Origin of the sequence: Selenomonas sp. ND2010 (assembly GCF_000702005.1) — a bacterium.
In the GTDB taxonomy this organism is placed as follows: Bacteria; Bacillota; Negativicutes; order Selenomonadales; family Selenomonadaceae; genus Selenomonas_A.
Genome location: NZ_JNKI01000009.1, coordinates 1 through 57,671, shown reverse-complemented (window position 1 = coordinate 57,671; position 57,671 = coordinate 1). Strand labels below are relative to the sequence as shown.

At 48.0% G+C, this 57,671-nt stretch carries 61 protein-coding genes, 1 other RNA gene, 1 pseudogene and 1 riboswitch (1 of these 64 running past the window's edge); of the genes and pseudogenes, 2 read left to right on the top strand and 61 right to left on the bottom strand.

The window, feature by feature from the left end; all coding sequences use genetic code 11:
• Positions 1 to 196: the final stretch of an anthranilate phosphoribosyltransferase gene (gene trpD / locus T504_RS0104620; protein WP_033169894.1), read on the top strand. Its footprint begins 821 nt before the window's first position; only the last 196 of its 1,017 coding nucleotides appear in the window; its start codon lies beyond the left edge, outside the window; its stop codon occupies positions 194 to 196.
• Between the two features lie 50 nt (positions 197 to 246).
• On the opposite strand, the gene T504_RS0104615 is transcribed toward trpD, so the two are convergent.
• The 47 genes and pseudogenes from T504_RS0104615 to rnpB all read right to left on the bottom strand — a co-directional run bounded on the left by T504_RS0104615 (position 247) and on the right by rnpB (position 43,964).
• Positions 247 to 1,029 (bottom strand): hypothetical protein, encoded by a 783-nt coding sequence (locus T504_RS0104615; RefSeq protein ID WP_033169893.1) that lies wholly within the window; start codon positions 1,027 to 1,029, stop codon positions 247 to 249.
• Positions 1,030 to 1,047: 18 nt separating this feature from the next.
• A complete protein-coding gene (locus T504_RS0104610; protein WP_033169892.1) occupies positions 1,048 to 1,383 on the bottom strand; it encodes a hypothetical protein in 336 nt (111 codons plus the stop codon).
• Between the two features lie 40 nt (positions 1,384 to 1,423).
• On the bottom strand, positions 1,424 to 3,091 hold the full coding sequence (locus T504_RS0104605) for a DUF342 domain-containing protein (RefSeq protein ID WP_033169891.1): 1,668 nt from the start codon (positions 3,089 to 3,091) through the stop codon (positions 1,424 to 1,426).
• Positions 3,092 to 3,118: 27 nt separating this feature from the next.
• Positions 3,119 to 3,886: a FliA/WhiG family RNA polymerase sigma factor gene (locus tag T504_RS0104600; RefSeq protein WP_051635207.1), complete on the bottom strand. Its 768-nt coding sequence runs from the start codon at positions 3,884 to 3,886 to the stop codon at positions 3,119 to 3,121.
• 70 nt (positions 3,887 to 3,956) lie between these two features.
• Complete coding sequence (locus tag T504_RS13815; protein WP_072022704.1) at positions 3,957 to 4,343, bottom strand: hypothetical protein; 387 nt, start codon at positions 4,341 to 4,343, stop codon at positions 3,957 to 3,959.
• A gap of 31 nt (positions 4,344 to 4,374) precedes the next feature.
• Positions 4,375 to 4,860: a chemotaxis protein CheD gene (locus tag T504_RS0104590; protein ID WP_033169890.1), complete on the bottom strand. Its 486-nt coding sequence runs from the start codon at positions 4,858 to 4,860 to the stop codon at positions 4,375 to 4,377.
• A 1-nt stretch (position 4,861) separates the two neighbouring features.
• Positions 4,862 to 5,476 carry a chemotaxis protein CheC gene (locus T504_RS0104585; RefSeq protein WP_033169889.1) on the bottom strand — a complete coding sequence of 205 codons (615 nt, stop codon included), beginning with the start codon at positions 5,474 to 5,476 and terminating at the stop codon, positions 4,862 to 4,864.
• Between the two features lie 68 nt (positions 5,477 to 5,544).
• Positions 5,545 to 6,012 (bottom strand): chemotaxis protein CheW, encoded by a 468-nt coding sequence (locus T504_RS0104580; protein ID WP_033169888.1) that lies wholly within the window; start codon positions 6,010 to 6,012, stop codon positions 5,545 to 5,547.
• Between the two features lie 15 nt (positions 6,013 to 6,027).
• Positions 6,028 to 8,085: a chemotaxis protein CheA gene (locus T504_RS0104575; RefSeq protein WP_033169887.1), complete on the bottom strand. Its 2,058-nt coding sequence runs from the start codon at positions 8,083 to 8,085 to the stop codon at positions 6,028 to 6,030.
• A gap of 22 nt (positions 8,086 to 8,107) precedes the next feature.
• On the bottom strand, positions 8,108 to 9,319 hold the full coding sequence (locus T504_RS0104570) for a protein-glutamate methylesterase/protein-glutamine glutaminase (RefSeq protein ID WP_033169886.1): 1,212 nt from the start codon (positions 9,317 to 9,319) through the stop codon (positions 8,108 to 8,110).
• Positions 9,320 to 9,344: 25 nt separating this feature from the next.
• Positions 9,345 to 10,037, bottom strand: a complete 693-nt coding sequence (locus T504_RS0104565) for a flagellar brake protein (RefSeq protein WP_033169885.1) — start codon at positions 10,035 to 10,037, stop codon at positions 9,345 to 9,347.
• A gap of 18 nt (positions 10,038 to 10,055) precedes the next feature.
• Positions 10,056 to 10,961 (bottom strand): MinD/ParA family protein, encoded by a 906-nt coding sequence (locus T504_RS0104560; RefSeq protein WP_033169884.1) that lies wholly within the window; start codon positions 10,959 to 10,961, stop codon positions 10,056 to 10,058.
• A 1-nt stretch (position 10,962) separates the two neighbouring features.
• The gene (gene flhF / locus T504_RS0104555) at positions 10,963 to 12,351 is read right to left on the bottom strand and encodes a flagellar biosynthesis protein FlhF (protein ID WP_033169883.1); all 1,389 of its coding nucleotides are present in this window, start codon (positions 12,349 to 12,351) and stop codon (positions 10,963 to 10,965) included.
• Positions 12,352 to 14,439, bottom strand: a complete 2,088-nt coding sequence (gene flhA / locus T504_RS0104550) for a flagellar biosynthesis protein FlhA (RefSeq protein ID WP_033169882.1) — start codon at positions 14,437 to 14,439, stop codon at positions 12,352 to 12,354.
• Between the two features lie 47 nt (positions 14,440 to 14,486).
• Complete coding sequence (gene flhB / locus T504_RS0104545; RefSeq protein ID WP_033169939.1) at positions 14,487 to 15,605, bottom strand: flagellar biosynthesis protein FlhB; 1,119 nt, start codon at positions 15,603 to 15,605, stop codon at positions 14,487 to 14,489.
• Positions 15,568 to 16,350, bottom strand: a complete 783-nt coding sequence (fliR, locus tag T504_RS0104540; protein ID WP_033169881.1) for a flagellar biosynthetic protein FliR — start codon at positions 16,348 to 16,350, stop codon at positions 15,568 to 15,570. The genes flhB and fliR overlap by 38 nt, the downstream gene beginning before the upstream one ends.
• An 11-nt stretch (positions 16,351 to 16,361) precedes the next feature.
• Positions 16,362 to 16,631 (bottom strand): flagellar biosynthesis protein FliQ, encoded by a 270-nt coding sequence (gene fliQ, locus T504_RS0104535; RefSeq protein ID WP_033169880.1) that lies wholly within the window; start codon positions 16,629 to 16,631, stop codon positions 16,362 to 16,364.
• Positions 16,632 to 16,661: 30 nt separating this feature from the next.
• Positions 16,662 to 17,363, bottom strand: a complete 702-nt coding sequence (fliP, locus tag T504_RS0104530) for a flagellar type III secretion system pore protein FliP (RefSeq protein ID WP_051635210.1) — start codon at positions 17,361 to 17,363, stop codon at positions 16,662 to 16,664.
• A 106-nt stretch (positions 17,364 to 17,469) separates the two neighbouring features.
• A complete protein-coding gene (gene fliO / locus T504_RS0104525) occupies positions 17,470 to 17,994 on the bottom strand; it encodes a flagellar biosynthetic protein FliO (protein WP_033169878.1) in 525 nt (174 codons plus the stop codon).
• Positions 17,994 to 18,356: a response regulator gene (locus T504_RS0104520; protein ID WP_014423701.1), complete on the bottom strand. Its 363-nt coding sequence runs from the start codon at positions 18,354 to 18,356 to the stop codon at positions 17,994 to 17,996. Before T504_RS0104520 ends, fliO begins: the two co-directional genes overlap by 1 nt.
• A 121-nt stretch (positions 18,357 to 18,477) precedes the next feature.
• Positions 18,478 to 19,719, bottom strand: coding sequence for a flagellar motor switch phosphatase FliY (gene fliY / locus T504_RS0104515; protein ID WP_033169877.1), 1,242 nt, complete (start codon positions 19,717 to 19,719; stop codon positions 18,478 to 18,480).
• Complete coding sequence (gene fliM, locus T504_RS0104510) at positions 19,712 to 20,716, bottom strand: flagellar motor switch protein FliM (RefSeq protein ID WP_033169876.1); 1,005 nt, start codon at positions 20,714 to 20,716, stop codon at positions 19,712 to 19,714. The genes fliY and fliM overlap by 8 nt, the downstream gene beginning before the upstream one ends.
• A gap of 34 nt (positions 20,717 to 20,750) precedes the next feature.
• Positions 20,751 to 21,257, bottom strand: coding sequence for a flagellar basal body-associated FliL family protein (fliL, locus tag T504_RS0104505; protein WP_033169875.1), 507 nt, complete (start codon positions 21,255 to 21,257; stop codon positions 20,751 to 20,753).
• A 62-nt stretch (positions 21,258 to 21,319) separates the two neighbouring features.
• Positions 21,320 to 21,520 carry a flagellar FlbD family protein gene (locus T504_RS0104500; RefSeq protein ID WP_033169874.1) on the bottom strand — a complete coding sequence of 67 codons (201 nt, stop codon included), beginning with the start codon at positions 21,518 to 21,520 and terminating at the stop codon, positions 21,320 to 21,322.
• A gap of 188 nt (positions 21,521 to 21,708) precedes the next feature.
• Complete coding sequence (locus T504_RS0104495; protein ID WP_033169873.1) at positions 21,709 to 23,451, bottom strand: flagellar hook protein FlgE; 1,743 nt, start codon at positions 23,449 to 23,451, stop codon at positions 21,709 to 21,711.
• Between the two features lie 108 nt (positions 23,452 to 23,559).
• A complete protein-coding gene (locus tag T504_RS0104490; protein WP_033169872.1) occupies positions 23,560 to 23,943 on the bottom strand; it encodes a TIGR02530 family flagellar biosynthesis protein in 384 nt (127 codons plus the stop codon).
• A gap of 32 nt (positions 23,944 to 23,975) precedes the next feature.
• Positions 23,976 to 24,497, bottom strand: coding sequence for a flagellar hook assembly protein FlgD (locus T504_RS0104485; RefSeq protein ID WP_033169871.1), 522 nt, complete (start codon positions 24,495 to 24,497; stop codon positions 23,976 to 23,978).
• 19 nt (positions 24,498 to 24,516) lie between these two features.
• On the bottom strand, positions 24,517 to 26,082 hold the full coding sequence (locus T504_RS0104480) for a flagellar hook-length control protein FliK (RefSeq protein ID WP_051635204.1): 1,566 nt from the start codon (positions 26,080 to 26,082) through the stop codon (positions 24,517 to 24,519).
• 108 nt (positions 26,083 to 26,190) lie between these two features.
• Positions 26,191 to 26,814 (bottom strand): MotE family protein, encoded by a 624-nt coding sequence (locus T504_RS0104475; protein ID WP_033169870.1) that lies wholly within the window; start codon positions 26,812 to 26,814, stop codon positions 26,191 to 26,193.
• 47 nt (positions 26,815 to 26,861) lie between these two features.
• Positions 26,862 to 27,536 carry a lytic transglycosylase domain-containing protein gene (locus T504_RS0104470; RefSeq protein ID WP_033169869.1) on the bottom strand — a complete coding sequence of 225 codons (675 nt, stop codon included), beginning with the start codon at positions 27,534 to 27,536 and terminating at the stop codon, positions 26,862 to 26,864.
• Entirely contained in the window at positions 27,533 to 27,997 is a 465-nt protein-coding gene (fliJ, locus tag T504_RS0104465; RefSeq protein WP_033169868.1) for a flagellar export protein FliJ, read from the bottom strand. Before fliJ ends, T504_RS0104470 begins: the two co-directional genes overlap by 4 nt.
• 5 nt (positions 27,998 to 28,002) lie before the next feature.
• Positions 28,003 to 29,340, bottom strand: coding sequence for a flagellar protein export ATPase FliI (fliI, locus tag T504_RS0104460; RefSeq protein WP_033169867.1), 1,338 nt, complete (start codon positions 29,338 to 29,340; stop codon positions 28,003 to 28,005).
• A complete protein-coding gene (locus T504_RS0104455; RefSeq protein ID WP_033169866.1) occupies positions 29,337 to 30,122 on the bottom strand; it encodes a FliH/SctL family protein in 786 nt (261 codons plus the stop codon). The genes fliI and T504_RS0104455 overlap by 4 nt, the downstream gene beginning before the upstream one ends.
• Complete coding sequence (fliG, locus tag T504_RS0104450) at positions 30,115 to 31,143, bottom strand: flagellar motor switch protein FliG (RefSeq protein WP_143558676.1); 1,029 nt, start codon at positions 31,141 to 31,143, stop codon at positions 30,115 to 30,117. Before fliG ends, T504_RS0104455 begins: the two co-directional genes overlap by 8 nt.
• A complete protein-coding gene (gene fliF / locus T504_RS0104445) occupies positions 31,144 to 32,733 on the bottom strand; it encodes a flagellar basal-body MS-ring/collar protein FliF (RefSeq protein ID WP_033169865.1) in 1,590 nt (529 codons plus the stop codon).
• Positions 32,734 to 32,779: 46 nt separating this feature from the next.
• Entirely contained in the window at positions 32,780 to 33,082 is a 303-nt protein-coding gene (gene fliE, locus T504_RS0104440) for a flagellar hook-basal body complex protein FliE (protein WP_033169864.1), read from the bottom strand.
• Positions 33,083 to 33,123: 41 nt separating this feature from the next.
• Positions 33,124 to 33,575 (bottom strand): annotated as a pseudogene (gene flgC / locus T504_RS13630) (flagellar basal body rod protein FlgC).
• A 25-nt stretch (positions 33,576 to 33,600) separates the two neighbouring features.
• Positions 33,601 to 34,023 carry a flagellar basal body rod protein FlgB gene (gene flgB, locus T504_RS0104430; protein WP_033169863.1) on the bottom strand — a complete coding sequence of 141 codons (423 nt, stop codon included), beginning with the start codon at positions 34,021 to 34,023 and terminating at the stop codon, positions 33,601 to 33,603.
• 185 nt (positions 34,024 to 34,208) lie between these two features.
• Entirely contained in the window at positions 34,209 to 34,985 is a 777-nt protein-coding gene (codY, locus tag T504_RS0104425; RefSeq protein ID WP_033169862.1) for a GTP-sensing pleiotropic transcriptional regulator CodY, read from the bottom strand.
• A gap of 203 nt (positions 34,986 to 35,188) precedes the next feature.
• Positions 35,189 to 36,580 (bottom strand): ATP-dependent protease ATPase subunit HslU, encoded by a 1,392-nt coding sequence (gene hslU, locus T504_RS0104420; protein ID WP_033169861.1) that lies wholly within the window; start codon positions 36,578 to 36,580, stop codon positions 35,189 to 35,191.
• On the bottom strand, positions 36,580 to 37,122 hold the full coding sequence (hslV, locus tag T504_RS0104415) for an ATP-dependent protease subunit HslV (RefSeq protein ID WP_033169860.1): 543 nt from the start codon (positions 37,120 to 37,122) through the stop codon (positions 36,580 to 36,582). Before hslV ends, hslU begins: the two co-directional genes overlap by 1 nt.
• A 4-nt stretch (positions 37,123 to 37,126) precedes the next feature.
• On the bottom strand, positions 37,127 to 38,461 hold the full coding sequence (trmFO, locus tag T504_RS0104410) for a methylenetetrahydrofolate--tRNA-(uracil(54)-C(5))-methyltransferase (FADH(2)-oxidizing) TrmFO (protein WP_033169859.1): 1,335 nt from the start codon (positions 38,459 to 38,461) through the stop codon (positions 37,127 to 37,129).
• Entirely contained in the window at positions 38,458 to 40,740 is a 2,283-nt protein-coding gene (gene topA / locus T504_RS0104405; protein WP_051635203.1) for a type I DNA topoisomerase, read from the bottom strand. The genes trmFO and topA overlap by 4 nt, the downstream gene beginning before the upstream one ends.
• Entirely contained in the window at positions 40,703 to 41,800 is a 1,098-nt protein-coding gene (gene dprA, locus T504_RS0104400; protein WP_033169857.1) for a DNA-processing protein DprA, read from the bottom strand. The genes topA and dprA overlap by 38 nt, the downstream gene beginning before the upstream one ends.
• Before the next feature lie 167 nt (positions 41,801 to 41,967).
• Positions 41,968 to 42,330: a dihydroneopterin aldolase gene (folB, locus tag T504_RS0104395; RefSeq protein WP_033169856.1), complete on the bottom strand. Its 363-nt coding sequence runs from the start codon at positions 42,328 to 42,330 to the stop codon at positions 41,968 to 41,970.
• A 292-nt stretch (positions 42,331 to 42,622) separates the two neighbouring features.
• On the bottom strand, positions 42,623 to 43,273 hold the full coding sequence (locus T504_RS0104390) for a C40 family peptidase (protein ID WP_173662983.1): 651 nt from the start codon (positions 43,271 to 43,273) through the stop codon (positions 42,623 to 42,625).
• An 18-nt stretch (positions 43,274 to 43,291) separates the two neighbouring features.
• Positions 43,292 to 43,439: riboswitch (cyclic di-AMP (ydaO/yuaA leader) on the bottom strand.
• Positions 43,440 to 43,607: 168 nt separating this feature from the next.
• Positions 43,608 to 43,964: RNase P RNA component class A (gene rnpB, locus T504_RS13820), an RNA gene on the bottom strand.
• A 195-nt stretch (positions 43,965 to 44,159) separates the two neighbouring features.
• Here rnpB and deoD point away from each other — a divergent pair.
• Positions 44,160 to 44,870, top strand: coding sequence for a purine-nucleoside phosphorylase (deoD, locus tag T504_RS0104385; protein ID WP_033169854.1), 711 nt, complete (start codon positions 44,160 to 44,162; stop codon positions 44,868 to 44,870).
• A 66-nt stretch (positions 44,871 to 44,936) separates the two neighbouring features.
• Here the strand turns inward: deoD and T504_RS0104380 are convergent, their stop codons facing one another.
• From T504_RS0104380 to T504_RS0104315, 14 genes are all read right to left on the bottom strand, one after another.
• Entirely contained in the window at positions 44,937 to 46,322 is a 1,386-nt protein-coding gene (locus T504_RS0104380) for an aminopeptidase (protein ID WP_033169853.1), read from the bottom strand.
• A 42-nt stretch (positions 46,323 to 46,364) separates the two neighbouring features.
• Positions 46,365 to 47,321 (bottom strand): tRNA dihydrouridine synthase DusB, encoded by a 957-nt coding sequence (gene dusB, locus T504_RS0104375; RefSeq protein ID WP_033169936.1) that lies wholly within the window; start codon positions 47,319 to 47,321, stop codon positions 46,365 to 46,367.
• Positions 47,322 to 47,323: 2 nt separating this feature from the next.
• A complete protein-coding gene (locus T504_RS0104370) occupies positions 47,324 to 48,139 on the bottom strand; it encodes a type III pantothenate kinase (protein ID WP_033169852.1) in 816 nt (271 codons plus the stop codon).
• 46 nt (positions 48,140 to 48,185) lie between these two features.
• Positions 48,186 to 49,166 (bottom strand): biotin--[acetyl-CoA-carboxylase] ligase, encoded by a 981-nt coding sequence (locus T504_RS0104365; protein WP_033169851.1) that lies wholly within the window; start codon positions 49,164 to 49,166, stop codon positions 48,186 to 48,188.
• A 100-nt stretch (positions 49,167 to 49,266) separates the two neighbouring features.
• A complete protein-coding gene (gene ftsH, locus T504_RS0104360) occupies positions 49,267 to 51,303 on the bottom strand; it encodes an ATP-dependent zinc metalloprotease FtsH (RefSeq protein ID WP_033169850.1) in 2,037 nt (678 codons plus the stop codon).
• 63 nt (positions 51,304 to 51,366) lie between these two features.
• On the bottom strand, positions 51,367 to 51,912 hold the full coding sequence (gene hpt / locus T504_RS0104355; RefSeq protein ID WP_033169849.1) for a hypoxanthine phosphoribosyltransferase: 546 nt from the start codon (positions 51,910 to 51,912) through the stop codon (positions 51,367 to 51,369).
• The gene (gene tilS, locus T504_RS0104350; protein WP_051635202.1) at positions 51,909 to 53,309 is read right to left on the bottom strand and encodes a tRNA lysidine(34) synthetase TilS; all 1,401 of its coding nucleotides are present in this window, start codon (positions 53,307 to 53,309) and stop codon (positions 51,909 to 51,911) included. Before tilS ends, hpt begins: the two co-directional genes overlap by 4 nt.
• 87 nt (positions 53,310 to 53,396) lie before the next feature.
• Complete coding sequence (locus T504_RS0104345) at positions 53,397 to 53,870, bottom strand: S1 domain-containing RNA-binding protein (protein ID WP_033169848.1); 474 nt, start codon at positions 53,868 to 53,870, stop codon at positions 53,397 to 53,399.
• Between the two features lie 83 nt (positions 53,871 to 53,953).
• Positions 53,954 to 54,250, bottom strand: coding sequence for an FtsB family cell division protein (locus tag T504_RS0104340; protein WP_033169847.1), 297 nt, complete (start codon positions 54,248 to 54,250; stop codon positions 53,954 to 53,956).
• 78 nt (positions 54,251 to 54,328) lie between these two features.
• A complete protein-coding gene (locus T504_RS0104335) occupies positions 54,329 to 54,793 on the bottom strand; it encodes a hypothetical protein (protein ID WP_033169846.1) in 465 nt (154 codons plus the stop codon).
• Positions 54,794 to 54,900: 107 nt separating this feature from the next.
• Entirely contained in the window at positions 54,901 to 56,049 is a 1,149-nt protein-coding gene (locus T504_RS0104330) for an MGDG synthase family glycosyltransferase (protein WP_051635201.1), read from the bottom strand.
• A 31-nt stretch (positions 56,050 to 56,080) separates the two neighbouring features.
• Positions 56,081 to 56,839 carry an SDR family NAD(P)-dependent oxidoreductase gene (locus T504_RS0104325; protein WP_033169845.1) on the bottom strand — a complete coding sequence of 253 codons (759 nt, stop codon included), beginning with the start codon at positions 56,837 to 56,839 and terminating at the stop codon, positions 56,081 to 56,083.
• A 91-nt stretch (positions 56,840 to 56,930) separates the two neighbouring features.
• Positions 56,931 to 57,206 (bottom strand): HU family DNA-binding protein, encoded by a 276-nt coding sequence (locus tag T504_RS0104320; protein ID WP_156033473.1) that lies wholly within the window; start codon positions 57,204 to 57,206, stop codon positions 56,931 to 56,933.
• A 192-nt stretch (positions 57,207 to 57,398) separates the two neighbouring features.
• The coding region (locus tag T504_RS0104315; protein WP_033169844.1) for an IS3 family transposase at positions 57,399 to 57,671 on the bottom strand (273 nt) is incomplete at its 5' end.

The window sequence follows — 57,671 nt, the reverse complement described above, 5'->3', positions numbered from 1 at the left end:
CCAAGTAACCCTGGACATCTTAACTGGCGCTACTGGTCCGAAAACCGACATCGTGCTGTTAAATGCCGGTGCTGCTATCTACGTTGGTGGAAAAGCCGACAGCATAAAGGCTGGCATCGAAAAAGCTCGTGAACTCATCGCTTCCGGCGCTGCAAGGAAAAAACTAGAAGAATTCCGTCAGCTTTCCAATGCCTGAATAACGAAAGAGGCTATGACAAAAGCGTTTGCATTTGTCATAGCCTCTTCTTATTCCAATTCTCGACGATTCATCTCGCGAAGGAGTTCAATAGCGCCCTTTCCAATTCCCGTTTCACGAGCTGTTTCCTCTACCGAATAACCGCTCAACAGTAAAGCCCTCGCCTTAGCAGCATTCTGGGACATCCCCTCTTCCTGCTCTTCTTGAGGGGCAGCTGACGTGTCTTCCAAATCCGCCTCAACCTCAGCCACACGATGGTTCATTGCTTCAGCCAAGCCAGCAGCCTGATGTTCACCCATTACATGCGAAGCATGAACTTCCTGCTCCTCGCGCTCAATGGACTTTTGCAAAACAGCGGCAAAATCCTGCGCATCGACACGTTCAACGGACGCAACTGGATGCTGCATCAATGGCGGCTGCTGCACTGCTACAGCCGGCGTCATTGTCGCGGGAGACATCATCGGCATAACTGGCGGATTCTGCCAGCGCACGGAAAGCTCCTGTGCTGTCTGCTTAGCAGTCAGAATTTGTTCATCGAGCTGCCGTCCCTGTTGCTCCAGCGACATTGCAAGTTGACGAGCCTCCGCTAGCTGCGCCTCCAGCTCACGATTGCGAACTTCAGCCTGCTGCAAGAGCTGTTCCAGATGGCTGATATGACTTCCCATCCGTTTAATTACCGCATCTGCCGACCGTTCAATTTCGGCTTTAAGCTGATTCGCAGAATCTACCAATTCATCCTCATCCCAAGAATTTTGCTGCCGCTTAGAAAGCCATCTAGCCCCCATTACTAGGATAAAACCAATTATAATAAGTGAACCTAACGTATTGACCATATTGGAAAAAAATGCCTCCTAAAAGCTGATATCCAAAAGATTTCCCCTTGAGGGATCCTTAGCATATTTCACAGGTTCCGGTGCATTTTCTTCTTCCTGAGAACTTGCCCGATGCTGTGAGGCAGCTCCCTGCCCCCCTTGTTTTTGCTGGCGTTCCGGGTCATCCTTGATACGACCATCTTCCGGATTGTCCTTTGCCCGTACCTGTTCTTGTTTCAGCTTGTCGTCTTCTTTTTGTTGAATTGCCTGAAAATCAGACTGCATGGCATTAGCCTGATTGAGATTATGCTGTACCTGCGCCGCATCGGCAGCACGCGGAACCATCATCTGCAGGCTCATCGGCGTTATATCCATGGGAATCCTTCTTTCTCAATCCATCGCCACTGACATCCGCTTAATACGGACCAATATCCACACGATCATTTTTCACCGAAAGCGTCGCTCGCTTGATTTCCGACTGTACATTCATCATAACCGAATTAATGGATATCCTTACCCCAGGATAGACGGTATCGCTGACGCGAATCTTACCATTCTGCATCATATTAAGCTCTGCCTCAATCGCCAAAATCTCTTTTTCGTCGCGCTTGATCTTACCCGCCAAAGGAAATTGAGACCGCGTAAGCGCATTGATCTGATTGATGCGCTCTTGTGGCAGCCGGCTAATATCAATCTTTCCTAAAGTATTCAGCATCTGCGTAATTTGTTTGAGACGCTGTTTCGATTCCTTATATTCCTGACAGAGTTCACGATAACGTTTCTGAAGCTGTGGATTAACTCCCACGGCCATACGAGTTACTACAAAGGCCGTATTGCCAATAATTTTGCAACGAATCTCTTCACCGGCCTCCATCAGTCCGCCCGTAACCATTCCTCGCTTATCTTCGAGAAAAATACGCTTCCCTGCACTGATATTCGAATGAAGGGCCACATCCTGGATATAAATATCCCGATCGCTTTCAATCACAGCATTTTCCGCAAAAGCAGCACGGATATCCTCCCGTGCCTTGACTTTACCGCGGTTCATTCCGTTTATGCCGCCCTTGATATAGACGTTACGACCCTCGACGTCACCGCCACTGATCATACCACCAATCTCGATATCACCAGTAGCCTTGACGACAAATCCCGCTTCAACATTACCTTTGATTTCCACACTGCCGATGAAATCGATATTTCCAGTCCCCACACCAACACTGCCTTGAATCAGCAAATGCGGATCGATCGTAATCTTCTTACCACTATCAACGATCTGACCATCTATCGAGGCAATCAGCTCATTTTCACCGGTAATCTCCGTATTCTTCCCCTGTGGAATAGGGATGGGTTTTCCGTTTTTCGCTGGCACTTCCATGCCATAAACATCACGGCCAGCCTCTCCTTCCGTCTGAGGAATACGTACCGCCAATAGGTCTCCCTTCTTAGCTAGTACAAAGAGATTCATGTCTTTGAAATCCACACGGTCATACTGGTCAACCTTTGGACGTCCTTTAACGCCCAAATCAAAATGTCGCTCAATCCGCGCATTTTCCCCATTTTTCGGTGGCTTCCCCCTGGCTGCAACAAAGGGGTTCAAACTCTCCACACCAACACGAATCGCTTCATCATCAATGCCAAAAACGATATTGTGCTCGGACAATGCAGCTCGCACGTTTTCCACCGATGGCAACTTCTTGCCCATCTTCGTGTCATAGCGAATCGTTACCGTCATGCGGTCTCGACTGACGTCGACAATAATGCCAGCTTCAGTCTCTAGTCCATTCTCTTCCTGAGTGATTTCATCCGCCGAATCCGACAAATTTGCCGCTTCCTCCGACGATATATAACAGTCTGCTAATTTCTTCGACTCTCCTGAAGCCTCTCGTACAATCTGTGAAAGCGTGATGATGTCATAATCGACAACACCATTATCATGCAGAATCTGGCGGATATCCGAAAGTTCAAATAAAAGGCCATCAGCAGCATCAGGATAAATCGTCAAATAGACACCATCTTCCCGAAATTCACACAGGTAGCCTGCTTCTTTGCTGCCTACTGCCGGGCGCAATGTCTGGTCATCCATGATACGTCCCCCCCAGGCTGAAAATCGCTATACCAAGCTTGCCTTCATGCGAGCCAAGTAACCGCGTAGACGAAAAACTGCTTTTGTATGCAGCTGCGATATTCTGGCCTCGGATAATTGAAGGATCAAACTGATTTCTTTCAAAGTCATTTCTTCGTAGTAGTAAAGTGCTACAACCTTTTTCTCTTTTTCCGGCAGCCGGTCTATCGCCGCTGCCAAGGTATCCCTAAGTTCGGCCTTTTCCAGCCGTTCTGTCGGACCTTCCTCACTTGATGCCGGAGTATCTGTCCGCAGATAATCATCTAGTGGAATCACAGTGGCTACACTGATTTGACTCTCCAGGCTTTGCAATTCTTTTGCACTTACCCCTAGCTCTTCCGCTAACTCTTCATCATTTGCAGGACGTCCCAGACGGTTTTCCAGTTCATAAACCGTCTGCTCATAGCGACGGATTTTTTGCCGTATCGCCACCGGCAGCCAATCCTTGGACCGTAAATAATCGAGCATCGCGCCTCGAATTCGAACACCAGCGTAGGTCTCAAATTTATTTTTCCGTTCCATGTCATAACGATCGATTGCATCAAGCAAGCCAAAAAATCCACTTGAAAGCAAATCATCCCGGTCAACATGGGACGGAAGACTGATTGCCAAACGCCCTGCCACCATCTTTACCAGCGGAAGATAGTGCTCTGCCAGCTGGTTGCGAAGCTCTATTGATTTATTGTCCAAATAACTATGCCAAAGGGAAGTAATATCGGCCAAATTTTCATCTTGGTTCTGTCCCCTAGAATCCATTGGAACGACCTCCTCCCATCATAAGTAATAACGATTCGATATTCATTGATTGAGAACAGGAGCTGCGCCATCAATGATCCGATGGCGCCTCCATATGTTTGAGGTTATTTGATGTTAGCGGCTGAAAATCCGCATTTTCTTCATCACTTGTTTGCATTTCCGCCGACTGGTTTGCCGCTTCTGCAGCCGAAGCTTCATCCTCAGCTTCGTATTCCTCTGGACTTTTTGGTTCCTCCTCTTCCGGATTTTCCGGAAGTTCCAGATTTCTATCGAAGCCTACCAGCTCTTTCGCTTCCAAAACAAAAGCCACCAGCCAAACGACGGCACCAGCAACCAGAAAGCCTATCAGACTGCGGAGCAGCACCGTCATCAGGCGTACGTCACTGACTAATCCCGCTAACGCAATAACCATAGCGGAAATAAATGCAAAAACTAACGACATCCCTAATTTGAACAAGCTGCTTCACCTACTAATTGCATAAACATGATTAAATTTCTTTTTCACCTTTATCAATGGTCTTCACTTTATAGACACCATCTTCCATATTGATGGAAACCGTGCGTCCATATGTGCCTCCTGTATCCTCAGCAATCAACCGGATATTAAGATCTTTGAGGATTTTCTTAGCGGCTTCAGCATTGCGTGCACCCACTCGCATGATATCCGTCGCATTCGCAAAAGCAAACATCTGCGCTCCACCAGCAATTTTCGCTACTAATCTGGAACGGGATGCCCCTAACGCCAATACATCCTTGAGCATCAGCGGAAGTCCTGTATCTGCAAACTTTGCTGGATTGTCGGTTGGACGCGCCTGCGTACTATCCGGCAACATGATGTGCAGAAGGCCTCCTACTTTAGCCTGCGGATCATACAGAGAAATGCCAATACAGGAGCCGAGACCATAGCTGATGATTGTGGACGGCGCCTGGCCTACTTTATAATCAGCCATGCCGACTCGGATAAGATCTGCCATTTTACTCAACTCCCACCGCGTCAATAATCGTATTCAAGGAACCCGGATCCGGAACCAGGAAAAACTGACCATTGATTCCATCGTCCTCGGAAAGGAATTCCGTCTCAATAACCAGAGCCTGGTCACCCATCTGCCCCAACTGAGCCAATACAACATTCAGGATTGCCCCTGCCATATCCATCGCTAAAGCTGGAATAGATGGAAGCATCGTAATCTTTGTGAACGTGAAAAATGCATTCAAGTAAGCACCGGATAAAATGTTGCCGATTTCCATGAGCGCAGACTCATCCATAAAATCAAGACTTGTCGTCGAGCCATGCGGCTTGCCCATTAGCGTGTCAACCAAATAGAAAGCACTTTTCTGTGGAAGCAGAAACAAAATATTGCTCGGTGCCTTCCCGTATACACGCAAAAAGATACCAACAACTACAGCATCCGGTCCACCAACCAAATCTGGTACAGCTTCCAACGGAACCAACGCCACTTTCGGCACATTCATGTCAATTCGGCGATTGATTACCTGCGACAGAGCCGTGGCTGAGTTGCCGGCACCAACATTGCCGATTTCCCGCAGAGCGTCAAGCTGGTTCGCGGAAAGATTCAATTCATCTGTCATAGTTGGACCCCTCTTTTTACAGGAATGGGACGTGCCTAGGCACGCCCTATTACCCTGATATACTCAAATTATTTGCCGTCACCAACATTGCCGATAATCTCTTCGAGATTCAGCATGATAATCAAACGACCATCAACATTACCAATACCACTGAGGAAACGGGATCCGCTCTTATCATTGATTGCCTTTTTCGTATCTACCGGCTTACTATCAATGGTCAGGACTTCCGTTACGGCATCGACCAACATTCCGACATGAAGGTCATCGATATTCACGGTTACAATGCGCGTATCATCCGTATATGGAGTCTCCGCTAAACCAAGACGTTTCTTCAAGTCAATAACCGGCAGCACGGAACCGCGGAGATTGATAACCCCCTTGATGAAGTCAGCGGAAAAGGGAACGCGCGTAATATCCGTAAGGTTGCGAATCTCCTGGACATTCAGGATGCTCACACCATACTCCTCGTCGCGAAGTTTGAAGGCTACGACCTGTCTGCCTTCATCCATCTCATTCATATTCTCTTCATTTGCCATCTCAGCTACCTCCTCTTACTGCTGCATCATCGTAGCGACATCCAGGATCAAAGCTACACGGCCATCGCCAAGAACTGTCGCACCGGAGAACATCTTGAGACCTGCAAACAGGTTGCCAAGCGTCTTGATAACGATTTCCTGCTGTCCAATCAGATTGTCAACCACAATACCTGCTTTAGCCTCGCCGGCATGGACAACTACGACAAAAATTTCATCCGAATCCTTGACGTGCGGTACCTGCAACGTCTCTTCCATGCGAATGATCGGGATGATTTCCCCACGCAGAACAATAACTTCCTTATTCCTTACTGTTTTAATATCCTCTGGCTGGATGTTAATCGTACTATCAATCGACCCAAGAGGAATTGCATACATCTCTTCCTGTACCTTGACCAGCATAGCCTGAATAATAGCCAGCGTCAGCGGCAGTTTGATCTTGAATACCGAGCCCTCATCGACCTTAGTCTCAACATCGACATGTCCAGAAAGCGATTCAATTTTGCTGCGGACAACGTCCATACCTACGCCACGGCCAGAAATATCGGTAATCTGCTCTGCCGTTGAGAAGCCCGGCAGGAAAATCAGACGAACTGCATCTGCATCATCGAGCTTATCCGCCTCTTCCTGGGTAATCATGCCCTTTTCAACCGCTTTTTTGCGAATCTTTTCCGCCGGAATACCTGCACCATCATCGGTAACCATGATAACCACATTGTTACCTTCATGACGGGCAATAAGTCCAACCTCACCAGTACGAGGTTTGCCTTTTGCTTCACGATCGTCCGGGTGCTCAACACCATGATCCAAGGAATTGCGCAGCAGATGCATAATCGGGTCGCCGATTTCATCGATAACCGTACGGTCGAGCTCTGTTTCCTCACCTTCGATGGTAAGGTTGATTTCTTTATTGAGCTCCTTCGAAACATCGCGTACCATGCGCGGGAACCGGTTGAACACTGCACTTACCGGCACCATGCGGACCTTCATGACGATATTCTGCAGATCAGTCGTTACACGATCCATCTGTTCCAGGGTTTCCGTAAGTTCAGCCAAACGATGGGTCTGACCAATCTGTTCCAAACGAACTTTATTGATAACCAGCTCACCCATGAGGTTCATCAGCGTATCGAGTTTATCAATATCAACGCGGACAGACTGACTCTGATGTGCTTTTTTCGGTGCAGCTGGCTTAGCTGGCGCCTTTTTCGCAGCAGGCGATTTTGCAGGGGCTGGTTTAGCGGCTGGTGCAGCGGCCGGAGCCGGAGCAGCTTTTTTCTCCTCAGCTGCCGGTTTTGCCGCAGCCGGTGCATCTGGATCGACGAGCTCAACAACGAGCTTGTCAATTTCCGAAATGCTGCTCAACGCTTCTTCTACTGCCTTGGTATCAGATGCCGTTACTACCAGGACATCAAACGTATGATCAAATTTTTCCTGTTCCAGTGCTTCAGCCGGCGGAACCGATTTGATTACATCACCAAGTTCGTCCAAAGCATTCATAACCATATAGGAACGTGCCGATTTCAACAGGCAGGTTTCTGACAGCGTGACCTGAACATGAACGCCCAGGAGGCCGCCTTCCTTAGCCTGGCGGAGTACATCGCGGTCCACATCGGAAAGTGCAATGCCTGCACTCGGTGCGGCAGCTGTATTTTCAGCAGCTGGTGCTGCCGGCGCAGCAGCCGGGGCTGGTTCCCCTTTGGAAATTGCACTGAGTTTTGCCACCAAATCGGAAACATCAACCACGTCTTCCGATTCCCCATCGGCAACGCTGTTAATCATCTGTTCCAGGGAATCCAAACATTTAAACAGCGTATCAATGATGTCCTCATCCAGCTTTAACTGCTCTTTACGAATCAGGTCAAGAACATCTTCCATTTCATGCGTGAGTTCGGCAATCTTATTGTATCCCATGGTTGCCGACATACCTTTCAGCGTATGTGCATTACGGAAAATATCATTGACAACTGACACATCCTCTGAATTTTCTTCCAAACTCAGCAAGCCCTCATTCAAAGACTGTAAATGTTCATGTGATTCATCCAAAAACATTTCCATATACTGATTTGTTTCCATTTGTATTCCCCCTATATCCTTTCTATCTCTTTACAGCCTCGACGATTGCCCCAGCAATATCCTGCAAGGGGCGGATCTCATCAGCAAGTCCTGCATCAACCACCGCTTTGGGCATACCATAAACCACACAGGTGGGTTCATCCTGCGCGATACTGTAGCCTCCGGAAGCTTTGATTTTCTTCATACCCTCACAGCCATCCGAGCCCATACCTGTCATAATGACAGCTACCAGCTTATGGCCTAACGGTGCCACGGAATCGTACATTACATTTACCGCTGGGCGATGATTTCCCACACGCGCTTCTTGACTTAACTTAATCCTGCGTATCCCGCCATCGTCCTTGACCCGCAAATGAAAATCTCCCGGCGCAATATATACATGACCAGCCCGAATCTCCTCACCATCCTCAGCTTCCTTAACCGAAATCTGAGCAATCGAATTCAATCGGTCAGCCAACGCCTTAGTAAATCCAGCCGGCATATGCTGGACAACCACGACCCCGCAGGGAAGATTTCCCGGCAGACGCGTGATTACATTTTGCAGTGCTTGCGGACCACCTGTGGAGGTCCCAATCACTACCAGTTTATTGGAGCGGCCAGCATTTCCCACCATAATGGGCGAAGGTCTCCCGATAGAAGCTGGCACACTACTTCGGCTTTGCAAGAGTGGATTGCTTCTCTTGTTGCCGAAAACGGACTTCTTCACTGCCGGTTCAACCACGGGAGTACTCCCCAGCTTCAGTCCCTGACGCTTTGGCATCTCCACCCGTTTCATAACGGGAGCTCCCGGATGTCCAGCTGACTTCTCTACCGTTTGAGCAGCCAAGGGCATTTTCTGCACCCTCGCTCTTGCTGCCGCACGGCATTTTTGCAGGATTTCCTGCTCAATGCTGTCGATTCGCGAAATCGAACCACCAGCCTTGCTGATAAAGTCAACAGCCCCCAGGCCCAAAGCTCGAACCGTTGCGTCCGTTCCCTTCTGAGTCAAACTACTAAGCATAACCACAGGGATGGGGCACTCTTCCATAATGATTGCCAACGCCTCCAGCCCATCCATTATCGGCATATTGACGTCAAGCGTCAATAAATCCGGTTGCAGCTGCTTTACCTTGCTGACTGCTTCACGGCCATTCATCGCCGTTCCCAAAACCTCAAAATCCGGTTGTTTCCGAAATAAATCGGCTAAAACTTGGCGCATGAACGCTGAATCATCAGCAATTAAGACACGAATCATTCTGATCACCCCATTTAGTGGTTCATCATTCGTCATCCTTTTTGATGCCCTTGGCTATTATTTTCCGTTGAACATCAAATAAGTAGTGAACGAGCTTATTGCTCACCTCACGCGAAAGATGTTGGAACGATGCACCGATATGATAAACCGTTGTACCGTCTTCGCGGGAAATCGGCGTGCAACGAACAACCAAACTCATTTGTTCCACTGGTCCAACCCCAGGGATATTTTCCAGCGATAAAGCAGCCTTCGTTCCCGGCTTGACTTCCTGCTCCAGCGCAAAACAAATGCCATTGCCACTAAGATCGACAATTCTTGCCGTAACTGGCGGCTTAATCGTGCCATCTGCATCAATAAGCCGCACTCCTACCAGAAGATTTACCTTCACTCGAACAAACTCACGATTTTGATAACGCTCAACCTGTTCCGGCCAAGAAATATGCCATACCGGAATCCGCGCATCCATGCGATCTGTCTTATGGAAGGTAGTAAAAAAGCGATAACGGCACTGCCGTCCTACCGCCAATGCGTAGAGCTTCTCTCCAGTCCGTGGGATAATCGGCACGCGTTTGACGCTCATTGGCATTGCCACGATAAGCTCATCTTCCGTTAGTTCTTCGATCCGGCTTGCATAGCGTTCTTCACTGTCTTCGACAAAAAACTCTACGCGCTGGCCAATCTTTAAGACTTCCCTTGCTTTTATTAATTCGCCCGCCATAATGAAGTTCCTCCATGTTTAACGCGAAAAATCAAAAATTTGTCGCAAAAATCCCTTCCAACCTCTTTTTACTTTCATCCTGCTTCCGTAAAGAACGCTGTTAGCCATAGCCTGGATACAACGTGCAGCCACACTCCCCGGCTGTGCCGCCAAAAAAGGGGTTTGCCTTCTCACAGAACGCATTACCGCTGTGTCTTCAAAAATATATCCCAGACAATCAATCGGCATATTCAAAAATCTTTCGGATGTCTGTTGCAATTTAGCCACCACTTCACGGCTCTCCGCTTCATCGTAAACACGATTTACCACCAGGCGAAGATTTTGCTGCGTTGCATACATACTATAGGCCTTCATGACCGCATAAGCATCCGTCAACGCCGTTGGTTCCGGCGTCGTGACCAATAACACTTCATCCGCAGCCAAGATAAAATCCATGACATTTTTCCCCAGACCAGCACCCGTGTCAATCAATATTATATCAGCCAGCTGACCACAGCGGGAAAGTTTCTGCATAAGCCGCTGTCGTTCCTCATAGGTGAAATCCGCCGCCTTTTCGATTCCCGAACCACCGGAAATATAGTTGACACCATACGGACCATGCATCAAGACATCTTCAAGCTCTGTACCATCCTCAAGCAGGTTGAGCAAATGTTTTTTTGACCGGCTGCCTAAAATGACATCGACATTTGCCATTCCCAAATCAGCGTCAAGCACTAATACCCGTTGACCAGCCATCCCCAAAGCAATGGCCATATTCACGGTCAAGTTGGTCTTGCCAACGCCTCCTTTGCCACTGGTTACAGCAATAACTCTTGCCCCCAAAAGGCTGCCAGACTGCAGATTCAAATTATCACTGCTATGGGATACACTATATTCTGTTTTTCCGCCAACTAATCGGCGAAGACTCTGAGCCTGATCTCCCATATTATTCCCTCAATAACAGTTCAGCCAATTTTCGGGGCGTTGCTGGAACAATATCATCCGGTACACTCTGCCCATTTGTCAAAAATGACAAGGCAATCTCTTTTTGTGCCAACAGATTCAGGATCAATCCAACACTGCTGGTTTCATCCGCCTTGGTGAAGATAACACGGTCTGGATTACAAACCGAGAACTTATCCAAGATTTCTGCTGCATCGCGATTTTTGGTTGTTGCACTCATTACCAGATGACGTTCAATATGGGAATTTACCGCCAGAAAATCCTGCAGCTCTTTCATCTGATAATCATTATGCTGACTTCGGCCAGCCGTATCGATCAAAATCAAGTCCTTATCCCGATGTTTATGGATTGCCACTTTGAGTTCATCCGGGGTATAGACAATCTCCAGCGGCAAACCTATAATATCCGAATATGTCTTCAACTGGTCAACAGCTGAAATACGATAGGTATCCGCAGTGATCAACGCCGCCTTGATATTTTTCTCCAACACAAATCTCGCCGCAATTTTTGCCAGTGTTGTCGTTTTGCCAACACCAGTAGCACCAATCAAAGCAACGATGCGAACGCCGTGCTTATTGAGCGCGATTCCCTCAGAAAAATTCATGGTCTTCCCCAGGTAATCGGCCAACACCTCTGGCGCTTTTGCATCTAACCGATCCAAAAGCGTATCCCCGGCAGGGACTGAAGCGGCCATATCTTTTACGATATCTTCATCTACTTCTTGAAGCCGTAATGCCTCCTGTATGGAAACTTTTCCTTTCGGCTGTTCCTTTCCCATCACCTGCGCCAACATTGCCTTCATCTGAGCCAGTTCATCTTCTAGTTTTTGGATTTTTTCTGTATCTTCCGGATTCGATGTCGTCGCTGCTATACCAATCTGTGCCATATCTTGTACTTCATCCTTTTGCTCTTTCTCATGAACTGACGTTTCTCTCCTGGCCACCCCGTAATCAGCTGCGGGAAAAGCCTGGGCAGGCTGCATCGGCTGTACTGGTGATATATGCCCAAAATTTGGGGCAGGAATTGGCGATTCTGCCATCTTTACCCCCGTTTCCGTACCATTTGTTTTATATTGCGAGAGAACCGAGGACGGCATAACCGGCGAAGCCGGCGAAACAATATCCAAGGTACTGCCACTAGCGGCTGTCTTCGGCTTCATTGTCACATTGCGTTTTGCTCGTTTTTTCAGGGCTGCATCGTCCTGGTCTTCAATCGCTGCTGTCACTTCTACGACCTCCGTGCTATGATATCCCAAGAAACCGCCTTCCCGATATTTTTTGGTATGGAGTATGACGGCATCAGGCCCAAGTTCTTCTTTAACCTGCTGCATTGCTTCTTTCATTGTTGGTGCTTTGACTACTTTTATTTGCACTTAGATCTTCACCACCCCAAGGATCTGAATTTCGACACTCTGTTCAATCTCGGCCTGCGACAAAACAATCAATCCCGGCACAGAGCGCTCTACCAATTTGCGGAAATACAAACGAACCGCCGGGCTTGTCAGTACAATCGGCTGATAGCCCATATTGGTAAGCTTCGGCAGCTCATTATTCAGCGCATTGACAAGATTCTGCAACGAATCCGGATCCAGGCTGACATACGAACCATGATCTGTGCGCTGCACGCCGCCAGCAATACGATTCTCCAAAGCAGGATCCAAGGTAATGCAAGGCAGGGTTCCATTTTGCACATTCTGCTGCGTAATTTGACGAGCCATTGCATGTCGAACATACTCGGTAAGAATTTCTGTATCTTTGGTAGCCCGGGCATAATCAGACAAGACCTCAAGAATGGTCGCCATATCACGAATCGAGATGCGCTCACGCAGCAAATTGGCCAAAACCTTCTGGATTTCGCCTACACTCATGAGATCTGGTACGACTTCGTCCACCAACGCCTGATTGGATTTCTTGAGATTGTCGATAAGATTCTGGGTTTCCTGACGTCCCAGGATTTCATCAGCATGCTGCTTGATGACCTCCGTTAAATGTGTTGCCAGAACCGACACCGCATCGACTACGGTATACCCATTGAGTTCGGCCTGTTCGCGTTCGTTCTCAGGAATCCAGAGTGCCGGCAAGCCAAAGGCTGGTTCCGTTGTCTCAATACCAGGAACCTCTTCAAATACTGTACCAGAGTTCATCGCCAAATAATGGTCTAACATCAACTCGCCCTTTGCAATTTCAATTCCCTTTAGCTTAATAATATAGGCATTGGGCTTGATCTGAATGTTATCGCGAATGCGAATCGTCGGCACGACAAGTCCAAGTTCTAACGCACACTGACGGCGAATCATAACGATACGGTCGAGCAAGTCACCACCCTGTCCAGTGTCAACCAGCGGAATCAACGAGTAACCGATCTCCAATTCCATCGGATCTACCTGAAGTAAGGAAACAATGTTTTCCGGCGTCGTCGCCTTCTTCTTTTCCTGTACCTTTTTTTCTTCCTTCTGCGTTTCTGCCTTCACCTCAGTTCCCTGTCGTAAGAGCCGGCCAATAAACAAGCAGGCAATCGACAAAGTCAAAAACGGAATTCCCGGCAAACCAGGAATAACGGCAAAGAACAATAAGACTCCCGTCAAAATGAAAAAGATACGATCATTGCGGAACAGCTGTCCCACCATATCACTGCCGATGTTGCCTTCGGCACCAGCGCGTGTGACAATAAGACCAGTTGCCGTCGAAATCAGCAATGCCGGAATCTGGCTGACCAAGCCCTCACCTACGGTCAGCAGCGTATACGTCTGTAATGCCTGCGCAGCATCCAGATTCCGCTGCATCATGCCAATGATAAAACCACCGGCAATATTGATGAACATGATGAGAATTGCCGCAATGGCATCACCTTTTACAAACTTGGAAGCACCGTCCATCGCGCCAAAGAAATCTGCCTCATGCTGAATCTTCTCGCGCCGAATCTTAGCCTCGGCATCAGTAATTGCGCCCTGATTGAGATCCGCGTCAATCGACATCTGTTTACCTGGCATAGCATCGAGGGTGAATCGTGCCGATACCTCTGCGACACGCTCCGAACCCTTCGTGATAACGATAAAGTTGATGGCAACCAAGATAACGAACATGATAAAACCGACAACCGGATTACCACCGACAACGAAGTTACCAAATGCCGTAATAACTTCACCGGCATAACCATCCAACAGGATGAGTCGCGTAGATGAAATGTTGAGTGCCAACCGGAATAATGTCGTGATAAGCAACAAGGATGGGAATATCGATAAGTCCAATGCCTCCTTGTTATAAATAACTGCCATCACCAACAGCAAAGCGATCGTGATGTTCAAGCAAATCAACATATCCAGCAGCAGCGTCGGCAGCGGAATAATCATCATGACAACGATCGTAATGATAGCCACCGCGATCATTACGTCACTGTATTTTTGAATAAAACTGCCCTGTCCAAAGACATTGGAAGGTGCAGCTGCCTGTGGTGCAGCCATAAACGACTCTCCTTATATCAAATCAACTGAAAAACAAATGGTATACGTTACGCCCTGCGGCGATGTTTCAGACGGTATACATACGCTAGCACTTCGGCTACCGCTTGATAAAGCTCCGAAGGAACCATATCGCCCACTTCAGCTCCTGCATAAAGGGCACGAGCCAACGGACGATTCTCGACAATTGGTACCTTGGCATCCCGGGCAATCTCCTTGATCCGCTTCGCCACGAGATCCTGCCCCTTCGCTACAATAACGGGAGCAACCATCCCCTTTTTATATTGCAGTGCTACCGCAAAGTGGGTCGGGTTCGTGACAATGACATCTGCCTTGGGAACTTCTTGCATCATACGACTCATAGCCATCTGACGTTGCTTTTGCTTTATCTTTCCCTTAATCTGCGGGTCGCCTTCGGTCTGTTTCATTTCGTCTTTTACTTCCTGCTTGGTCATTTTAAGATCTTGAGTTGTCTGCCATTTCTGGTAACCATAATCTAAAATACCCAGAACAATAATAACACCAATAACCTGAAACGCCATCTTAAAGACAATGTTAGCAACCTGTCCCAGACTAGTGGCCAAATCGAAATAAATGAACTGTGGCATAGCCAGCAGCTGTTCGGATAAAAAACGAACCAAAAAATAACCGATGATAGCGATCTTGAACAACGACTTCACCAGCTCTACCAACGAGCGCTTGGAAAAAATACGGCCAAATCCGTTGATGGGATTAAGTTTATCCGGCTTAAAACCAATGGATTCCGTATTGAAATTCAGGCCAACCTGAAAGACATTGACAGCCAAACCGACGAGCAAAATCGCAAACATAATCGGCAAAGCCGTTTGCGCCATCAATTCAATGATCCCAATGAATATGCGAACGATATTTTCTGTATCTACCGGCTGATTGGGATGGGTAAACACATAGGTCGTATAGGCGGCAATCGCATGGTAAATATGTTCCCATAACACCTTGATAACGAAAAAGCCAACCAACAAAACAAAGGCAGTGTTGAGTTCTGTACTTCGACCAACCTGGCCCTTTTTCTTCGCGTCTGCCCGCTTCTTGGAAGTCGGTTCCTCCGTTTTATCGCCAGCAAAGCGCTGAAGATCAAACACTAAGGGACTTCTACTGCAATGCCTGTAATGCAATTGTGATATTTCCATACATTTCATTGAACAGCACATCCAGGAATAACACATAAAAAGGCAGTACCATCGATAAAATAAGAATACCAACAGTAAGCTGCATCGGAATACCAACAACAAAGATGTTCATCTGCGGCATTGTACGAGCCAGAATTCCCAGCCCTACATTTGTCAGCAAGATTGCAAATGTCACCGGCATGGCAATCTTCATGCCCGTCAGGAATATGCCTGTAGTGAAATTTGCAATAATCATCGGCAACGATAAGGAAGGTTCCATGGTCAGCAACGGAACCATCTTAAAACTTTCAAACAAGGCATCAATGAGCATATGATGTCCATTTACTACTAAGAACACAATGACGGTTAAATTATAAAGAAAACTTCCGATAAGCGGCATCTGCTGACCGGAAGTTGGATCCATTACATTTACAATGGCAAAACCGACCTGCATATCCATTACCTTGCCGGCCATCGTAATTGCCGCAAAGGAAATATAAGCCACAAAACCAATAAGCCAGCCGATAAACAGCTCGGATAAAACCGCAAAGGAATAGGCCCATATTGATGCCGGTGCATGAATATCCGAAAAATTATCGATTACCGGAAACAATACAATAGCAAAGGCCAAAGATGCCGCGGCACGAAAATACACAGGGATATTCAGACTGCCAAAGAACGGAGAAATAACAAATATCCCACTGACCCGGGTCATCAGAAGCATAAAAACTGCTGCATGCCCCTCTAAAAGATCATAGAAATCCATTATTCACTCCTTCAGCCAATATAGGATGGCAAATTGACCAAAACATTTGTCAAATATTCCACCATAATACGAAGCATCCATGGACCAAATATCAAAATAGCCACAAAAACAGCAATGATTTTAGGAATAAAAGCCAGTGTCTGCTCCTGAATGGAAGTCGTTGCCTGAAACACACTGACCAAGAGACCGACAATCAAGCCTAGCCCAAGCATAGGAGCAGACACCAGCATGACAATAAACAAGGCCTCCTGTCCAAGCTGGACCACCAGATCTCCCGACATTGCAACAAACCTCCTCATCCATCTCCTCAGCTACTTAAAGCTGACAATAAGAGATTTAATCAATAAATGCCAGCCATCCACCATGACAAACAGCAAAATTTTAAACGGCAGTGATATCATAACTGGTGGCAGCATCATCATGCCCATGGACATCAAGGTACTTGCTACAATCATATCAATGACGATAAACGGCACATAAATCATAAAGCCAATTTGGAATGCCGTTTTGAGCTCACTGATGATAAAGGCCGGAATCAACGTAAACGTTGAGACATCTTCCGGTCCATCGGGGCGCTCAGCATCGGATAAATTGACAAACAGCGCTAAGTCCGATTCACGTGTCTGCTTGAACATGAACTCGCGGATTGGCGCCGCCACATTGTCCAACGCCTCTTCCTGGGTAATTTGCCCAGCCATATAGGGTTGAAGTCCATTTTCATTTGCCTGTCCCCAGTAAGGAGCCATGATATAAAAAGTCAAAAACAATGACAAAGCAATTACCACCTGATTCGGTGGTACATTCTGCGTTGACAGTGCATTGCGCAGGAAGCCAATGACAACGACAATCCGTACAAATGATGTCGTCATGATCAGGATTCCCGGTGCTAATGTCAATATCGTCAGCAGAGCCATAACCTGCAGCGTCACAGCGACGTCCTGCGGTTTGTTCGACGAACCCACATCCACATTGACTGCAGGAATCAAAGGCGCTGCCAAAGCGTCATTGGTCATAAAAATCAGGAGAAACAAACCTCCCAACAGGATAAAAACATCCCGACGTTTCAAGCGCCTACAACCCCTTCTTGTTTCTTTTCGTACATTCGAATCAACCATACCGTTACTTGCGGAAAATCGGTGGAACCTTCTGGACAAAGTCCGAAAGCGCACCGAATTGCTGCGAAAACATCTCCGGAACTTTTAAGCCTTTCTGCTCCTCACGATGAAGACGATCAATCTCATCCATGTCGGTAATTTCGGTCAAAAGCGTTATCGAATGCTCAGTAACCCCCAGCATGAACACACGCCCCGCCATCTCCATAATACATACGGAACGATTGGGCCCTAACGGTAAATGCGACAAGATCTTTCCGCCATACCCCATTTTCTGTTGGGCAAAATGACCACCGAGAAAACGAGCAGCAAAATAAGCCAGCCCTACCACAAAAATAAATATGGCAAAAAGGCTGACCAAATAAGCAATTGTCGACCACCAGGAAATCGACGATGGCTTGGGGTCGGTATTCTCATATCCGGACAGATACCCGCCCTTGGCTGCTTCTTCAGCAGCCAAGGCAGGATCCATCAGAAACAGAGTTACCAGTATCCCCACGGCACACGTCAATAGAATATATTTTCTCTCCATTAGCCTACTGCTTTACGGACAGCCTCCAGAACACGGTCTGCCTGAAACGGCTTTACAATAAAGTCACGGGCACCGGCCTGAATTGCTTCAATAACCATTGCCTGCTGGCCCATGGCGCTGCACATAACAATCTTGGCATTCGGGTCAACTTTTTTAATCTCTTTAACCGCACTGATGCCATCCATCTCCGGCATCGTGATATCCATGGTAACAAGATCTGGTTTAAGCTCCTGATATTTCTCCAGAGCTTTCATCCCATTCTCAGCTTCGCCAACAACTTCATAGCCATTCTTCGAGAGAATGTCCTTAACCATCATTCTCATGAATGCCGCATCGTCAACGACCAAAACTCGTACTGCCATGTTTCATCTCTCCTCATCTTTAAAGAAATCATTCGACTTGGTTCAACTTTAACTTAATTATATAAGAAAGTCCATTGGTAGGCAAGAGCACGTGTCCGCCTATCTCCAGCTTCTCAGTGGATTACTGGAGTTTTGCAGCTCGCTCTGCCGGACTTGCTATCTCGGTAATACGAACGCCAAAGTTCTCATCGATAACGACAACTTCGCCCTTCGCCAGGAATTTCCCGTTAACCTGAATGTCCACTGGCTCGCCAGCTAACTTCTCGAGCTCTACGATTGAACCGTTCGTAAGCTCGAGAATTTCCTTGATTGATTTTTTCGTGCGTCCCAACTCAACCGTTACGGAAAGCGGCACATCCAGGATCAAGCCGATATTCGCGTCATTGACCTGAACGGGCTGCATGTTAAGCGGCGTGAACTGCGCCGACTGAACCGGGACATTTGTTGCCACATGCGGCTGCATTGCCATGCCATAACCAGCGGCAGGAGCCGCTGCCATTGGCGGTGGCGCAGCAGCCGGTGCAGCTGGCGCTGGCGCTGGTGCCGCAGCAGCCGCTGGAGCTGGAGCTGGTGCTGGTGCTGGTGCTGGTGCTGGTGCCGGTGCAGGAGCTGGCTCTGGCTCTTCCTCTGCCGAACCATTTGTCAGCGACTCAACCATTTCCTTTGCCACCGATACCGGAAGAATCTGCATAATTTCGCTATCAATCAGCCCATCTACTTCCATGCGGAAAGATGTGCGAACCACCGGCTCATCCTTGCCGACCAGTTCCGTAACCTTATCTTCACTGCCAAAATCAATCAAGTTGACTTTGGGCGGAGAAATGTCGATTTTCTTATTGAACATCGTAGAAAGCGACGTTGCCACGGTGCCCATCATCTGGTTCATCGACTCACCGACAGCACTCATTGCGATTTCATTGATTTCTGTATCGGGATTCGTGCCGTCGCCACCCATCATAAGGTCTGCGATGATTGCCGCATCCTGTGCTTGAATAGCCAGAACATTATTGCCATCTATACCAATCGTATATCCGACCTCAACAATGAGGTACGGCATTGGATACTGCTCTTGAATGATACTCATGGTCGCAACAGACACCGTAGGTGTCGTAATGCTTACCTTGTGTCCCAGTAATACTGAAAGGGTTGTTGCAGCACTCCCCATCGATATATTACCGATTTCCCCTAACGCATCTTTTTCGACATCTGTGAGTACATCATCGAGCTGAGATGAACTACTGTCTGCGGCAGGTTCAGCTGCTGCCTCCGACTCTCCCGCGGGGGCTGCATCGCCTGCGTCCGGTATAGCACCGCCGTTCAGCAGGGCGTCAATCTCCTCTTGCGAGATCATATCGTCACTCATCAGTATCTTCATCTCCTTCGTTAATTATTTTTGTAATCTGTACTGCCATTTTCTTTCCGGATGTGCCCGGCCGGCAATAGAATTTTGGCTTATGCCCCACCATGCAGAGCAAGTTATCATCCACCTTAGCATCCATTTGCAAGACATCACCAAACCCAAGCGTCAAGAACTCGTTTATCGTGATATCGACACTGCCCAATTGGACAACGAATGGCACCTCAGTGCGCTCAATCTTTTTCTGCAGTATTTTGACCTGTTCCGGGTCATCATCCTTCGATACCGATGAAGCCACCCAGAAGGTTGTGGTCAGCTTGGACATGACTGGTTCCAATACAAGATATGGAATACATATATTCATCATGCCCTCAACCTCGCCAACCTTCATTTGAATCGTGACGATAACAACCATGTCGCTTGGCGGCACGATCTGGGTAAACTGAGGATTAGACTCTGTTGCTTCCAAACTAGGACGGAACTCCACCACATTAGACCAAGCCTCTTTTAAATGCCCCATCGCAGTATCGATAAAGCGTTTCATAACGACTTCTTCTATTTCTGTCAGGACGCGGGGCTTGATTCCCGTCTTGCCCTCACCACCAAAAACACGGTCAATGAAAGCAAAGGCAATTTCCGTATTGACTTCCAGGATGATGTTTCCCTTAAGCGGTGGAACTGCCAGAATGCTGATAACCGATGGATTGGCTAGTGATTGAACGAACTCCTGATAAGTGAGCTGTTCAACCGATGCCACCTCAACATTTACCAAAGTACGCAAATGCGTAGACAAATAGGTATTCAACAATCTGGAAAAACTCTCATGAAGCATGAACAAGGTTCGAATCTGATCCTTGGAGAACTTGTCCGGCCGCTTGAAATCATAGGTCTTTATTTTCTTTTGTTCTTCATCTGCTTTGACTTCTTCTGCGGATACTGTTCCGTCTGACAGTGCTGAAAGCAGTTTATCTATCTCAGATTGGGATAGTACGTCATCTGCCAACCTTCGTCCTCCTTCCTGCTATGCTTTTCTCATCTTACTGGAGCAGGAAGCTTGTGATATATACATCGTAGACCGACCCTGCGCCGAGCTTCGTATTGAGTTCATCTTTGATTTTCTTTTTTAGCTCGTCCTGTTTCGTCGCATCAAACTCATCGAGTTTAGCGCTTCTGAGGATCTGCATCGTGGTATCAAGGATTTTCGTCTCAGCCATCGGCTGGAGCTTTCCTTCAAGGATATTGTCCTTCTTGCCAGGGTTCATCTCAAGAACAATACCTGCCTTTAAGAACTTCCCTGCTTTCTGGCCACCAACGTTGACCATGATTCCCTCTTTTGCATCTCCCAGTTTGATGAAAACTCCCGGATCATGATGCTCACTGACTGACTCCGTGGCAGTATCCTTCATCATCTTTGTAGTAATAACAAACGAGATACCTGCTGCCAGTACAAGACCCACCAGAACCAGAATTACCACCAAGATAATCGGTGATTTTTTCTTTTTTTCTTCTGGCGCAGCTTCTGTTTCCTTTTGTTCGTCTGCCATCTGATACTCCTCCCATAAAAAGCTACTTTCTCATTATACCAAGAGTTTATAATTTGTCTACATCAAAATTGATGCAAGGCACGGCGATATTTCATAACTCTACGCACGATTTCATCCATTGGCTCATCGACAATGAATTTTTTGCCGTTTGTCAAAGTGACAACAGTATCTGGCGTTTCCTCTATTGTCTCTATTATTTCGGCGTTCAGTACAAATTCTCCTTTTTTATTTGTACGGGAATTAAATTTTGTGAGTTTAATCATGAACGATCCATCTCCTTGCCTTTCTGCAATACATCTTCATTCTCTTAATTTTCGTCACGCATCCCTATTTTCCCTTTTATTTTTTTCTCTTTCTCTAAAAATCCTGCAATATTTTTCAGGAAACACTAATTAATGAACAAAGGCCGATGTATTTTCATACATCAGCCTTTACCTAAACCCCTTCGTTATCAGCGTTTCATATTGATCATCGTCTCAAGCATCTCATCGCCGACCGTGATAATCTTGGAATTGGACTGGAACCCACGCTGGGTAACAATCATATCTGAGAATTCGTTGGCGATATCGACATTGGACATCTCAAGTGCCGACGGTGTAATCGTAACACCCAGATCAGCAGCCGTTTTGATATTTGCCGTACCGGAGTTGTTGGACTCCTGATACAGGCTGTTACCGGTCTTCAGCAGACCAGAAGCATTCGTAAACTGTGCCACCGCGACCTGTGCCTCAGCCTGCTTGACACCATTGGTATAAGTCCCCGTGATGATGCCTGAGCTGTCAACCGAAACACTAGAAAGCGTGCCTGCCGCATTTCCATCAGCCTTGCCGTTGATCGTACTATTGCCAGCATACTGAGTAAGTGAATCCATAACCAGCGTAATGCTCTGCGAGGCCTGCGCACCATTTTGCAGCGTCAAGTCAACACTGCTGGAACCGCTGTCCAGTTTACCATCCGTTGTAAACTGGAGGATCGTATCCGGCATCGTGATAACCGTTTCACTACCATCGTCTTCTTTAATCGTAGCCTTACCCGAACCATCCGTTGCTACCGATACCGTCCACTGATTCCCTGTCGTACTATCGGTTTTCGTCTTCGTGAAGTAGACCGGAATGCTGTGTGCATTGCCCAACGTATCATAAGCCGTCAGCGTCGTCGTTACCGGCAGGCTGTTGCCAACTTTATATTTTCCCGACGTTTCAGTAACTTTCGATCCATCACTCATCGTAAGCGTAATGGGGCTGGCAGAAGATGCCTCCGATTCCGACACATACGTTTTGGTGATTTTACTGATTGTCGTCTCTACACTGATTGAGGAAATAGTCAATGGCGGCGTCGCCGTACCATAAGTATCGCCTACTTTAAACGAGCCTGTCGATACGGTTGCCGTCGTACCATCGCTTAACGTCAAGGTTGCCGTCTGACCGGTAGTCAGCGTTGCCGTTCCATCAGCAGCTGTTGCATAGCTAGCTACCTTATAGCTGCCTCCCACGATATACGAGCCCGACTGCAGATTGGCCGGATTCGTTCCGTCTGCCGTCGTAAGGGTAACCGGACCTTCCTGCGTTGCTGATACACTTCCCTGCGAAGCATTATCATAATCTTTTGTGCTCGTAACCTGACTCCCGCCACCACTGATGGATTTAATCGTCAGCGCTGCTGCATTGAGGTTGTTCGCATAAGTCGCAATGCTCGAAGCTGCTGCTGCCATACTCTTACCCGCAGGAATCTGGATATTGCCAGCCGCACCAGAAGTATTAATGGTACCATTTTCGCCCATCCAGCCCTGTACAAACAAACCAGAACCTGGCAGAACGTAGTTGCCCTCTGCATCAAATTCAAAAGCACCATCACGCGTATAATAACGCTGATTTCCGCTATTTACCACAAAGAGACCATTGCCGGAAAGACAGAGATCGGTGTTCTTGCCGGTAGACTGTACCGAACCATCCGTAAAAATCATATCAATGGATGCTACTCCAGTACCAAGTCCAATCTGCTTCGGGTTTGTACCACCGAGATTGCCATTGGGCGAAGACGCCCCTGTCAGCGTCTGGGACAGGGTATCGGCAAAAGTCGTACGACTGGATTTAAAACCGGTCGTATTTACATTGGCTATATTGTTGCCAATGGTATCCATACGAGTCTGATGAGATTTAAGTCCGGATACACCGGAAAAAAGCGAACGCATCATAATGAATTACTTCCTTTCCTTACATTGAAAGTTATCGTTATTCATTGATAATGCAATCCTAGGCAGCATCTGTCATTCAGCTGCCTGAAGTCTCCGTTAGGTCCAACTTCAAAGAATTGCTGCACTATCAATATTTGTTATTATATTTTCATTTCCACGCGTGCCGTCCATGGCTGTTATCACGGTCCGATTCGTCACACTGACGACCAGCGCCACATCTTTCATGTAGACGAGCGATTCCCGTGCTCCCTTTTGAGCCAGTTTATCAACGGTATCATCAAGTTTTGCTAAATCTGTATCACTGAGATTGATATTCCGTTCTTGCAGCCGATTCCATGCATGGTGAGAAAAACTCACTTTCTTTTGTACCTCACTGAGGATATCTCCGAATGTGATATTTCCACAACCATGCTGAATCTTCTGCTTGCCGGCTGTTATTGGACTTAGGGAGTGGATAGGCTGCGTGTTGAAGTATATCCTTGAATCAGCCATCGTCCGATTCCTCCCATTCAAAATGCCTTGAATTATTTGCTATCCTGAATTCCCTCGCCGATGCGGGTGATATCCCCAATAGCGACCTTATAAATCTTATTTCCGCTCTTCGCAATGACCGTCGGCGAGCCATCCGAAATGCTCACGCCGGAAACCTTGCCCTCAAGCTTCGTTGTCGTCTTCGTCTCTTTACCATCAGCGTCCGTAGAAGTTGTCGTAACTGCCCACTGAACATCCTGACCGATCATGCTGCTTAACTGACCCACCAGAACCGAAGTATCGATGTTGCTAACCAAGTTCGACACATTTTTGAGTCCATCCGATACATTGGTCATCTGCTCCAATGCCGAGAACTGTGCCAGCTGTGCAAGGTACTCACCATTATCCTGCGGATCGAGTGGATCCTGATATTTCATCTGGGTAACCAAAAGCTGCAGAAATGCATCTTTTCCCAATGCGGAATTATCCGTCTTTTGCGCAGACTGCGATGCGTTATAGGCATCAACGGTCATCGTCACCCCATCTTTGGTAACAGTGTTGAGTACGTTTGACATAGTAATTCACTTCCTATCTTTAAATGCGATAATCTACGCCATCCGTAGCGTTCGTCTCTGTTCCCTGAAGAGCTGCTGCTGAAAGGTTACCTGCCTCATCGGCGTAATCTTCTGCATCCATGGAAAGGATTCGGACATTGCCGCTATGATTTCCCTGCTGATTCTGCCACGCCTGCTGTCCCTGGTCTTGCGGAAGTTGTCCATCCGCCAGTCCAGCATAAACTTCCACGCTGTCCACTTTAAGTCCCTGATTGTTTAACTCCTGACGGAGCTGAACAAGCGAATTTTCGATAATCGCACGAACTTGCGCGTTATCGCTGTGGAACGATGCGTTGACGGAACCATTCTGCGTGACCGAAACCTTCAGCGTGAGTTCACCCAGATGTTCCGGATTCAGTTTGATTACCATTTGCGTGTCCGCTGCCCGGCGAATCAAACGAGCCTGGTCAACGATCTGTCGCGGAATATCAAAGTCTGTCTGCGGCTGCTGCACTTCCTGTACCCCCGTTGACGCTGCCGGTCCCGTAAGGTTTTCCTGCAGTTGCTGTTGGAAAGCACTTACGTGTTGTTGGTTCCCATTGACAGGAGTCTGCACCTGCGGCTTATCGCCGACAGCTTCCTCAGCCAGCTGCTGAACCTTCTCGCCACCATCAGCCACATTTATCTCAACAGCTTCCTGCTGTTTTCCCTGCTGATTTTGCGAATTCTGTGGATTCTGCTCTCCCTGCTGCCTCATCGCCTGTTTTGCATCCAGGTGAATCGGTTCCGCAACGGCTTCGTTTTCCACCGAAACGGTTACATCCTGAATAAGTTCCGATACCGGCTTCGAATCCTTTTCCGCAGAGACTAGCGGCGAAACGGCCAGTCCCTGTTGTGGCATACGCATTTCGTCAGCTGCCAAATTCTCGACGGCCGCTGCCTTTAGATTCGGCTGCTTCGTCAAGCTTTCCAAAACCGATGCATTATCCGGCAAAGGTAACGGCTGCTGTCCTCCCTGCTTAACGCTAAGGAGCTGTGCTTCCAGATTAGTTGCTGGCTGCATCGGCTTAGCGGCTGCCGTTTCCATATGATCTGTTTGAATCTGCTCTGCGGGCTTGCTTTTCAGCTGCTGTCCCGAGAGCATTGCCAAAAAGTCCCGATTCTTAAGCCCCTCTTCTTTCGATTGTGGGATAAGGCTCTGCAACTCTATTGCTGGTGGCTCCTGCGTCGGTACAGGGCTCATCAGCTCCGCCTGACCTTCTTCCGTAAAGTCCAGTTTCACGCCGTCTGTATCCAACTGCGTTATCGCCTGTTCTCCCTGTTCCGGCGATGCAACGGCCAACTGTTGACTTGCCACAATCACTGCTGCCAGCGGATCTTTTGGCGCATCCTCCATGACGTCACCATTATCTGCTGAGCTTGCCCGCGAATCATCAGAGGCTTCCTTTGCTATGGCATCCTGAACATCCTTGTCAATTTTCTCTAATGCCTCACCGAAAGAATCTTTTCTGGCCTCTTTCCCAGCAGCTATGACATTCTTCTTTCCCTGCACATTCGATGCAGCACCAGCCTGTGGCACAACAGCCATCAAATTCTTTGTCTCCACATATTTCACCTCCTTACATAGTATCTATCGTTGAGAAACTGCAATCTCTTAAATTAAATTTCGCTATAAACAAAAAAAATCCTTCCTTTTACAAGGAAGGATCACTATTTATGGATTATTTCCCTCGGAATTTTCCCCGTTCGCTTTATTCTGCTGTTCTTCCAACATCTTGCGGACATCTTCTTCCGTATTCATTTTCTTTTGAGTTCCCTCGTACATGATTTGTGTCAAACGAGCGGTTTTCGATGCTTCAAATTCAGACATAACTTTTGCCGCATTTCCCTCGTCCATACGCTGAAGAATCGCAATACAAAGATCGTCATCCAAGGCATCCATCGCCTCAGCAGCATCACGCGGCTTCATTTCATTATACAGCCGTGCCAATTTGGATACGCGTTTTTTTTCAGCTGCCTCACGTTCCTTCATTTGCTTCTCAATTTCCTTCTTGGAAATCGTTATCTTCTTGGACTGTTTCTGGTCATCTTTACTTGGTTTGACATCTTCCACCGGCGTATTTTCCATTTCATTTTGGGACGGAGCCGGTTTTACGAAATACTGACCAATTACTGGTAATTTGTAAAGGCCCAGTTTCTCATTGGCTTCCTGCGTATCAAATAGCCGCAGATAGATGCCCAGAACAAAGCCACCGATAATAAGTACCAGCAACAGGAAGAGCATCAACAGCAGCTTTGCTATTTTCTTTCCTTTTTTCTTTGGCTGTTCATCTGCCATTGTATTACCTGCCTTTATCTATAATTTTGCTGTGTCTCTACCATCAATCAACGATAGATATCCAGCACCTTGTTAACGTAATTCTGTGTCTCCCGATAGGGAGGAATTCCACCATAATTCTTTACCGCGTTCGGCCCCGCATTATAAGCAGCTACCGCCTTGCGGATATCTCCATCAAACGTATCCAACATCTGGCGAAGGTACTTGGCACCACCCTCAATATTGGATTTCTTGTCGTAGGGGTTTACTCCCAACGCAGCTGCCGTATCCGGCATAAGCTGCATGACACCAATTGCCCCTGCCGAAGAAGTTTCATTCTGATTGCCACCAGATTCCACTTCCGCTACAGCCGCTATCAGCTTCGGGTCAACATTATATTTACGCGCCGCCTCATCAATCATCGCAGATAAACTCTGATCCGCCAATGGCAGACTTTGATTTACCGAATACGATGGATACGATTTTTTCGCCGACGGCGATACATAATTCTGAACCTTGCCACTCGAAGTTATCGGGGCATACGGCGTTACCGCCTGATTTTTCTTTGCCGGTGTGATTGCCATAGGGGCAGACTGTGCCTTTTCCGCTTGCTCAGTCTTCTGCATTTCCTTCTTGAGAGTCTTCTGAAAATCCATCCCCGGAACACCCCTTGGCATTCCGAATCGCTCTTGAAGTTGTGCAATCCGGGCTTGTACAGCTCTTACCCCTGATAAGTTTATCATAAAGCTTCCCCCGCTTTCCTTCTCATGGTCAACTGCAGGCCAATCTCATCGAGCATCTTCTGCTCTTCCTGCATCGCCTCTTCCCTGTATTCCTGAAGCCGTTTCTCCTTCAACTGCTCAATGCTCTTCAGATAACTCATGACATCCATGAGTTCCTTCAGCTTCTTCTGCCGTTCGTTGCGCATCTGCAAAAGGATTCCCTGCTGCATTTCAATCTGCTCCCGCTTCCAGGCGAAAAAACTGTTAAAGGTCATCAGCCGTCCTACGGTCACTTTCGTGCCCTCCGTAGAAAGGGCCTCATACTCCTGCTGCCCCTGCTGCATTTCCTTTAATAATCCATCCAAAGCCTCACGAGCCTCTTCTACCTTTCGGGAGGCTTCTGCAAAAGCAACTTCCGCATCTTCTTTTTTCATGCGGGTGACCTTCAACAGCGTTTCCAGTTGGAATTTGAACTTCTTCATTCATCTCACCCGGATATTCCTATCAGCTTATTCTCAGTATCTTCGTATGTATCTACCTCAAAGATTCCTTGGCATAAGAACTCGTTGATGGAATCGATCTTGGCAATCGCTTCATCGATTTTGGCACTCGATCCCTTAACATAAGCACCGATGTGAATCAAATCTTCTGCATCGCGATATACAGCCATCAACTGTCGCATCTGCTGAGCAGCCTTCAAATGTTCTGGCGATACGACTTCATTCATGACACGACTGACACTGGGCATAATATCAATTGCCGGGAAATGATTCTGCGCAGCAATATTACGGCTTAAAACAATATGCCCATCCAATATACTTCGAACAGCATCGGCAATCGGTTCATTCATATCATCGCCATCAACCAGGACCGTGTATATTCCCGTAATTGATCCCCGTTCGCTGGTCCCCGCTCGTTCCAAGAGCCGCGGCAGCATAGCAAATACCGATGGCGTATAACCACGGGTAGCCGGTGGCTCCCCAATGGTAAGCCCTACTTCACGCTGAGCCATGGCAAAACGCGTTACGGAATCCATCATCAAAATGACTTTTCGGCCCTGATCACGGAAATATTCCGCGATTGCCGTAGCCGTCATAGCCCCTTTGATACGTACTAACGCCGGCTGGTCGGAAGTAGCTACTACAACTACCGAACGCTTCATTCCTTCTTCCCCAAGGTCACGCTCAATAAAGTCTCGAACCTCACGACCACGCTCACCTACCAAGGCGATAACACTAATATCTGCCTCTGTGTTGCGGGCTATCATGGATAGCAGCGTGGATTTTCCGACACCCGAACCAGCCATAATGCCGATTCGCTGTCCTTCCCCCATCGTGATCAGACCATCAATAGCCCGGACTCCCACATAGAGATTCTCGTGAATACGTGGGCGGCTAAGTGGCGCGGGTGGGTCTGCCTGCAACGGATATTCCTCCCGGCAGAGCAGCGGCCCTTTATCATCCATGGGATTTCCCAGGCCATCCAATACTCTTCCCAACAGTTCCGGCCCTACCTTGACGTTCAACATTTTCTGGGCCGATACCACTTCGCAGCCAGGGCCAATGCCCTGCATTTCGCCGACAGGCATTAACATGACATAACCTTCCCGGAAGCCTACCACTTCCGCCGGAATAGGAGCCACCTCTGCCAGTCGCGAATGAACGTAACAAAGCTCACCAACACTAACCGTCGGACCTTGAGACTCAATAACTAGTCCGATTACCTGCGTAACCTTCCCCGTCAATTTCATAGATGGGCAGGTTCTTACCGCCTCAGTAAATTTCGTAATATTCAATTGGAAGCTTTTGCCGTTCTCTTCACTCATAGCATTACATCCCGTACCGCTTGTTTCAAAAGTTCTATCCTTGTTGCCAGGCGGGCATCGACGCTGCCATTCGGCGTCTCGATAAGACAATCTCCTGGCTTCAAGCTTTCATCTGACGTAACAGTCAGCACAGCATCACCATAAGTTAAAATTGTCCGGAACTCATCACGAGCCATTAACACCAAATCATAACTATCTGGTGGCACATGGACAATGAGTTCTTTTTGATTTTTAACTTTCAAAATGGCATCCTTGACCATTGGCAGTACAACCTGCGGCACATCAATAAAATGCTGTGGAAGCACCTTGTCGACAACACTCATCGCAATGGTTATCACATCCTGTTCTGCCTGCTGCACATAATCACGCGAAGCCTTGTGCGCATCAGACAGCGTTTTTTCTGCCTTGGCATTTGCCTGGCGGATGATATCTGCCATCTCTTCGCGTACCTTTTGTTCTCCTTCAGCATGACCAGCCTCATAGCCTTCTCTACGACCTTCCTGCTGTGCCTGCTCCTTGCGTGCATCAATCTCCTGCTGTGCTTCTGCCAACAGTCGTTCGCGCTCCGCCTGTGCCTCCTGTTTGATGATCTCGGCGTTTATCTTGGCGTCTTTAAGCATTTCTGAGGCCCGCTGCTCTTTCCGAGCAATTTCAGCCATTATATGGGCGCGGGCCTCATCGTCCATCGTCATATCTGCCACAGACTCCTGTTTAGGTGGCTCCGGCGTATCGATAAAATGAGGGTTATCTTTCCATACAGCGGCTTTAATAACCTTAGACAATCATCTCGTCTCCCTGTCCACGCGAAACAACAATCTCGCCCTTGTCCTCCAATGTGCGGATGACATTGACGACCTTCTGCTGTGCTTCTTCGACATCGCGGATCTTGACTGGACCCATGAATTCGATTTCCTCACGCAGCATGTCGGCAGCACGTTTCGACATATTCTTGTAGACCTTGTCGGCGACTTCCTGCGGCGTAGCCTTGAGAGCCAGCGACAAATCTTTCGTATCCACTTCGCGGAGTACCATCTGCAGCGAACGATCGTCGAGCTGAACAATATCCTCGAAGACGAACATGAGCCGCTTGATTTCTTCGGCGAGCTCTGGATTGTCCACTTCGAGCGTTTCGATAATGGATTTCTCGGTCGTGCGATCGACACGGTTGAGTACCTCGACGATAGCCTTGACACCACCAGCAGAAGTGAAATCCTGCGTAACCAGCGTCGAGAGCTTGCGTTCCAATACGCGCTCGACTTCGCGAATAATATCCGGAGAGGTACGATCCATTTGCGCGATTCGTTTTGCAACATCAGCCTGTGCATCCGGAGACAACGAACCAAGTACGGTTGCCGCCTGATCCGGATCCAAATACGCCATGATGAGCGCAATCGTCTGCGGATGTTCGTTCTGGATAAAGTTCATAAGCTGTGATGGATCGGTCTTGCGCAGGAAGTCGAACGGACGAACCTGCAAGCTCGTCGTGAGGCGATTGATAATGTCCATCGCCTTTTCGGACCCCAATGCCTTTTCGAGGACATTCTGTGCATACTCCAAGCCACCGCTGGATATATAATCTTTGGCCATTGCCATCTGGTAAAACTCACTGATTACCGCAGCCTTCTGCTCAGCGCTTACCTGTTTGTGGTTGGCAATCTCCAGTGTTATTTTTTCAATTTCTTCATCATCAAGATGTTGGAACAACTTAGCCGAATACTCAGGGCCAAGTGCTATGAACAGTATCGCAACTTTCTCCTGATTGGAAAGTTCCGGCTCACTGTCTCCATACATATCAAATGCCATTTATTCATCCTCCGAAAGCCAAGTCTTGATAAGCATAGCCACTTCGGCCGGCTTCTGATCGATGAGCTGCTGCAATGTCTGCTTCTCGGTAAGATGACGTTGTTCCTCTTCGGTAAGCTCTTCTTCGCCAACTTCTCCAGCATCCACGCGTTCTGCCCTCTCTGCTGCCAAACGTGCCTTTTCCTCCTCTTCGAGACGTTTCTGCTCTTCGAGTGCGGCCAGTTCTTGCTGTTTCTTGCGGCGGCGCATCATGATGACACCGGCAATCAGTGCCAGAACTAAGAGCACTGCAGCAATCTGCATGTAAAAAATACGGTCTTCACGGTCCTTGGCTGCCTGCTCTTCTGCCGCACGGCGATCTCGAAGTTCCGTGCTAAATGGAAGCGGCTCGACAGAAATCGTATCACCACGATCCTGATTGATGCCCGCTGCACTGCTTACCGTACGCATGATGCTATCCTGCTGCGTTGCATTGACATCATCATTGACCAGTACAGCTACATTCAAGCGGCGAATCGATCCCGGTGCAGCCACGACCTTCGATTTTTCTTCATTGATCTCGTAGTTTTTCGTCGATTCCTTTTTGGAATACTCTGCATTAGAATTTCCATTCTGTGCAACATACCCCGGAACATTCGACTGAACGCCAGCAGCTCCTCCCGGCTGAGTAGAAGTGCCGTTATAAGATTCACTGACATCCTGCTGACTGCGAATGATACCAGAATCATCTACTACCGGTGTGAAGGTCTGTTTATCCGTCGTGCGATCGTCGAAATCAAGCTCAACATTTACGCGAGCAAAAGCACGGCCTTCGCCAAGGGACTGATCCAAGAGAGTCTGGATGCTCTTTTGAATATTATCCTGAACCTTCTTGGTCATATCGAGCTGCGTCATGGTCTTTGCCCCAACGCTGTTTTCTTCATTTTCATCCGGGTCGTTGAGAATCTTGCCTGTATCATCAACAATTGTAATATTTTCCGGCTTTAGACCCTGAATACTGTTGGCAGCCAGATTGACAATTCCCTTGATTTCCTTTTTACTGAGTTCAGCCTGCGGCTTGAGACGAAGCATAATCGATGCCGTCGCCGGTTTTTCATTTTTCTTGTAAAGGCTGTCTTCCGGAAGAACGATATGAACACGGGCTTTTTCCACTGCTTCGATTTGCTCAATCGTCCGAGTAAGTTCTCCCTGCAACGCCTGAAGGAAATTGACCTTGTTCTGGAATTCCGTAACGCCGAGTTTACTGTCATCGAAAATTTCAAAGCCCTTATTTCCCCGTGGCAAGCCCTGAGAAGCCAAATCCAAACGAGCATCATGAACATTCTTAGACGGAACCAGGATAGTTGTCCCCTGTTTCGTTTCCTGCACTTCGTAATTGATTTTTGATTCTTTTAATTTAGCCGCTACTTCACCGGCATCCTTTGCTTCCATATTGGTAAACAGAGGAACCATATCCGGTTTATTGCCATACCAGGCACTCAGGCCAATGATAGCAACGAGAATAGCCAAAGCGGACCCCAGCATAATATAGCGCTGGCGTTTGCTGAACCTGGCCCACAGGTTCTTATACCGCTCTTTCCAATCTCCCATGATCTCAATCCCTTCAAGTCAATTCTTTCTAAATCTGCTATAAAAATTATACCTGCATCCGCATGATTTCCTGATAAGCTGAAATCGCACGATTCCGAAGCTGAAGGGTGAGCTGCAGGGCAATGTCAGCCTTTTGGCTGGCAATAACCACCTGTGCAACATCATCAATCTGTCCAGCTGCCAGCAGTGCATTCTGCCGGTCCGAATCCAGCTGGAGTTCGTTGGTTTTCTTCAACGCATCCTTCAAATACTCTCCAAAGCCTTTTACTTCTTCTTTGGGCTGGGTCTCTCCTAAATGACTATTGGCGTGCATCGACACCGGTGTCATCTGCAATGCTTGTATATCCATAGCTCTGTCCTTTCAAAAGCCGATATCCTATAAATTCCTGCTTACTTGCTGCCCATCTCTAATGCCTTTGTTACCATGGACTTCGCAGCATTAATGGTAGTCGTATTCGCCTCGTAAGCACGTGAAGCTGTAATCATATCAACCATTTCGGCTACGATATTGACATTTGGCCGTTCCACATACCCCTGCGCATTCGCATCAGGATGTCCGAAGGGTCATATACCAGTGGCCCCTGCGTGTCATCCGTGCCAATGCTCACAGCACGAACGCCATCTCCAGCTTCTAATTTATTGACCGAACGCTGCAAAAAACTAGAAAAACTATTTCCCGATTTTGCACGCGGCTCAAAAACCACATAACGGCGGTGATATGCACCGCCTTCCTGAGTTCTTGTTGTATTGGCATTCGCGATATTATTGGAAATAACATCCATGCGAAGACGCTCAGCTGTAAGTCCCGACGCTGCTGCATCGATTCCCAAGAACATGCTCATAAAGTTTCTCCTCTATCTCCCATCATCAGCTCTGACCGCTGGTGATAACATTTTTCATCTTCGTCATAAAGCTCCCCAACTCTGTGGACATGGCATTGTAATAGAGCTGGTTCTTGGCAAGACTTGCCATCTCGATATCGATATCGACGTTGTTGTTATCTACACGCATAGTTGTCGTGCCGTCCTCTTCGATTACCGCATGAACCTTTCCTGGCATTGCCATAGGCAGATGGCGGTCATGGGTACGTACCATCTGTACGCGTCTGCTGCTATCTCCCAGATGCATTTCCTTCGCCAGCAAGTCTTCAAAATTTACCGCACTTCTCTTAAAGTTCGGCGTATTGACATTAGCGATATTATTACTGATGACTTCATGGCGCAAATTGGCAGCCTGTAGGCCACGGCCCAGATAGTCGAAGTTCGGCGAATTCATGATTTGTTCCAGCATTCCAGAATCACATCCTCTCTCGGATTTTAGCACCCGTTCATAGTTACCTTTTATTTATTTTCTACATAACCCCTGCAACTCCTTCAAATTTTATCATTTTTTTCTTCTTTTTAGAAGGGTCCTATTTCATTTTTTTGCCAAAAAAAGAAGGCTAATACAATTTGTACCAGCCTTCAACCGAAAAGTTAATCTTTCAATTTCTGAACTTCATCCAAGAGATATTCATTAAGGACTTTTATATAAGTTCCCTTCATACCCAGCGATTTTGAGGTAATCACACCAGCCGACTCAAATTTCCGCAGCGCATTGACAATGACGGAACGCGTAATCCGGACTTTGTCGGCAATTTTCGATGCTACGAGATAACCTTCCGTGTCCTGAAGTGCCGACAAGATTGCAATAGCAGCTTTACGCTCTGAGAACGAAAGCGTATTGAGTGCAATCTGAACCGTTGCCTTTTTACGTGCCTCGATTTCGATCTTCTCCGCATGGTCACGGAGCATCTCCATACCGACAACTGTTGCACCATACTCACAAAGGAGCAAATCATCATCGGTAAATTCCTCATCGTATTTTGCCACAATAAGCGTACCAATTCGTTCACCGACACCGTAAATCGGGACAATCGTCGTATTCTTGCCATTGAACATACATTTCGTATTTTCTTCGTATGCGCACATGCCTGTCTTCGAACGCAGATTTGCATTTGTCTCATCCATGCGGATAAGCCAGTTTACATAGTGCTTAGGAAACTCTCCCTGATTGATGACTTTATCTACCATCAAATCGCACTCAAAATCATCGACAAAGGCGTAGCCGAAAATTTTTCCTTTGCGGTTGGTAATGTAAACATTTGCCCCGAGTACATTGCTGAGAACACGGGAAATGCCGTCGTACTCAACATTTTCCGAACGCTGGAGCAGACGGTTAATTTTTCTTGTTTTTTCCAGTAATGATGCCATTTAGATTTTCTCCTTTTCAAAATATTCCGATACACAATATCCGTTCCATAAAGCAACCATCGCATTGTTAAGGCTATTTTATCACATTTTTCAAAATAATCATAGATGCTGAACAATATTTTTAATTAAATTTTCGAAATATTCCCCTACGCAAGAAACTAAGGACCTGAGTCTCAGGTCCTTAGTTTCTTGAACCATATCCGTTACAAGATAAACTGGGAAAGATCCCGGTTCACTACGATATCCGAAAGCTGCTTATCCACATACGCAGCATCGATAACAACCTGTTTCTCCTCAAGTTCTGGTGCGGAAAAGCTTATCTCCTCCAGCAGTTTTTCCAGCAAGGTGTGCAACCGGCGAGCGCCGATATCCTCGGCCTGTTCATTGACATCACAAGCCAGTTGCGCCAATCGGGAAATCGCATCCGGTGCAAAAGACAGATTCACACCCTCGGTCTCCAGGAGCGCTTCATATTGCTTGAGCAATGCATTGCGTGGTTCGATAAGTATCTTTTCAAAATCCTCCTTGCGCAGGGATTTAAGTTCCACACGAATCGGAAAACGCCCCTGCAGTTCCGGAATGAGATCCGATGGCTTTGCCATATGGAAAGCCCCCGCAGCAATAAAAAGCACATGATCCGTCTTTAACGGGCCGTATTTCGTCATAACGGTTGAACCCTCAACGATTGGCAATATATCCCGCTGAACGCCTTCACGGGACACATCAGCTCCTGAGGAATTTCCCTTGACAGCAACTTTATCAATTTCATCCAGAAAAACGATACCGCTGTGCTCCGCAACTTTTATCGCCTCATCCGCAACCGCCTCCATATCAATCAAGCGGTTCGCTTCTTCCTGCGTAAAAATTTTTCTTGCCTGTTCCACAGTCACCTTGCGTTTTTTATGGCGTTTGGGCATGAGATTGCCAATCATATCCTGAAGGTTATCGCCCATGCCTTCAAGACTTGAACCAGCAAACATGCCAACCATTGGCTTGCCAGATTCTTCGACATCGATTTCAATGATTTCCTGTTCGAGCTCGCCATTTTCCAGACGCTTGCGAACCCATTCTCTTCCCGCCTGATACTTCGGCTCCGGCTCGGTCTCTTCTTTTGTCTCTTCCTCGACTCCGAAAAGTCTTCCGAGCGGATTTTGGGATTTCTTTTGTTCCGGCACAAAAACATCGAGGATCCGTTCCTCAGCCAATTCCGTTGCCTTTTCCTGGACCTCTTCGATGCGCTGCTGGCGAACCATCCTTACCGCAGTCTCAGCCAAATCCCGGATCATCGATTCAACATCACGCCCCACATAACCCACTTCGGTAAATTTGGTCGCCTCCACCTTTATGAATGGAGCCCGAACTAATTTGGCCAGACGGCGGGCTATTTCCGTTTTGCCCACACCGGTAGAGCCAATCATCAGGATGTTCTTGGGAATGACTTCTTCCTTCATATCCGCTGCCAGTTGTCGGCTTCGCCAACGATTGCGCAGGGCAATTGCTACCGAGCGCTTAGCCTCATCTTGTCCAACGATGTATTTATTGAGTTCTTCCACGATCTGACGCGGAGTCTGTTCATTTACACCAATTTCTTCCATTAGTCCAGTTCCTCCACCTTGATGTTGTGATTCGTGTAGACGCAGATATCTGCGGCAATCGACAACGCTTCCTTCGCAATCTCACCAGCACTCATGTCCGTATGTTTGACCATTGCTCTACCTGCGGATAACGCATAAAAACCACCAGAACCAATCGCCGCCACATCGCCATCCGGCTCGATTACTTCACCATTTCCGGATAACATCAGCATCGTATCCTGATCTGCTACCAAAAGCAACGCTTCCAATTTGCGAAGCACCTTATCCGTCCGCCATTCTTTTGCCAATTCCACAGCTGCACGCTGTAAATTGCCATTATACGACTCCAGCTTTGCCTCGAATTTCTCAAATAACGTAAAAGCATCGGCTACCGAACCGGCAAAGCCAGCCAGAATCTTATTGTGATATAGACGACGTACCTTGCGGGCATTCGCCTTCATGATGGTATGTTCCCCAAAGGTAACCTGACCATCCCCTGCAATGGCTATTTTCCCGTTTTTTCGAACCGCACAGATTGTGGTTGCATGAAATTGTGTCTCCATGGCATTACTCTCCAATCTTATCCTTAAACATTTCAATCGCGTTCAAAGCCCGTTCTGCCAGACGCTGTTTTTTTAGTTTTTTGTCTTTAATGTATTTGCCGTTTTCATTGCGCATATCAATTTCCGGCAGGATGCCAAAATTCACGTTCATGGGCTGGAAATGCTTGGCCTCACTAGTCGTGATATAGTGACATAGTGCGCCATGGCAGGTTTCCTCGGGGAATACCAGCGGTTCTTTCCCCATGGCCAGGCGCGCGGCATTGATGCCGGCAATGAGCCCTGACGATGCCGACTCGATATAGCCCTCGACTCCGGTCATCTGACCGGCAAAGAGCAGTGCATCTTCTCCACGGAGCTGCAGCGTCGGCCGCATATGCTTAGGGGAATTCAAGAACGTATTGCGGTGCATAACACCATAGCGCAGAAATTCCGCATGCTCTAGGCCCGGAATCATGCCAAACACCCGACGCTGTTCCGGCCATTTCAGATGGGTCTGAAACCCGACGATGTTGTAGAGTGTCGCACTGGCATTATCCTGACGAAGCTGAACGACAGCATGCGGCCGGACGCCCGTCTCCGGATGTTCCAACCCGACCGGCTTGAGTGGACCGTATAGCAAGGTATCCTTTCCCCGGCTAGCCATAACTTCCACCGGCATGCAGCCCTCAAAAAATTTTTCTTTCTCAAAATCTTTTGTTGGTGCCTTTTCCGCATTTACCAACTCCGTCCAGAATGACTCATATTCTTCCTTTGTCATTGGACAGTTGATATAAGCCGCCTCACCTTTTCCATAACGGGAGGCTCGATAAGCTTTGCTCATATCTACAGAATCGATACTGACAATCGGTGCCGCGGCATCATAGAAATACAACGAATCGTTTCCAGTACGAGCAGCCACATCTTCGGCTAATTTCCCATCGGTCAACGGACCGCTGGCCACGACCGTTATTGCATCTTCCCATAACGGAATACGCTCCAACTCTTCATGGATAACAGTAATTCGCGGATGCTCCGACACCTTTTTCGTCACATAGTCGCTAAAACCATGACGATCAACAGCCAAAGCCCCACCAGCAGGAACCTTCGTGGCATCCGCTGCCTCCATAATAATCGAATGGAGCCGGCGCATTTCTTCTTTTAGAACACCTACGGCATTCTCCAAGCCTGCGCCACGCAGCGAATTGCTGCAAACTAATTCGGCAAAGCCTGCTGTCTTATGCGCCGGCGTCGATTTGACCGGACGCATTTCATAGAGGGTTACCTCTGCACCAAGTTCTGCTGCCTGCCAGGCTGCTTCAGAGCCAGCCAGACCAGCTCCTATGATGATAACTTTTTTCATTCCTTTTTCTTTTCCTCTTTTGCAGCCTTGGCTGCCTTCTCTGCATCACGAGCCTTTTTGGCTTCTGCCCGCTGACGCATCTTATCCAATTCCTTATTAATGGGGTGGTCAATACGGGTCTCACACGCATCATTGCTACAATAAAGCAAGGCCCGCCCATTTTTATAGTGATGTTTAAGCATAAATGCACCGCACTTCGGACAAGTCTCTTTTTGCGGCTGATCCCAAGTCGTATAATCACACTCCGGATAATTCTTGCAACCATAAAAATTCCGGCCACGACGAGTTTTTCGCTCTACGATAGGACCGCCGCATTTCGGGCATTTAACCCCTGTATCCACCAGCAGCGGTTTGGTATTGCGGCAATCCGGGAATCCCGGACAAGCCAAGAACTTGCCGAATCTTCCCTGCTTTACCACCATCATACGACCACAGAGTTCACATTTCACATCCGATACTTCTACCGGGAGTTCAACATGACCGATAGCTTCGTCGGCTTTTTCCAAAGTTGTCTCAAACGGACCATAAAACTCCCGCAGCAGATTGTTCTTCTCCACTTTTCCTTCGGCAATTTCATCGAGCTCATTTTCCAAATTGGCCGTAAATTTTACATCAACAATATTTTTAAAATACTCTTCGAGCATATCCACTACGACAAACCCTAACTCCGTAGGCTGAAAATGCTTATCGATACGCTGCACGTAACCACGCGCCTGTATCGTCTCAATAATTGGCGCATAGGTACTCGGACGTCCGATTTCTTTTTCCTCCAACGTCTTTACCAGCGATGCATCATTATAGCGCGGTGGCGGTTCCGTGAAATGCTGCTGCGGAAGCGTTTTCGCCGTAGTCAAAACATCGCCTTCCGCCAGTTCCGGAAGAACAACATCTTTTTCCTTTTTGGTGGAATCCGCCCCAGCATAAACGGCTGTAAAGCCGGCAAACTTCAATTTAGAGCCCGCAGCTCGTACCGTATAACGTTCTCCCGCCTTGATGGAAATACTCATCGTATCGTAAACAGCCGCTGTCATTTGACTTGCCGTGAACCGCTGCCAAATCAACGTATATAATTTGAGCTGGTCTTTATTAAGGAATTTTTCAATTGTCTCCGGCGTCAGCGTAACATTTGTCGGCCGAATTGCCTCATGAGCATCCTGTGCCTTTTTCCCCGCGGAGTATACATTCGGTTTGGGTGGAACAAATTCCTCACCAAACTGCTCGCCAATAAAGGCCCGAGCATCATTCTGTGCTAAGTCAGAAAGACGCGTCGAATCCGTACGCATGTAAGTGATTAGACCTGTTGCGCCATGACGGCCCAATTCTATTCCTTCATAGAGCTGCTGTGCCAGCATCATCGTCTTGCGCGAGGTAAAGCCAAGCTTACGCGCGGCGTCCTGCTGAAGAGAACTCGTCGTAAACGGCGCCGATGGCTTGCGGCGGCGCTCACTCTTCTTCACGGCAGCTACCTTGAGCTCTTGCTTATTAAAATCAAGGAGCAGTTCCTTGGTTTCTCGTTCGTTATGAAGATCCAGTTTTTTGCCATCTACCTGCGTGAGTTCTGCATCGAACATCGCCGATTTCTCTTTGCGCAGCTTCAATCCAACGGTCCAATATTCCACAGAATCAAAGGCCTGAATTTCTTTTTCCCGGTCGCAAATGAGTTTTACTGTAACCGACTGCACGCGTCCTGCCGACAAGCCCTTACGAACCTTTCGCCAAAGAAGCGGTGACAGTTTATACCCCACAATACGGTCCAGCATGCGTCTTGCCTGCTGAGCATCCACCTGATCAATATTGATGGACCGGGGATGCTTAACCGCATCCTGAATGGCTGGCTTCGTGATTTCGTTAAATACAATCCGGCAGTCTTTCTCTGGATCTAAACCTAAAATATAGGAAAGATGCCAGGCAATTGCCTCTCCCTCACGATCCGGGTCGCTTGCTAAATATACTTTATCCGCATTCTTAGCATCCTTTTTCAGCGCTTTGATGAGATCGCCTTTGCCGCGAATATTTATGTATTTGGGCTCAAAATCATTGTCGACATCAATACCGAACTGACTTTTCGGCAAATCGCGCAAATGCCCCATCGAGGCACGTACCATATATTTGCGCCCAAGATATTTTTCAATCGTCTTAGCCTTAGCGGGCGACTCTACGATGACCAAGGTCTTCTTGACTTTGGATTTTGCTTTCGCCTTTGCTTTTGTCTTGGTTTTCGTTGCGGCTGCAGTCAAACCATCACTCCCTCTCAGCACGCCTATACGCATGCAGCTCATTCTCTATAACAAGGCCCTTAAGCTCCATTTGCAGGAGCAAAAAAGCCAGATTCGACATTTCTCCGTCTGGCAGACTATCAAAAATTTCGTCAATAGTCAACGGATGTTCAAAAGACAAAACCTGCCAAATCTGCCGTTCCTCCGGCGTGAATTGCCGTTTCATCTTTGCTTTTGGTGGCGCAGCTAACCCGTATTCCACGAGGACATCCACTGGTTCTTGTACCAGCTTTGCGCCCTGTTGAATCAAATGATTGCAGCCCTGACTAGTCGTTGAATAGATACTGCCAGGAATCGCAAACACATCTCTGCCCTCTGAGAGCGATAACTCTGCTGTAATCAACGACCCAGAGTGCCTGGCGGCTTCCACGACCAGCGTTCCCTGCGACAATCCGCTTATTATGCGATTTCGTGCTGGAAAGAAAATCGGCAGTGGGATAGTTCCCGGACCATATTCAGACAGAACCACACCACCTCTTTCTGGTATCTCCTGCAGAAGCCGCTTGTTTTCCGCTGGATAGGCAACATCTACCCCGCAGCCAAGAACCGCCACCGTTCTGCCAGTTTTCAGTGCTCCTTTATGCGAGGCCGTATCAATTCCTCTAGCGGCCCCACTGACTACTGTCAGTCCAGCCGCCGCCAATTGCTTTCCAAATTCCAAAGCAGTGCTCTCCCCATAAGGAGTAAAGCGTCTTGCCCCTACCATAGCGACTCTGACAGCCTCTGGCTGCAATTGTCCACGATAGTAGAAAACCACTGGCGGATCGAAAATTTCCTTCAATATATTAGGATAATTTCCCTGCGTTATGGAACAAAGGCTTATCCCCAGTCTCTGACATTGCTCAGCCAGCTGCTCCGGCAAAAGTTGATTCTCTTTTCGGAACCTCAACAAGTTCTGCACCTGTTGGGACGACAAACCTCCTACCAAATACAAAGCTTCTCGCGGAGCTTGCCAAATGGCAGCTGCGGAAGGAAACTTCCCAAGCAGTTTTTGAATATTCCGGCTCCCTAAACCGCGGCAGCGAGCTAACGCCGCCAGATAATAGTTATCCTCGGATTTCATTTTATCGCCATCCTTAGACCTATACATTTGTTTATCTTAGCGAAAATTTATGTTGAATGCAACACTTTCCCCAACAATTTCATAAAATTTTTAAGTAGTTGTATCGAAAAGCAAACAGCATAAAAGGCCACCAGCCACTCTTCGGCTGATGGCCCAACAGGTCCCCTTTATCCCTGAACCCGAGTTGTTTCGACTTCTACATAATCGATAGGACCAGAAATAGGCACAGACGGTTTGCGAATCCGCGCCGTTACCGTACGGAAATGCGGATATTTCGCCAGCAATTTATCCCCAATATGAGCGGACAATGCGCCTAACATCTGGAAGCGTTTATTCTCCGTTACATCTTTGACAATATCATAAATGGCCGCTGGGTCAACACCGTCTTTGACATCATCGGTTTCAGCCATGCGATCATCTTTTGTCTCGATCTCAATGTCAACATAGAATTTTTGTCCCTGCTCGCGCTCATACTCATAAACACCATGAAAACCATAAAACATCATATTGTGGATTCTAACCTTTGCCATCGTAGTCACTCCTCATTCTTAAATGATACCATTTTTTACATCTTGCAACTTACAAAAGTTCTCATTGCTCCTGCTTACCTTATTTCGTGACCCTTGACAAAAATCCTGCCTGTTTCCTGAATATTTCCGAATATTTCTAAGTTATTGCGTAAAAAGTTCATCCCAAAATGCATAAGCAACCATCAAAAAAATCAACAGCAGCAAAAACAAATCGCCCATCCCGTCACCTCCAACACATAAATCAATAAAAAAATTGGAGAGGTCTACACCTCTCCCAAAAGACTGGTCATAATTACATTACCCGGCGTGCGCCAATGTAGCAGGAACCCCAATAAGAGCTATCCAGCGACGCTACACTGACACCGCGGCTCGACGACGCATTAATGAACTTGCGGTCACCGAGATAGATGCCGACATGGGAAGCCCCCGGTTCATACGTCGAAAAGAATACCAGGTCACCCGGCATGAGTTCGCTGTCAGAAACATACGAACCAGCCTCATACTGGACATCTGCCGTACGCGGCAGCGAAATACCAGCATGTGCAAAGACATACTGTACATAGCCAGAGCAGTCAAAGCCATTCGGAGTCGTGCCCCCGAATACATACGGAACGCCAAGATACTGCATCGACTCATCGATAACCGTACGCTTGATGTAGTTGGAACCATGCGATACTGCCGGCATCGTCTTGCCGAGCAGTGCCGTATAAGTCGTGGAACCGACCTGTCCATCTGCATTCATTCCGTGCGAACTCTGGAATGCCTTTACAGCCTCAGCCGTGGCCGGACCGAAGTCACCATCAGCTGATACATCGTAGCCGAGACGGACCAATTGCCCCTGGATCTCTGCTACATCGGTGCCCTGATCACCTACGCGAAATGCCGAAGCACCGCATACGGAAAACCAGCACATAAGGATCATGGATAGCGCAAACACGCGCATTGCTTTACTCAAAAAGCCAACTCCTCTCTCTATTCGCCTACGAGGTTAGCTGCCGGGCTCGGGTAGAGAAGACCACCCGCTTCAGTATCATGCTGCCATGAGTCTGACGTTCGCCCCAAAAAATCTGGTTCCCCCGCTCCTGGGCTGGATTCGGCTTATTCTTATGTAAGAACCCAATATATATAATACGGCAAATACCGCATTATTCCTTCTTGTTACTAATGTTTTTCTTAGTTATTCTTAATTGTACTTATTCTTTCAGTTCTTTTTCAGAAAGCTGTCAAACATGAAAATTGGCTGTCATCACTGACAGCCACAATATTCATCTCACGTTGCTATAAGCAATCAATAAGCCGAGTTTTGTTCCGCTTGCGCGGCGACAATCATTTATCTAGGCACGACAGTTACCTGCCGGCTCAAGCGACTCAACCCGGAAGGTTCCGCGGGCCGCATCATCCCTTCCCTATTTGGTCTTGCTCCGTGTGGGGTTTACCCAAGCCAGCCAGTCACCTGACTGCTGGTGCGCTCTTACCGCACCTTTCCACCCTTACCTGACACGCAGGCGGTCTAAATCTCTATGGCACTATCCCTAAGGTCACCCTCGCTGGACGTTATCCAGCACACTGCCCTATGGAGCCCGGACTTTCCTCATCTGCCTTCAAGAGGCAGCCGCGATTGTCTTGACAACTTATATCAACGTGGCACATTATAGCACATTTAGCACGTATTTGTCAAATCAGGTACTAATCAACCGCTTGCACCATATTTTTAATTGTTTTATAATGAATTAAGGACATTTGCCCTTTTCGTATTTCTTATTTTTTTTTATAATTGTCCTATAAGTTTTAACTTTTCAGAATTGATTTTGAGAAAGAAGGAAAACATCATGGCTACACCTCACATTGGCGCAGAAAAAGGCGATATCGCAGAGCGCATCCTGCTGCCGGGCGACCCGCTTCGTGCAAAATTCATTGCGGAGAATTTCCTCGAGAACCCCAAACAGTATACTTCGGTCCGCAACATCCTCGGTTTCACGGGCACCTACAAAGGCGTACCAGTTTCCGTTCAGGGAACTGGTATGGGCATTCCGTCCATTTCCATTTACACCCATGAGCTCATTCACTCGTTCGGTGTCAAGAAGCTGTTCCGCGTCGGAACCTGCGGCGGTATGCACCCGGATGTCAAACTTCGTGACGTGTTGATTGCTCAGGGCGCCAGCACGGATTCCTCCATTATTAAGAATATTTTTGGCGGTTCCATCAACTACGCACCGCTGGCAGATTTTGACCTTCTCTCGAAGGCTGTGGAAAACACGAAGAAGCTGAATCTGCATGCTACGGTCGGCAACATCATCTCGGTAGACCGTTTCTACGACGATGAAATCGACAGCGCGAAACTCCGCAAATACGGGGTTCTGGCCGTTGAGATGGAAGCTGCAGCACTCTACACGCTGGCAGCAGAAGCCCATGTTCAGGCTCTCGCACTCTTCACGGTCAGCGACCATCTGCTGACGGGCGAAGCTTGTACGGCTGAGGAACGTCAGACTTCCTTCAATGACATGATTAAAATTGCCCTTGAAACGGCAATTGAAGACTAAGCCTTCAGACTTTCTATTTCATAAAAAGGACCGCTATTCGCCAATGCGAATAGCGGTCCTTTTGCATCAAGCGTTCTGTAAAAACGCTGTATATCCCTTGCAGACTTCATACACGTCTACCTTGCTGGTTGCTTCCCAAGGAGCATGCATACTCATGACGCCCACGCCGCTGTCAATGACCTGCATCCCATAGAGGCTCATGATATAAGCAATGGTTCCGCCACCGCCCAAATCGACCTTACCCAGTTCTGCCAGCTGATAATGAACGTTATGGTCATCCATGATTCGACGAAGCTCTGCCAAATACTCCGCATTCGCATCATTGGACCCCGACTTGCCACGTGCACCAGTGAACTTATTGAACACCATCCCCTTACCCAGATAGGAGACATTTTTCTTATCGTAAGCACTAGCATACAAGGCATCATATGCACTCGATACATCCGAGGAGAGCATTTTGCAATTTGCTAGCGTACGACGCAAAGCAAGATCACTATAAGAACCGCTGGCATTTAACAGCTCGGCTACCACATTCTCAAAGAAACGGGACTGCATTCCCGTTGCACCTACACTGCCGATTTCTTCTTTATCCACCAGCAGGCAGCAGGCCGTGCGACGCATTTTACCGGTAGCCAACATTGCCACCAAGGATGTATAGGCACAAACGCGGTCATCCTGGCCGTATGCTAACGTCATACTGCGGTCAAAGCCCAATTCCCGAGCCTTTCCTGCTGGAACCAAAGCCAACTCCGCAGAACGAAAGTCCTCTTCCTCGATATCATACTTATCCTTGATAAGCTTCAAGACACCTTCTTTTACCGATTCCTTATCCTCCTTTTGCAGCGGATAATTTCCCACGAGGATATCGAGATCTTCTCCTTCCACAACTTTCGCAGCATTTTTTTTCATTTGCTCCTGGGAAAGATGAATCAAAAGATCCGTAACACAGAACACAGGGTCTGACTCATCCTCACCAATGCAAATGTCAATTACGCGTCCATCCTTCTTGGCCACCACACCATGAAGCGCCAACGGTTGGGTAACCCACTGATACTTCTTTATGCCACCATAATAATGCGTGTCAAGGTAGGCCAGTCCGCCGTCCTCATAAAGCGGATTCTGCTTCACATCCAAGCGGCAGGTATCAATATGCGCCCCGAGGATGTTCATGCCCTGTTCCAGTGGCTCTTCACCAATATTGAACAGCACCAGCGCCTTCTTCATGTTGACTGCATACACCTTATCACCGGCTGAAAGCGTTTCTCCTTTTTTTACCACCTCAAAGAGATCCCGGTAACCAGCAGCTTCTGCCTGCTTTACGGCTTCGATCACGCTTTCGCGTTCCGTTTTGCATTTGCTTAAAAATTCGCGATACCCTTTGTTGAGTTCTTCCAGCTCTAGTTTTTCGTTTTCGCTGTATTGACTCCATATCGATTTTTTTTCTTCTGCCATACTATTACTCCCTTTGCTTCACGCATCGTTGCCAAACGATCCTTAAAAGAATTCATCAATTATATCTAAAAAATCCTGTCGCGATTCTGCTTTATTGAATCTGTCCCGCAGCACGGCCCCATGGGTTATTCCCCTGGTATACCAGGTTGCATGCTTGCGCATCTCACGCGGCCCGACATAATCGCCCTTGTACTTGAGCAGCAAATCGAGATGGCGGATAATCACTTCCGCCCGTTCCTTCATCGTCGGCCCCAATAGCATCTCACCGGTCCGCCAATAATGCGTAAGCTGTTTGAATATCCAAGGATTGCCCTGCGCTGCTCGTCCCACCATCACACCATCTGCATGGGTAATTTCCAGGATTTTCTTGAGGTCATTGCAGCTGCGCACATCGCCATTGGCGATGACGGGTATTTTGACACTTTGCTTTACCCTTGCGATAATCTCCCAATCTGCATTGTCCCGATAAAACTGCTCCCGGGTGCGGCCATGAACCGCAATCGCATCAACGCCTGCCTCTTCCGCAAGCTTTGCCATTTCCAAGACATTGACATGCTCATCATCCCAGCCTTTGCGCATCTTGACCGTAAACGGCATCTTAACAGCCTTGCGAATAGCGGACATAATGGCAAATGCCTTCTGCGGGTCGCGCATCAGCGCCGATCCTTCTCCATTCTTGACAATCTTGGGAGCTGGACATCCCATATTGAAATCGAGAATATCCGCCGTGCCAAAATCCTCAACGTATTTAGCTGCCTCAGCCGCCATCTCCGGCGTATTGGCAAAAATCTGCATGGCAATCGGACGCTCCGCCAGCTCAGTCTTTAACATCTCCAGCGTGCGTTCATTGCGGAAGTGAATTCCCTGGCTGCTGACCATTTCCGCATAACAAAGTGGACACCCCATATCATGCGCGATAATTCGATAAGCGGTATCCGTTACCCCTGCCATAGGAGCCAGAAATACCGGCACTTCAAAATGGAAGGATCCGATATTCATGCTCATACTTCTGTCTCCTTCTGCAAATGGTCAGCACTTCGCCCCTCACGGCGATCCGCATTGCGCTCATAGAGCGCCTGCAGACCTGTAAGTGTGAGGAAATGGTCCACTCTATCAATGGTAGACGATTCTTTGGCAATCATACGGGAAAGTCCTCCCGTGGCAATCACCTTCATCTCCTTGCCATATTCCCCTTTGATGCGGCGCACGATTTCATCAATCTGGCCGACATAGCCGAAAATAATGCCCGCCTGCATGCCCTGAATGGTATTGCGGCAAATAATCTGCTTGGGTGGTACCAACTCAATACGTGGCAGCTGCGCTGCCCGTTGGAACAAGGCATCCGCACTTGTACCGATTCCCGGCGCAATAACGCCACCTAGGAAATCCCCCTCATCGCCAACCACATCAAAAGTAGTTGCCGTACCAATGTCGATGACAATCAAGGGCCCGCCGTATTGCTCATAAGCACCGACAACATTGACAATTCGGTCGGCACCAATTGCCCGTGGATTTTCATAGTGCAGCTTAATCCCTGTCTTGATTCCCGGTCCTACTACGAGTGGACGAATATGAAAATAGCGCTCACACATTTTCACCATGGGAACCACCAACGGCGGTACCACCGAAGAAATGATGATTGCGTGGATATCCGTCATGCGGATTCCCTGATAATTAAACAACTCATTCATGAGCATCCCGTACTCGTCACCGGTCTTTTGCCGATCCGTCGAAATACGCCAATGTTTGACCAGCTTCTTGCCTTCATAAGTTCCCATGACAATATTGCTGTTGCCAATATCAAAAACTAATAACAAAAGGGTTCCTCCTCCAATCATGCAGACCAGACTGCATGGTCTTCTCCTACTTTCGGGGCCGAATGGATACATCGCCTGCCAACACGCGGTGACGGCCATCCTCCGCATCCACCAGCAGTGCTCCATCTTCGTCGATGTCTACTGCAGTCCCCACATATTCTTCGCCATCACGAACCCCGATTACGCGAACCTCCTGCCCCAACGTAACCGAATACTTCCGCCAGGCATCCATAACCGGTCCAAAGCCCTTGGCCAATACTTCATCGTAGAGTTTATCCATAGCTTCCAACAATACCTGGAAGAATTTCACTCGTGGGATTTTCTCGCCATGATTGACCACCTGCAGGGAAGTCGCTTTGTCCCGAATATCTTCAGGAAAATCCTCTGGCAGGATATTCACATTTATCCCCGTTCCGATGACGACATAATTGATGCGGTCCATTTCCGCACTCATTTCCGTCAGGATTCCCACCATTTTCCTGTTTTCAAACAGAATGTCATTGGGCCATTTGATTCCAGCCGCAAGGCCAAATTTCTCCATCGCCATGGCCACAGCTACGGCCGCCATTAAGGTACACTTCGGCGCCTCTTGCGGCATAAAGGGCGGGCGCAGGATTACCGAAAACCAGATTCCCTTTCCTGCCGGTGAAAAGAATTTGCGCTCCAACCGGCCCTTACCACCAGTCTGCTGTTCCGTAACCACAATTGTGCCATCCAACGCACCATCAGCTGCCAATTGCTTCGCCCAGGTATTGGTTGAATCCAATATTTCCTTAAAGTGAATATCACGTCCGATGCATCGTGTCTTGAGCCCATGCCGGATTTCATTCGGCAAAAGCCGATCCGGCGCCTCACGAAGGGAATATCCGCTCCGCGAATGGCTGACGATTTCATAGCCTTCCTCGCGAAGCTCCCGAATATGCTTCCATATCGCCGTTCGTGATACACCGAGACGGTTTGCCATCTCTTCTCCAGAAATATACTGCGCACCAGCACGGCGTAAAATATCAAGAATCTCAGTCCGCAATGGAAATCCTCCTTTGCTCCATTTCACACCTGTTAATTATACAACGAAAATATCCATTAAAAAAGACCTTCTGTTACAGAAGGTCTTTTCCAAATTCGCCTTAGCGATCATAATGGGTGACATTGAATTTTGGTTCTGCTTTGTCTTCTTTCCCAACATCCGTTTTTTCATCTGCCGCCGTCTCTTTTGTTTCCTCGTTTCCCTTGTCAGCAGCATCCGTCTCCGTCTGCTGCTCCCCCTCCTCAATCGGAGCTGGGTCAAAGAAAGACCAATCGTCCTTCTTCTTTTCAAAGTCCAACGGATCCGTCGACTTTTTCTCGTCGTCATCGGCCAGCTTACCAGTCGTCAACAACTCTTCCAGCTGTTTAGCCGTCAGCGTCTCACGCTCAATAAGTGCCTGCGCAATGAGTTCGAGTTTGTCACGGTTTTCTGTAATGAGTACACGGCACGCCTCATAGGCTTCTTCCAAATATTTGCGGACTTCTTTATCAATCTCACTGGCAACCTCTTCCGAGTAATTGCGCTCATGATTGATGTCTCTGCCCAGGAATACCTGATGATTCTGGCTTTCGCCATAAGCCACCGGACCCAGGACATCACTCATGCCATATTGCATGACCATGCCACGGACCATACGGGTTGCCTGCTGGATGTCCTGGGAAGCGCCCGTACTGATTTCCTTCAGTACGATTTCTTCCGCTACACGGCCACCCATAGCCACCTTGAGGCGATCCAGCAGCTCAGATTTCGTTGCGTAGTTGCGATCTTCCTTGGGAAGCATCAGTGTATAACCACCAGCACGACCACGCGGAATGATCGTAACCTTATGAACGGGGTCTGCATGTTTAAGCAGCATACCCACCAGAGTATGACCGCCTTCGTGATAAGCCGTCAAGCGTTTCTCTTCATCGTTCATGATATGAGACTTGCGTTCCGGGCCTGCCATTACGCGCTCGATAGCCTCTTCAAGTTCCTGCATGAAAATCTTTTTCTTGTCCCGGCGTGCAGCCAACAGTGCTGCCTCATTGACCAGGTTACTGAGATCCGCACCGGTAAAGCCAGGCGTACGGCGAGCGAGAATATCAAGATCTGCATCCTCATCCACCGGTTTTCCCTTGGTATGGACCTTGAGAATCGCCAGGCGCCCGCGTACATCCGGTTTATCGACAACAATCTGCCGATCGAAACGGCCCGGACGCAAAAGTGCAGGGTCTAAGATATCCGGACGGTTCGTTGCCGCAATGATGATGATGCCTTCATTGGCAGCAAAGCCATCCATCTCGACGAGCAACTGATTCAGGGTCTGCTCGCGTTCGTCATGACCACCGCCGACACCAGCGCCACGCTGACGTCCCACCGCATCAATCTCATCGATAAACACAATGCACGGCGCATTTTTCTTCGCCTGATCGAACAGATCACGAACACGGGAAGCACCGACACCGACAAACATCTCCACGAAATCCGAACCGGAAATCGAGAAGAACGGTACTCCAGCTTCACCAGCTACAGCACGAGCCAGCAAAGTCTTACCAGTACCCGGAGGGCCAAAGAGCAGAACCCCTTTCGGAATACGGGCTCCGAGGTCATTATACTTCTTCGGATGTTTGAGGAATTCAACAACTTCTTCCAGTTCCTGCTTCGCCTCATCAGCACCAGCAACGTCTTTAAAGTTTACCTTAATTTTGTCCGCACCACTCATACGAGCACGACTCTTACCAAAGGACATCACGCGGCCACCGCCGCCCTGGGTCTGCTGCATGATAAAGAACCATACTCCCACCAACAGGAGAATCGGCAGCACCGATGAGAACATCGTGGACCACCATGGCGGCTCCGGCGGATTCTCGGCGGCAATCTCGACATTCTTGCTGCTGAGCTTCTGATAGAGCTGCGGGTCATTGTTCGGGGCATCCGGTGTGATGGTCGTGAACTCCGTACCATCAGAAAGTTTTCCGCGGATCGTATTCTGAATGATTACGACCTTTGATACTTCACCGTTATCCACCTGTTGCAGGAATTGCGTATACTCGATTTCCTGCTTGGTTGTGTTCTTTGTTGAAAAATAGTCGATAATAGAAATTGCGACCAGGATAATCAACAGGTAGAACCCTACATTTCGTAGAAACTTATTCAATCCATTGCCCTCCCTTTCCGGGAGCTTTTAAAAGGCTCCTGCGGATTTATTTGTTTGGCATACTCAGGCGTAAATCTCCGGCTTTAAAACGCCGATGTACGGCAGATTGCGATATACCTCCGCATAATCCAAGCCATAACCAACCAGGAACTCATCTGGTACTTCAAAGCCGCAGTAATCAATATTGACATCCACGACACGGCGGGATGGCTTCGAAAGCAGCGAACAAAGTTTGACGCTTTTGGGTTTGCGCTCTTTGAAATACTTCATGAGGTAATTCATGGTCGTACCCGAGTCTATTATATCTTCAATAATGATGAGGTGTTTTCCTTCTACATCATAGTCAAGATCTTTTAAAATTTTAACTGTGCCGCTAGTAGACGTGCCATTTCCATAGCTCGACGCGATCATAAAGTCAAAATGAACCGGCAAATCAATCTGACGAACAAGGTCCGTATAGAACATAACAGCACCTTTAAGAATGCCGACGCAAAAAATCTCCTCTTTGACATCCTTATAGTCTTCCGTAATCTGGCGGCCGAGCTCCGCAATCTTAGCCTGAAGCGTCTCCTCCGAATATACTACCTTCTCGATATCGTCGTTCATCATGATAAATGTTCCTCTCTTCTTTGAATCTTGAGATATAAGAATTTCTTCTTACCTGTTGTATCTATATCCACCGGACACCGTGTACTGCGCCGATGGCCCACAACCCATAATATTTCGTGACCGGCAGCTATGAGTGGCAGCCCGTCGCGCGCTTCCTGGGGAATCTTATCGTCAATCAGCAACCGCTTGAGTTTCTTGCGGCCTCCCGAAAGCTGGATTACATCGCCAGCTTCCCGCCGGCGGATGACCAAAGGTTCTGGCAAATCCTTGGGGCAGAGGTAATACTCAAGCGGTCCCGTGACTGCAGGCAGCTTCTCTAACCAAGCAGCCTCACAACTATAACTTCCCCAAACTGTCCTGCCGGGAATCTGAAGCGGTACCGCTGACAGCTTTTCTTCCGGATCAACGGCTGCCTGGGGCTGACCTCTTAACCGCCCATAGGCAATGCGCACCAGCCAGCCTCCTGGCAGTTCTAACCGGCTCCCTGTCCTATTTTCGAGACAAAGCCGACGCACCTCTTCTGCCTGCACAAAGCTCAAATCACAACCACTGCCCGTAAGACAATGCCAATACTTGCGGACAGCGCCGCGCTGCAAAGCCAACGGCAATTGGGCAAAGTGCTTCACCAGCAGTGTCACACCATTCTGCCACTCCACCATGGGGCTTTTCCACACGGCATCTACCTGCGCCTTGATATAATCATTTTCGGCAGCAGCAACCTCTGCCAATTGGCACAAGGCCTTCGAAAGCTCTGGATTATATTCCCGCTGCAAATTAGGAATCGTGCGCAACCGCAATAAATTCCGCGTGCAATCCAACTGTTGATTGGTACTATCTTCACGCGGCGACAAATGCATCTTGGCACACCACTGACGAATTTCCTGTTTCGTCACCCCCAAAAGCGGTCGAAGGATATGTCCATCTTCTCCACTCTTAGGACGCATGGCAGCCAAGCCGGCCGGTCCCGTTCCCCGCAGGACACGCATGAGCACGGTTTCTGCCTGATCATCGGCATGATGCGCTACCGCTAAGAACTCTAGCGACAATTCCTGCCGGATATTTTCCAGAAACAGATACCGCAGCTTACGGGCTGCTGTTTCCAACGACAGCCCTGTTTCCGCCGCATACGCTGGCACATCTCCATGCCCCAACCGAAAGGGAATTCCATGCAGCTGACAAAAGGACTGTACAAAAGCCGCGTCCTCTTGGGATTCCACGCCGCGGATGCCATGCTCATAATGAGCCGCCACCACCCGCAGCTGATACCGTCCGCGAAGCTGCCACAACAGCATCAGCAAAGCCAGGGAATCCGCACCGCCAGAACAAGCCACGAGAATTCCCGCCCCTTGCGGCAGCAGGTTATGCTGCTGGCAGAACCTTTCCACCTTTTCCATCATAACCCGATCACCAAGCTTTCTGCAACAAAACGAACAAAAGCACCCTTATGCAGAGTGCTTTGAAATCACCAATGTACTGTCGCACGATTAATCCGAACGACGGGAACCACGTCCTCCGCGTTTTGAATCCGTCTTACGGCGCAAGTCCGTCAAACGCTCGTCGCTATCTTTGAGAAAGCGGGAAAGCTTGTCCTCAAAGGATGCATTGGAATTGTTAAACCGATTCGGTTTCCGAAAATCACGTGGTGCCCGCGAACGCATTGGACGGGCGGAAGAATCACTCGCAGCAGCAGCATGTGGTTTAACTACATGTTCCTCCGGCTTCTTCTCCTGGAGCTGTTTGATGGAAAGTGCAATCTTGCCCTTCTCATCAATCGTCAATACCTTGACTTTAACTTTATCTTTTTCTGTGAGAAAGTCATGGACATCTTTTACATAAACATCTGCGACTTCTGAAATGTGGACAAGACCATTCTTGCCTTCCGGCAATTCAATGAATGCGCCAAAGTTTGTGATGCCAGTTACGACACCCTCGACCACACTGCCAACTTCAATGGACAAATTAATTCTTCCTCCTTAATGTAGTAAAGAATACACGAATTATTATAACCTTGACCATAGAATAGTGTCAAGGCAGATAACACTCATTTCCGGCTTCCGGTAGTATACGGAAGCTCCCCAGCGCGCGTCATGCCCAACTCCTCCCGGGCAATCTTTTCAATATACCCTAACTCATTGAGTTTTTCTTTTTCCTGCCGCAGGGCTTCATTTTCTTTCTGAGCGGCTAACAACCTTGCCTCAGCTGCCGCCTGATCCCTGCTAACCTGACTGAGATACACCTGTTGAGATATCAGAATGGAGACAAAATAACCTACAATGATGACCAGCAAAAGGAAAAACCAACTGACACGATATTTTTTCGGCCTTTTCCTGTTATTCATCATTATCCCTCCTTCTGAAAAAATCTCAATCCTCTTAATGATAACGGCAAACTTTATGAGATGCAAGCCAATTGCCAATTATTTTTCCGACCATTGGAAATAATTCGTAGCAGCCAAGCGGCGAAACGTGGAATTACAATGTTTGCAATGAAAATGATCTTTGACATTTTCCATATCAGGAACACCGTCCACCAACCGGACAGCCTGTCCCTCCACAAAATCCATCATCTCACCACAGCGTGGACATACACATTGATTATTGCGGTCACGCTTCAGCTCCATCGGCTGCAGGTCACCGGTTTTTACAATCTTCTTCGCTTTCTTTTTCCGCGGAAGATCATATTCATTATAAAATCCAGATCCCAAAAGTTCCTGAAAATAAATCCCACAATGATCGCATTCATATTTCGGCAAAATCGAACTCATATCCGCTCTACCGTCGACAATCTGCACGGCCTTACCATCGACAAAGCGCAATTTGCCCTTGCATTTGGGACAGATATACTGATTGTTGTCGTCCTTCATTAATTGAAATACGGCCATTTCTATCACCAATTCCTTCTACAGCTGATTAATCCCCTCCAGCTGTCCGCAGACTGTTGATATAGTATTCCTCGTTACAATACCAAAAACCTGCTAACATCTTGAAATTATTTTTTTCCTGTCAGCATCGTTACGATGCACTGCGCAATTTCCGCAGCCGCAGCCGGTTTAGCACATTCCTTTGCCCTGGCTGACATACTCTCCAGACAATCCCCTGTCAAGAGTTCCTGCACAGCCGGTGCTAATTTTTCTCCCGGATGCAGCCAAACAGCTGCGCCATGCCTTGTTGCATAAACCGCATTTTCGGTCTCTGGACCGGGAATCGGATCATGCAGCAGCATCGGCAGTCCCAGTACGAAAGCTTCGCTGATTGTCAAAGCTCCAGGTTTCGTAATCAAAAGATCCGCCGCCCCCATGAGCTCATGCGCTTTGTCGGTAAATCCCCACGCTTTCACCAGATGATGATATTGCTTGGTACTCTTGCGAATCTCTTCTAGCAAGCGCTCATTGCGTCCAGCAATCACCAACAAAGTAAGTGGCTGTGAAATTTTGTCGAGTTCCAACAGCGTTTCCTTTATCCCTCCTAATCCGAGTCCTCCTCCCATCAAGAGGATTACCGGATTATTTTGCGGCAGTCCGTAAGAATCTCGCAAAGCCGTTTTCCCCGGCAGCTCCTGAAGTGACGCTGCGACCGGAATTCCTGCGGCATGCAGACTTGCCTGCGAAAACTCTTTTTCAATCATTTCCTGACGCATGGCCTCCGTTGCCATAAAATACGCCTCAACCCGCGGATACAACCAAATCTGATGCAGGGAATAGTCCGTCATAACCACGACCAACGGCAGCTTAGTATCGTGCCGTTTTTTCCATAACGAGACCGCCCCTTCTGGAAACGGGTGCGTACAAATCACTATATCCGGAACTGCTTCTCGGATAATCCGTTTCACCACCGGTTGCATGACGACCGCAAAGGCACTCTGAGCTAACGAACCGCCCGAAGCTCCTCCAGATACCTTGTAAAAAACATCATAAAGGTTCGGCACAAAATCCAGCATAATCAAATAAATTTTCTTCATGAGCCAATGAAGCCAGGACGTCTGGCGTGACATGAAGTCTACCGTAGTGATATCTGCCTGAGGCAGCATCCCCCGAAGCTCCTTTTCGATAGCTTCCGCTGCCTTGATATGTCCCGAACCGATTGATGCTGTCAATAACAAAATCTTGAATGCTTTCGTACTTCTCCCTCCTCTCTGCATAAAAATACATACTCGCCTATTGTACCATATTTCAAGCAGTCAATCCACCATCCACCCCCCAAATTGCTCCAGTTACAAATGAGGCTTCCGCCGATGCCAAAAAAAGAATCAATGCGGCCGCTTCCTCCGGAGTGCCAATACGTCCCAGCGGATAAACTGACGCCATCTGCCGCAAAGCTTCTTCGCGGTCCAGCGCCCCTTGCAACTGTTTTTCTGTCAGCGGAGTTAAAATATCCCCCGGTGCAATGGCATTAACCCTTACCCCAAAGCCCGCCAATTCCAAGGCCAGTGCTCTCGTGAACATGACGACAGCCCCCTTGCTGGCACAATACGCAGAACAATAATAGTTTCCATGAACCCCAGCATCCGAGGCAACATTTACAATATTCCCTCGCGACGCTTTCAAGGCTGCCACCGCCGCTTGACAAAGATAATATGTTCCCTTCACGTTGGTACTAAGAACTTGTTCCAGGCACTCATCCGTCATATCCTCAATGGCGCCCTCCACATAAATCCCTGCCGAATTGACCAATACATCGAGTCTCCCCCAAAGCTTCAAAACCTCTGCCACGGCTTGATCACAAGCTGCATGATGGCTGACATCACAGGGGAGGAACAAACCATCTTCTCCTGCCTCCAATTCCCGCAGTGCTTCTTCGCCACGGCTTTTTGACCGCCCCAGCAACGCTACGCGAAATCCCCGTTTCAAAAAGCCCTTTGCTGCGGACAATCCAATCCCCGACGTTCCGCCCGAAATCATCACTACTTTCTTCGCCATCTGACGTTCCATCAGACCCCCACTCCTTTCTCGTTCCAGCAATCATCATAAAAAAAGCCGGGTCCCCCACGGAACCCGGTGCATTGCCATCAAAATCTTTTACTTATCCATTGACTGCATCTTTCAATGCTTTCCCTGCCTTAAAACCAGGATTTTTCGATGCCGGAATCACGATATCTTCCCCTGTACGTGGATTACGTCCCTTGCGAGCGGGACGCTCTTTTACCTCGAAGGTACCAAAACCAATCATCTGGACTTTGTCCCCTGAAGTCAAGGCCTCCTGAATGCTCTCAAACAGTGCATTCACTGCTTTTTCCGCATCTTTTTTCGTCATACCGGTTTTTTCGGCAACACCAGCTACCAATTCAGTTTTATTCACAGTTGCAGCCCCCTTAAAAAATACCTTTTCCCAGGCTCTAGCAAATGCCATGCACATTCATCGGCCTGCTAATAGTGAATGTAACAGAAAAGCAAATAAAAATCAAGGGCTTTCGCGAAAAAACGCGAAAATGTAGTGACCCCATAAAGTTAGACCTTACCGGTAGTAGCAATTATTTGCGGCTACCGGTTTTTATGCTGCGGCATGACGTAAACGATAATCTACTGGGCTGAGCCACCCCAGCTTGGCTTTGATTCTGTGCTTATTGTAGTATGTGATGTAATGCCGTATAGCTCGTTCAAGTTCTTCGAAGCTGTGATAGGTATGCCCATAATAGATTTCCTGTTTTAGCAGGCCAAAGAAATTTTCCATCACGCTATTATCCAGACAGGTGCCTTTGCGAGACATACTTTGAAAAATTCGTTCTTCCTTTAATCGGCCTACATAGCTGCCCATTTGGTAAGC

What these genes read in the sequence shown, in the direction of transcription:
- T504_RS0104475 (WP_033169870.1), bottom strand. Translation starts at nt 26,814, where the DNA reads ATGGCAGATGAACAGCCAAAGAAAAAAGGAAAGAAAATAGCAAAGCTG.
- dusB (WP_033169936.1), bottom strand. Translation starts at nt 47,321, where the DNA reads ATGAATATCGGATCCTTCCATTTTGAAGTGCCGGTATTTCTGGCTCCT.
- T504_RS0104575 (WP_033169887.1), bottom strand. Translation starts at nt 8,085, where the DNA reads ATGGAAACAAATCAGTATATGGAAATGTTTTTGGATGAATCACATGAA.
- T504_RS0104390 (WP_173662983.1), bottom strand. Translation starts at nt 43,273, where the DNA reads ATGCGCGTGTTTGCGCTATCCATGATCCTTATGTGCTGGTTTTCCGTA.
- hslU (WP_033169861.1), bottom strand. Translation starts at nt 36,580, where the DNA reads ATGGAAGAAATTGGTGTAAATGAACAGACTCCGCGTCAGATCGTGGAA.
- fliP (WP_051635210.1), bottom strand. Translation starts at nt 17,363, where the DNA reads ATGACCAATGACGCTTTGGCAGCGCCTTTGATTCCTGCAGTCAATGTG.
- topA (WP_051635203.1), bottom strand. Translation starts at nt 40,740, where the DNA reads ATGAGCTGCATGCGTATAGGCGTGCTGAGAGGGAGTGATGGTTTGACT.
- fliI (WP_033169867.1), bottom strand. Translation starts at nt 29,340, where the DNA reads ATGAGTGAAGAGAACGGCAAAAGCTTCCAATTGAATATTACGAAATTT.
- T504_RS0104560 (WP_033169884.1), bottom strand. Translation starts at nt 10,961, where the DNA reads ATGGGAGATCAGGCTCAGAGTCTTCGCCGATTAGTTGGCGGAAAAACA.
- T504_RS0104570 (WP_033169886.1), bottom strand. Translation starts at nt 9,319, where the DNA reads ATGATTCGTGTCTTAATTGCTGATGATTCAGCGTTCATGCGCCAAGTT.
- codY (WP_033169862.1), bottom strand. Translation starts at nt 34,985, where the DNA reads ATGGCATCATTACTGGAAAAAACAAGAAAAATTAACCGTCTGCTCCAG.
- flhB (WP_033169939.1), bottom strand. Translation starts at nt 15,605, where the DNA reads ATGGAAATATCACAATTGCATTACAGGCATTGCAGTAGAAGTCCCTTA.
- hpt (WP_033169849.1), bottom strand. Translation starts at nt 51,912, where the DNA reads ATGATGAACGACGATATCGAGAAGGTAGTATATTCGGAGGAGACGCTT.
- fliQ (WP_033169880.1), bottom strand. Translation starts at nt 16,631, where the DNA reads ATGTCGGGAGATCTGGTGGTCCAGCTTGGACAGGAGGCCTTGTTTATT.
- T504_RS0104330 (WP_051635201.1), bottom strand. Translation starts at nt 56,049, where the DNA reads ATGCAGAGAGGAGGGAGAAGTACGAAAGCATTCAAGATTTTGTTATTG.
- T504_RS0104340 (WP_033169847.1), bottom strand. Translation starts at nt 54,250, where the DNA reads ATGAATAACAGGAAAAGGCCGAAAAAATATCGTGTCAGTTGGTTTTTC.
- fliG (WP_143558676.1), bottom strand. Translation starts at nt 31,143, where the DNA reads ATGGCATTTGATATGTATGGAGACAGTGAGCCGGAACTTTCCAATCAG.
- fliO (WP_033169878.1), bottom strand. Translation starts at nt 17,994, where the DNA reads ATGGAGAGAAAATATATTCTATTGACGTGTGCCGTGGGGATACTGGTA.
- trmFO (WP_033169859.1), bottom strand. Translation starts at nt 38,461, where the DNA reads ATGAAAAAAGTTATCATCATAGGAGCTGGTCTGGCTGGCTCTGAAGCA.
- T504_RS0104325 (WP_033169845.1), bottom strand. Translation starts at nt 56,839, where the DNA reads ATGGAACGTCAGATGGCGAAGAAAGTAGTGATGATTTCGGGCGGAACG.
- T504_RS0104565 (WP_033169885.1), bottom strand. Translation starts at nt 10,037, where the DNA reads ATGGCGGGCGAATTAATAAAAGCAAGGGAAGTCTTAAAGATTGGCCAG.
- dprA (WP_033169857.1), bottom strand. Translation starts at nt 41,800, where the DNA reads ATGAAATCCGAGGATAACTATTATCTGGCGGCGTTAGCTCGCTGCCGC.
- T504_RS0104610 (WP_033169892.1), bottom strand. Translation starts at nt 1,383, where the DNA reads ATGGATATAACGCCGATGAGCCTGCAGATGATGGTTCCGCGTGCTGCC.
- T504_RS0104580 (WP_033169888.1), bottom strand. Translation starts at nt 6,012, where the DNA reads ATGGCAAATGAAGAGAATATGAATGAGATGGATGAAGGCAGACAGGTC.
- T504_RS0104485 (WP_033169871.1), bottom strand. Translation starts at nt 24,497, where the DNA reads ATGTCAAACGTACTCAACACTGTTACCAAAGATGGGGTGACGATGACC.
- T504_RS0104495 (WP_033169873.1), bottom strand. Translation starts at nt 23,451, where the DNA reads ATGATGCGTTCGCTTTTTTCCGGTGTATCCGGACTTAAATCTCATCAG.
- flhA (WP_033169882.1), bottom strand. Translation starts at nt 14,439, where the DNA reads ATGGCTGCACCACAGGCAGCTGCACCTTCCAATGTCTTTGGACAGGGC.
- T504_RS0104500 (WP_033169874.1), bottom strand. Translation starts at nt 21,520, where the DNA reads ATGATTAAACTCACAAAATTTAATTCCCGTACAAATAAAAAAGGAGAA.
- T504_RS0104600 (WP_051635207.1), bottom strand. Translation starts at nt 3,886, where the DNA reads ATGGATTCTAGGGGACAGAACCAAGATGAAAATTTGGCCGATATTACT.
- T504_RS0104615 (WP_033169893.1), bottom strand. Translation starts at nt 1,029, where the DNA reads ATGGTCAATACGTTAGGTTCACTTATTATAATTGGTTTTATCCTAGTA.
- T504_RS0104335 (WP_033169846.1), bottom strand. Translation starts at nt 54,793, where the DNA reads ATGGCCGTATTTCAATTAATGAAGGACGACAACAATCAGTATATCTGT.
- T504_RS0104380 (WP_033169853.1), bottom strand. Translation starts at nt 46,322, where the DNA reads ATGGCAGAAGAAAAAAAATCGATATGGAGTCAATACAGCGAAAACGAA.
- T504_RS0104470 (WP_033169869.1), bottom strand. Translation starts at nt 27,536, where the DNA reads ATGATAAACTTATCAGGGGTAAGAGCTGTACAAGCCCGGATTGCACAA.
- hslV (WP_033169860.1), bottom strand. Translation starts at nt 37,122, where the DNA reads ATGGAGACACAATTTCATGCAACCACAATCTGTGCGGTTCGAAAAAAC.
- T504_RS0104605 (WP_033169891.1), bottom strand. Translation starts at nt 3,091, where the DNA reads ATGGATGACCAGACATTGCGCCCGGCAGTAGGCAGCAAAGAAGCAGGC.
- fliE (WP_033169864.1), bottom strand. Translation starts at nt 33,082, where the DNA reads ATGGATATACAAGCATTGCAGATGACACCGGTGTCGATGCACGCCAAT.
- fliJ (WP_033169868.1), bottom strand. Translation starts at nt 27,997, where the DNA reads ATGAAGAAGTTCAAATTCCAACTGGAAACGCTGTTGAAGGTCACCCGC.
- T504_RS0104585 (WP_033169889.1), bottom strand. Translation starts at nt 5,476, where the DNA reads ATGACAGATGAATTGAATCTTTCCGCGAACCAGCTTGACGCTCTGCGG.
- fliY (WP_033169877.1), bottom strand. Translation starts at nt 19,719, where the DNA reads ATGAGTGACGATATGATCTCGCAAGAGGAGATTGACGCCCTGCTGAAC.
- folB (WP_033169856.1), bottom strand. Translation starts at nt 42,330, where the DNA reads ATGGCAAAGGTTAGAATCCACAATATGATGTTTTATGGTTTTCATGGT.
- flgB (WP_033169863.1), bottom strand. Translation starts at nt 34,023, where the DNA reads ATGCTGGAACAAATCATGAATTCGCCGAACTTCGACTATCTGGGCCGT.
- deoD (WP_033169854.1), top strand. Translation starts at nt 44,160, where the DNA reads ATGGCTACACCTCACATTGGCGCAGAAAAAGGCGATATCGCAGAGCGC.
- T504_RS0104490 (WP_033169872.1), bottom strand. Translation starts at nt 23,943, where the DNA reads ATGGCTGATTCAAGGATATACTTCAACACGCAGCCTATCCACTCCCTA.
- fliF (WP_033169865.1), bottom strand. Translation starts at nt 32,733, where the DNA reads ATGGGAGATTGGAAAGAGCGGTATAAGAACCTGTGGGCCAGGTTCAGC.
- T504_RS0104520 (WP_014423701.1), bottom strand. Translation starts at nt 18,356, where the DNA reads ATGGCAGTACGAGTTTTGGTCGTTGACGATGCGGCATTCATGAGAATG.
- T504_RS0104590 (WP_033169890.1), bottom strand. Translation starts at nt 4,860, where the DNA reads ATGGCAGATCTTATCCGAGTCGGCATGGCTGATTATAAAGTAGGCCAG.
- fliL (WP_033169875.1), bottom strand. Translation starts at nt 21,257, where the DNA reads ATGGCAGACGAACAAAAGGAAACAGAAGCTGCGCCAGAAGAAAAAAAG.
- tilS (WP_051635202.1), bottom strand. Translation starts at nt 53,309, where the DNA reads ATGATGGAAAAGGTGGAAAGGTTCTGCCAGCAGCATAACCTGCTGCCG.
- fliR (WP_033169881.1), bottom strand. Translation starts at nt 16,350, where the DNA reads ATGGATTTCTATGATCTTTTAGAGGGGCATGCAGCAGTTTTTATGCTT.